Raw genomic sequence first — 57,671 nt, forward strand, 5'->3', positions numbered from 1 at the left:
TCTATTCCAGAAACCCCAGATTACTCCAGGATCCCGCAAGCCTCGCCGCCCACGTTTCTCTTTCTTCTCATATTCAATTGTCAAAAAACAGACACCAATCAAGTGTCAAAAAATCAAACCCCTCAAGTCAACCTAGACCCAAGAGAAACAAGCATCAGCTCATCTTTTCCGATTTTCTCTAGAACAAAGGACTTCGTCGCCAGCAGCGCCGCCGCCCTCGTCAGTGAGCGGACTTATAAGAGAACACCCCCAAACAAGTCAACACACGTTTTTCATAAATCTGTCGTTTTTCCGTAAGTACGCGTAATTAATGATGTTTTTCGAGATATTTTGTTCGAGGGCATCCCAAACACCCTTGCAGGGCTTGTGTTGAATTCTGCAAATCACCTGTCTCTTTCCTGATCCGCTTGGCATGCTAAGTTCGAGGCATAAGAGAAGAGGGAGAAGTCCATGCTGGTTCTGAATGAGTACGAAACGCGCAACGCCTTGGCGTGGCCGCGGCTGATCGATGCGATCGAAACCATGTTCCGTGGCGGCTGTGAGATGCCTGTGCGGCATCATCATGAGGTCACTGTTCCAGGCGAGCGTGATGCGACACTTCTCATGATGCCCGCATGGGTGCCTGGCTCCTATATGGGTGTAAAGATCCTTTCGGTCTTCCCCGATAACAGCACACGCGCGCTGCCCGCGATCTTCGGTACCTATCTTCTTTCCTCTGGCAAGACCGGCGAGATGCTGGCTGCGGTTGAGGGTGGCGAACTTACGGCACGGCGCACAGCCGCGACATCCGCTCTGGCAGCAAAATACCTTGCGCGGCGCGATGCGTCATCCATGCTGATGGTCGGGACTGGCAGGCTGTCACTCAACCTCATGCAGGCGCATGCGACAGTGCGACAGATATCTACCTTCCATATATGGGGACGAAATGTCGCCTCCGCGGAAAAGGCAGCGGCTGAGGCACGCCAGATAGGCCTGAACGCCTTTGCCTGCGCCGATCTAGAAGCTGGTGTGCGAAACGCCGATATTGTCTCCTGTGCTACACTTTCCAGCGAGCCATTGATCATGGGCGAATGGCTGAAGCCCGGCGCGCATCTCGATCTCGTCGGCGCCTTCAAGCCGTCCATGCGCGAAAGCGACGATGAGGCGATCCGGCGTACGAGCGTGTTTGTCGACACCTTCGATGGCGCCCTCAAGGAGGGTGGCGACATCGTGCAGCCCCTCGACGCGGGCGTGCTTCAGCGACCAGACATTAAGGCAGAGCTTGCCGATCTCGTTTCGCGGCGTCACAAGGGCCGCGAGAACGATAACGAGATCACGCTTTTCAAATCGGTGGGTGCAGCACTTGAAGATCTGGCCGGTGCCATTCTCGCCTATGAGAGCGTGACGCGACGGACCAATTGATGCCATGACGCCAATCATCAAAGCGGCACTGCAAAACGCAAGCACCCTTCCTGTCACGGAGGTGCTTGCGGAACTCGGAGACAAGTTGCACCGGGCCGGGAGAGCCATTCTTTGCGCACCGCCTGGAGCCGGCAAGACCACGCTGGTGCCGCTTTACCTTCTCGACCAGTCCTGGCTTAGCGATGGCAAGATCATCCTTCTTGAGCCACGACGGCTTGCAGCGCGGGCCGCGGCGAGCCGGATGGCATCGTTACTCAAGGAGGAAGTGGGCGAAACTGTCGGCTATCGCATGCGCCTCGACAACCGGGTTTCGGAAAGAACGAGGATCGAGGTGGTGACGGAAGGTGTTTTCGCGCGGATGGTGCTGGATGATCCCGAACTCAGCGGTATTTCTGCCGTCATCTTCGACGAGTTTCATGAACGTTCGCTCGATGGCGACTTCGGTCTGGCACTGGCTCTCGACGTACAATCCGGACTGCGGGACGACTTGCGTATTCTCGTGATGTCCGCGACGCTGGATGCGGATCGGATCAGCGCGCTTCTCGATGATGCTCCGGTGGTCACCAGTCTCGGTCGCAGCTTTCCGGTCGATATTCGCTACGAAGACCGGACAGGACAGGAACGGATCGAAGACAAGGCTGCGCGGGCGATCATCGAGGCGCATGGCGCGGAGCAAGGCTCGATACTCGCCTTTCTTCCCGGGCAGGCGGAGATCAAGCGGACAGCGGAGAGGCTTGAGGGTCGTTTCGATCCACAGACGCAGGTGATTCCGCTTTACGGCTATCTCTCCCAGAAGGAGCAGGACGCAGCGATCAAGCCGACGGAAAAAGGCAAGCGCAAGATCGTGCTGGCAACCTCGATTGCCGAAACGTCGATCACCATCGATGGTGTGCGGATCGTGATCGATAGCGGGCTGCAACGGCTTCCGGTGTTCGAGCCTTCGACCGGCATGAGCCGGCTGGAAACGGTGAAGGTGTCGCGCGCCTCTGCCGAACAACGCGCGGGTCGTGCCGGGCGAACGGAGCCAGGCATCGCGATCCGCCTATGGCATGCGGGACAGACGGCAGCACTGCCGGCCTTCACGCCACCACAGATTTTGGCAAGCGATCTCTCCGGCTTCGCGCTCGATCTTGCCCATTGGGGTGTCAGTGACCCTGCAAGCCTGATGTTTCTCGATCAGCCGCCATCGGCCACGTTGAAAGAAGCGAATGCGCTGCTGTTTGGCCTCGGCGCCCTCGATCAGTCCGGTGCAATCACCGCACGCGGAAAGCTGATGCGCGACATGGCGTTGCCCCCTCGCCTCGCGGCGATGGTGATCGCAGCGGGTGAGCAAGGATGCGGCGAAGACGCTTCGCTGCTTGCCGTTCTGCTCACAGAGCAGGGACTTGGCGGCAACGATATCGATCTCGATGAGCGGCTTCGTCGATTCAAAGGCGAAAAGTCTGAGCGGGCAATGGCCGCCAAGGGGTTGGCAAGACGGCTCGCCTCTTCGCTTCCCGGCAAAAGGGCCACTGCAGCAACGACCTTAACGGCGGGGCAGCTTCTGTTGTATGCCTTTCCGGACCGCATCGCGTTTCAACGGGGCGCGCGCGGTCGCTATGTCATGGCCAATGGCCGGGGTGGAGAGCTGGAAGAGACGGAACGGCTGGCGACGGAGAAGATGCTGGTGGTTGCCGATATTGTCGGCCGCGCCGCACGACCGAGAATTCTGGCCGCGGCGTCGATCAGCCTTAGAGACGTGGAGGCATTTCTACCCGAGGCAATCGTCAAGGAAGACCAGCTTTTCTTCGACAAACCGAGCGGACAGGTGCGCGCCCGGCGCGTCTCGCGTATCGGCGCCATTATCCTGGACGAAACACCTCTTGCGCGTCCCATCGGCGAAAAGGCCGCGCAAGCGCTGGCAAATGGCCTTCGTGAGCATGGTCTCGATATTTTGGCCTTTTCGAAGGAGGCGCAGCAGCTGCGCCATCGCCTGGGCTTCCTGTACCGCAGTGTCGGCGCGCCCTGGCCGGACATGAGCGACACAGCACTGATCGACAGACTGAACGAATGGTTCGTGCCGTTCCAGCACGATGCCAAGGCAATCCATGACATCAGTGGCGGCAACATCATCGAAGGATTGCGCTCGCTAGTGCCGCATGAGGAACTGCGCCAGCTTGGCAAACTGCTACCGACTCATTTCGAAGCGCCAACAGGCCAAAAGCATCCCATTCAATATGATGGCGAGGAGCCGACGCTGACCATCCGCGTACAAGAACTCTTTGGCTTGAAAGAGCACCCGAGTGTAGCCGGGGGAAAATTGCCACTTCTCCTAGAATTGACCTCGCCGGCGCACAGGCCGATACAGACCACGCGGGATCTGCCCGGCTTCTGGGCTGGCTCCTGGAAGGATGTGCGCGCAGACATGCGCGGGCGTTATCCACGCCACCCCTGGCCCGAAGATCCAGCATCCGCACAACCCACGCACCGCGCCAAGCCGCGCGGCACATGACATGACGAAGAGGGACCGATGGCAAAGCAGCCCGTAGAGACGACACGTTTCGGCCGTGCCAGCCGTCAAATACGCCTGCAGACCATCGTCTGGTTGCGGTGGCTTGCGGTTGCCGGACAGAGCGCCACGATCCTACTCGTGGCATTGGTTCTTGGCTTCCCCCTGCCGCTTCTCACCTGCGCGCTCCTTATTGCCGCTCTTGCAACGGCCAATCTGTTTCTGTCCGCACGCTTTCCGGCGACCTACCGCCTTGAGCCGTGGGAGGCGACGCTGTTGCTGGCCTTCGACTTGCTGCAGTTGACGGCGCTGATCTACATTACCGGCGGTCTGTCGAACCCGTTTGCGCCGCTGATCTGCGTACAGGTCATCATTGCCTTTGCCTCCCAGCCGCTGAAACATTCTCTCGTGTTGCTGTTCTTCGCGCTTGTCTGCGCCACAGCGATCGCATTTTCGCCATTTCCCGTCCCCTGGTATCCGGGTGAGGAACTGCCGATCCAGCTTATCATCCATGTCGGCATCTGGTGTTCGATCGTGGCGATGATGTCGTTTGCCGCCTTCTATGCCTATCGCGTCTCCCATGAAGCCAACCAGCTTGCCGACGCGCTGGCCGCGACCGAGCTGGTTCTGGAACGAGAGAAGCATCTCTCGCAACTCGATGGACTCGCTGCCGCAGCGGCCCATGAGTTGGGAACACCGCTTGCGACGATCAGCGTTGTGGCCAAGGAAATGGAACGCGAACTGGGCAAGGACGAACGCTTTAGCGAGGATGTGGCTTTGCTGCGCAGCCAGAGCGAGCGATGCCGAGACATTCTACGCCGGCTGACATCGCTCTCCGCCGAGGGCGAAGAACATATTCGCCGGCTTCCGCTGTCGTCGCTGATCGAAGAGGTGATGGCGCCGCACCGGGAATTCGGGGTCAAACTGAAGCTGGTGGAAAAATCAGGGCGCGCCGGTGAGCCGATAGGCGCCCGCAATGCCGGGATTCTCTACGGGTTGGGAAACCTGCTGGAAAATGCGGTCGATTACGCCAAGGATATGGTCACTGTCACCGTGTCGCATGATCAGCATCAGGTGAAGGTGATGATCGAAGATGATGGCGATGGCTATTCGCCGGATATTCTCGCGCGGATCGGCGATCCTTATGTGACAAATCGGCAAAACGACACGACCGCAGGTGGACTTGGGCTTGGGCTTTTCATCGCCAAGACGCTGCTTGAACGCTCCGGTGCGGCGCTGACATTCGAAAACCGTGGACCAAATGCCGCAGGGGCGAGGGTCACCGTTATCTGGCCGCGCTCGGTTATGGAGGATAGTAACAGTCGGTGATCTTGGAGTTTGTTAGGAAACTCTTACGCTTGTAGCGCATGAAGCGTATGATCGCCCAAGAGGCACCAACCAAAGATAATAAAACGACCGAAGGAAGCGACCATGGTGGATGACGGACAGAACCAGCAGGCAGAAGCAGCAACAGCCGCGGATGCGATTGGTCCGGACAAATCGCTGCTGGTGGTTGATGATGACGGTCCGTTCCTGCGCCGTCTGGCGCGCGCGATGGAAGCCCGCGGCTTTGTGGTCGATACCGCCGAATCGGTCAGCGAAGGGATCGAGAAATCGAAAAGCGCGCCGCCGAAATATGCGGTGGTCGATCTGCGCTTGGGTGATGGCAATGGATTGGAAGTGATCGAGGCGATCCGCCAGCATCGCGACGACACCCAAATCGTCGTTCTCACAGGCTACGGGAATATTGCGACCGCCGTGACGGCGGTGAAACTCGGGGCACTGGACTATCTGGCGAAGCCCGCCGATGCCGACGATGTCTTCAACGCGCTGACCCAGCGCGAGGGCGACAAGATGGAGGTGCCGGAAAACCCTATGTCTGCCGACAGGGTTCGCTGGGAACATATTCAGCGCGTCTATGAAATGTGCGAGCGAAACGTCTCGGAGACGGCTAGGCGGCTGAACATGCATCGCCGTACTCTGCAGCGCATTTTGGCCAAACGGGCGCCTAAATAGAACGACGGTAACGGATCAATCCGAATAGCTGGTGCCGGTAGACCATTCCGCCATCATCAGGCGTCGGGCTGCGGTTCTGGAAAAATCCAGCATCAGGGATTTGCGCGTGGCGGGAGCGAGCTTGTGCTCCGGCGCTTCGCGGATCATGTGGGCTCCGTAACCGTCGGAAAGAAACAGGCCGCACTCTTGCGGAAAGATATCCAGCGGCACCTCGGCATGGGTAGCAAAGAACAGCCGGTCACAATGCAGCCGGTAGTCCGGCCATTTGCGATCCACCTTGAAATCCTCGATCGAGGATTTGATCTCGATGATCCAGATTTCTCCTTTGACCGACAGACTGATCAGATCAGCCCGCCTGCCGCTGGAAAGTGCAAGTTCCGGCAACACGGAATGGCGCATCTCGTTCAGCAATATCTGCACGCCCCGGCGCACAAGCATGGCTTTTTCAGATTGGCGACCGTCGATTAACGGATTGTTATTTGTAAACGAAAGAATAGTCATCGATCGATTCTGGAAAGCGCTCCGTGAAATTGTTGCAAAAAGACCATGAAGCAGCATTTTCGCACGAGCTGTAGTCTTGCTGCGGTGCGATGGCTTGCAAAGCCTAGAGTAATCGAAAATAACCCGATTATCCAATATCGCTCCATGCACCGCTTATATAAGCGATTTTTCCGCGAGAACACCATGCGCATTCGCACTTCAATGACTGCACTCGGCCTGTCGTCCATCCTTGCCTTGGCCGGTTGCGCGTCCACGACGACTGAAACCTCCTCTGCCCGCCCTGTCGCAGCGCCTGTTGTGGTTGAGACGGCACAGATCTTCGGTGACGAGGTTTACGGCGCGACCACGGACGCCGGTTACGCCCTCCCAGCCATTCCGATCAACCGCGTTGACAAGAAGTTTCATCGCCAGATCGTTAGCTATGAAACGGCGGAAAAGCCCGGAACGGTCATCGTCAATACTCGCGAGCGCTTCCTCTACTACATCCTGCCAGGCGGCAAGGCTGTGCGTTATGGCATCGGCGTCGGCAAGCAGGGCTTTGCCTGGGCAGGTGAAGCCTATGTGGCCTGGAAGCAGGAATGGCCGACATGGCATCCGCCAAAGGAAATGGCTGCACGCAAGCCTGAAGTGGCCAAGTACGTTGAAAACGGCATGGGTCCGGGCATCAGCAATCCGCTTGGTGCGCGCGCCATGTATCTCTTCAACGAACAGGGCCAGGATACGCTGTTCCGTATCCACGGTTCGCCTGAATGGGCGTCGATCGGCACCGCAGCTTCTTCCGGCTGCATTCGCATGATCAACCAGGACGTGATCGATCTCTACAGCCGCATCCGTCCGGGCCGAAGCTCCAAGGTCGTCGTTATCCAGTAATCTCTGGACATGCCTATCAAAAAAGCCGCCGTGGAATGTCCCGGCGGCTTTTTTCGTTTCAGGCCAAACGCTTCTCGTTTAGAGGAAGCGCTCACCAAGACCTGGTGAATGGGGCGCTCACGCGCCCCGCTTTGCCTTTAGCTCGAGACGGCGGCGATGCAGGACTGGCTCGGTATAGCCGTTTGGCTGCGCCCTGCCCTTTAGCACCAGTTCAACGGCGGCCTGAAACGCGACCGAATCATCGAAGTTGCCGGCCATCGGCGTGTAGGCCGCATCGCCCGCATTCTGCTGATCGACAATGGCCGCCATGCGCTTCATGGTTTCAACGATCTGCTCCTCCGAAACGACGCCGTGGCGCAGCCAGTTTGCCATGTGCTGTGCGGAGATGCGCAGCGTCGCACGGTCTTCCATCAGGCCGATATTGTTGATGTCCGGCACCTTGGAGCAGCCGACCCCTTGATCCACCCAACGCACGACATAACCCAGAATGCCTTGGGCATTGTTGTCCAGTTCCCGCTGAATTTCTTCCGGCGTCCAGTTGGGGCGAACCGCGACAGGCACGGAGAGGATGTCGGCAAGCTTGGCGCGACCGCGGCTCTTCAGACCTTCCTGCACATGCGCGACATCGACCTTGTGGTAATGGGTTGCGTGTAGCGTCGCCGCGGTTGGCGACGGCACCCAGGCGGTGTTGGCGCCGGCCTTGGGGTGAGCGATCTTCTGCTCCAGCATCGCGGCCATGAGATCGGGCATGGCCCACATGCCCTTGCCTATCTGCGCGTGACCGGACAGGCCGCATTCGAGACCGATATCGACGTTCCAGCTCTCATACGCGGCAATCCAGGCCGCCTGCTTCATGTCGCCCTTGCGGATCATCGGGCCAGCTTCCATCGAAGTATGGATTTCATCTCCAGTGCGATCGAGGAAGCCGGTATTGATGAAGACAACCCGATCCTTGGCAGCACGAATGCATTCCTTAAGGTTGACGGTGGTGCGGCGCTCCTCGTCCATGATGCCCATTTTCATGGTGTTGGGCCGCATGCCGACCAGCTGTTCGACCCGGGTGAAGATATCGGCTGCGAAGGCAACCTCCTCCGGGCCGTGCATCTTGGGCTTGACCACATACATGGAGCCAGCGCGCGAGTTCTGGTGGCGGCCACTCGGGCCGACATCGTAAAGCGCAATCAGGCCTGTGATGACGGCATCCATGATGCCTTCCGGAACCTCATTGCCATCACGATCCAGAATGGCCGGGTTCGTCATCAGGTGGCCGACGTTGCGCACCAGCATCAGCGATCGCCCGGGGAGCGTCAGCGCCGAAGCATCCGGCGCTGTATAGTTGCGATCCGGGTTAAGGCGACGGGTGAACGTCTGGCCTCCCTTGGACACCTCTTCGGTAAGGTCGCCGCGCATCAGGCCAAGCCAGTTGCGATAAACGATGAGCTTGTCCTCGGCATCGACGGCGGCGACAGAATCTTCGCAGTCCATAATCGTGGTGAGCGCCGATTCCAGAATGACGTCGGAAATACCGGCGCGATCATCCTTGCCGATGGCCGTGGAGGGATCGATGACGATTTCGATATGGATGCCGTTGGTCTTCAACAGGATGACGGAGGGCTGCGACGCGTCGCCGTCGAAACCGGCAAACTGCGCAGAATCGGCAAGCGGTGTCGACTGGCCATCCTGAGTGACAGTGAGAGCGCCATCGACGACGGTGAGGCCGCTGACATCTACCCAGCTGCCAATTGCAAGGGGAACGGAATCATCGAGGAAGGAACGAGCCCAAGCGATGACCTTTTCGCCACGGCGGGGGTTGTAGCCCCTGCCCTTTTCGGCGCCGTCCTCTTCGGCAATCGCGTCCGTGCCGTAAAGCGCATCATAGAGCGAACCCCATCGCGCATTGGCGGCGTTCAAGGCATAGCGCGCGTTCATCACGGGTACGACAAGCTGCGGCCCGGCAAGCTCGGCGATTTCGGGATCGACATTCTGTGTGTTGACCTTGAAGGCTGCGCCTTCCGGCACGATGTAGCCAATCTCGCGCAGATAGGCTTCATAGGCGGCGAGATCGGACGGTGCGCCGTTCTGGCGGTACCAGTCGTCCAGCTTTTCCTGAAACGCATCGCGCTTTGCCAGCAGCGCTTTGTTCTTCGGCGCCAGATCGTGGACGATGGCAGAAAAGCCACTGAAGAAGTCATCGGCGTTCAGCCCGGTTTCGGGCAGAACTTCGTCCTTCAAAAACTGATAAAGTGTCTCGTCGAACGACAGTCCGTTATGCTCGATGCGGCTCACAACATATCTCCCTATGGTCATTGTCCATAGAGTGGAGGGTGAACCCGGCTCGCGTCAACCGTTTCGCAGCATCAAAGATTTTTTCCAAATTGGAAACAATTCGCCAAACCTGTTCCCCTCACAACAGCTTTTGCAGTTCCGGCAGCTTTTCATTGACCAGCCAACCGTAATAATTCTCTTCCGGCCATACCGTGCCGCCGCTCTGACGATTTTTCTGCGCCAGCGCTGCGGCGCGCTGTTGCGAGCCGCCGAGGTTGTACAGCGTCGATGTCAGCCCCGGGTTTCTGGAAATATCCATGTCGGCAATCGACTTGTAGTCATCGATCGATTTGCGGATCGCGGCAGCCATATAGGCGAGCGAGTGATCGGGATCCATGATGGCTGTGTAGACGGCAGCGGCATCGTTCTCATCGAGCTTCTCGTAGCCGGAGGTGCGAGCAACCGAATCGGAAAGCATGAGGGCCGTCAAAGGGTTGATCTGGCCGAGGCCGAACGTCTGTCCGGCGTAGAATGGTTGGAAGAAAACCGCGCTAAAACGATTATCGGGATAGCTGACGCCGTCGACCTTCCTGCCGCGGAAGCTCGCCTCCCAGACATCTTCACGACAGTTCCACAGGCTGTAGGAATCGCTTTTGGACTGACATTTGGAAAATTGCGAATGCGTCAGAAACTGTGCGATCGTTTCGTCCTTATAGCCGAAACGGAAGCTGTTTCCGGCGTATGAAGCCGCCTTCACATAGTAAGATTGCAGCCGGTCATAGGCGTCGACATTGTAGGTATGTTCGCCGACGATGGCGCCGATCATATGGATCGGATCGATGCCGTAGCGGCTTGCCGTCGATTTGATCTTGGCGATCAGCTGCTTGTCACCGGACAGGAGCTCATAGACCTTCTGGTACTTCCGCTCGTAAGTAGAGTTCGACCCCTTGGTGCGACGCGCGGACGCGCCCGGAACATTCGGCTGTTCCGCATTGCGGTTTCCCGGAGGCACGACGGTCGCGGCTTCGACATAGGAGGGGACAACGGTGCCAATGGCCAGAAGCGCGGCCAATGCCAGAAGAGTTTTGCGCACGAGCGGATGCCTTTATCTCTTGCCAGCCACAGGGCTGGGATAATCCAGAGGATCGACTTTCGACATTCATTAACGAAAAGCGATGCCTCATGTCGAGAGAAGGCCGATAAAATAAGAGTGCGGCAAGATTTGCCGCACTCCCAAATATTTTCAAATGTAAGGGCGGGTCGCTCTTACAGAATATAGCGCGACAGATCCGTATCGGCGGCGATATCGCCAACGTGCTCCTTCACATAGGCATCGTCGATCTTGACCGACGAGCCGCCGCGATCCGGTGCATTGAAGGAAATCTCGTCGAGAACACGCTCCATCACAGTTTGCAGACGGCGCGCACCGATGTTTTCGACCGACGAGTTGAGGTGGACCGCCACGTCCGCCAAGGCGTCGATTGCATCGTCGGAGAAGTCGAGATCGAGTTCTTCAGTCGCCATCAGCGCCTTGTACTGGCGGATCAAGCTGGCTTCGGTCTCGGTCAGGATGCGGCGGAAGTCTTCCTTGGTCAGTGGCTTCAGTTCCACGCGGATCGGCAGGCGGCCCTGAAGTTCCGGTAACAGGTCCGAGGGCTTGGCCACATGGAAGGCGCCAGATGCAATGAAGAGGATATGGTCGGTCTTCACCGGCCCATACTTGGTCGAGACCGTCGTGCCTTCGACAAGCGGCAGGAGGTCGCGCTGCACACCTTCGCGGGAGACGCCGGCACCCATTCCGCCATCACGTGCTGCGATCTTGTCGATTTCATCGAGAAAGACGATCCCGTCATTCTCCACCGATTTGACCGCTTCGCGTTGGATCTGCTCATTGTCCAGAAGCTTGTCGGACTCATCGCGGATGAGTTCCGCATAGGATTTCTCCACCGTGGTACGGACCTTCTTGGTACGACCGCCCATGGCCTTACCGAACATTTCAGACAGGTTGAGCACGCCTATGTTGGCACCCGCCATGCCTGGGATCTCGAAGCCGGGCATGCCGGAGCCGGTATCGGCGACCTCAATATCGATTTCCTTCTTGTCCAGCTCTCCGTCACGCAGCTTCTTCCGGAAACTGTCACGGGTGGCAGGTGATGCGGTCTGGCCGACAAGCGCGTCGAGAACGCGCTCCTCGGCGCTGGCATGGGCCTTGGCCTGAACGTCGGCGCGCATCTTTTCGCGCACAAGACCAATGCCGATCTCGACCAGGTCGCGGATGATCTGCTCCACGTCGCGACCCACATAGCCGACTTCGGTGAATTTCGTCGCTTCGACCTTGATGAAGGGCGCGCCGGCGAGCTTCGCCAGACGACGGGAGATTTCCGTCTTGCCGACACCGGTCGGTCCGATCATCAGAATATTCTTCGGCATGACTTCGTCGCGCAGGCTCTCATCGAGCTGCTGGCGACGCCAACGGTTACGAAGGGCGATGGCGACGGCGCGCTTGGCATCGTGCTGGCCGATGATGTAGCGGTCGAGTTCCGAGACGATCTCCCGGGGAGAAAAAGTGGTCATGTCGATCCTTTCGGCTTCCTGTTGCGGCCAGCCGTTACGGCCCGGCCCGCAGGAACCATGGGTTGGTGATGCGTCCGCTTACTCAGCGTCCAGCGTTTCGATGACGAGATTATGGTTCGTGTAGACGCAGATATCGGCGGCGATATCGAGAGCCTGACGAGCGACTTCTTCCGCGGACTTCTCCGAATCCATCAGGGCGCGGGCGGCGGCGAAGGCGTAGTTGCCGCCAGACCCGATGGCGATGGCGCCATGTTCGGGTTCCAGCACGTCACCATTGCCGGTGATGGCAAGCGTCACCGTCTTGTCGGCCACCAGCATCATGGCTTCGAGATTGCGCAGATATTTATCCGTGCGCCAGTCTTTTGCCAGTTCCACGGCAGCACGCATCAGCTGGCCGGGATATTGCTCCAGCTTCTTTTCCAACCGGTCGAGAAGGGTGAAAGCGTCTGCCGTTGCACCCGCGAAACCGGCGATCACTTCGCCCTTGCCGATGCGGCGCACCTTGCGGGCATTGCCCTTCATCACCGTCTGGCCGAGGCTAACCTGTCCGTCGCCTGCCATGACGACCTTGCCGCCCTTTCGAACTGTAATGATTGTTGTCATAAAGCACCTGTCTGCCCAGTCGGGCCTTGCATGTAGAGCACGCGAACCGCTGACAAGCGGCGGTCCTTTTCGCAATTTATGTAAGTCCCGTTTTGCCGATTGCAATCTTGCTTGACCGGGCCGTCTAGGCGACGCCGACAAGACGATGGAATGACTGGATATTTGAGGTGCGGGCTGGTAAGGAACGGCAATATTGTCCAAGGAGCAGCCGCAATGGCAGAGCGCACAGCCGAGATTTCCCGCAAGACCAACGAGACCTCCGTCTCGGTCCGCGTGAATATCGATGGAACGGGTACGGCAAAAATTTCGACGGGCGTCGGTTTTTTCGACCATATGCTGGACCAGTTGAGCCGCCATTCGCTGATCGACATGGAAATCGACGTGAAGGGCGATCTTCATATCGACGATCACCACACGGTCGAAGATACCGGCATTGCTATCGGCCAAGCGATCGCAAAGGCGCTTGGCGACCGTAAAGGCATCACCCGTTACGCGTCGCTCGATCTCGCCATGGACGAAACGATGACGAAGGCTGCCCTCGATATTTCCGGCCGACCTTTCCTTGTTTGGAACGTTCAGTTTTCCGCACCCAAGATCGGCACATTCGATACCGAACTGGTGCGCGAATTCTTCCAGGCGCTGGCGCAGAATGCCGGGATCACGCTGCATATTCTCAACCATTATGGCGCCAACAACCATCATATCGCCGAGACGTGCTTCAAGGCAGTGGCGCGGGTGTTGCGTAGCGCCACAGAAATCGATCCCAGGCAGGCGGGCCGCATTCCTTCGACAAAGGGCATGCTGGCCTGATCCGGTAAAACCGAAGAGCACCCGACAGGGCTCTGCTCCGAACGTCGTCAGGAACGCCAATGACATCTTATCTGGTTCTGGAAGCGCCGGGCGGAGCCGACAGGGATCACCGCACCACCCGCTTCATCGCCGACCGATTTTCGTGGCTTGCGCTTTTGTTCCCCTGGATCTGGTTCGCCATCCACCGCATGTGGTGGGTCGCCATATCGATTGTCGTCCTGCAGATCGCTGCAGGTCAGGTCGCACGCCTCGACGGCTTCGGTATCATCGGCATTCTCTTTGCCCTCTCGGTGGGACTGGTAGCCGGATTCGAAGGCCGCAACCTGGTTCAGCGTCATCTGATCGCCAAGGGATGGACACTGAAGGATGTGATCGTGGCGCACGATCTCTCCACGGCGGAAGAGATGTATTTTTCGAACCTGCCCGAACAGGACCAGACACCGACATTGGTGTCGCAGCCTGAGTGGAAGACCCGTGATCGGGTGGGCGGTTTCATGACGAACGATCCTGTGGGCTCGTTCCAATTCGATTTGAATGGAAGGCGCTGACATGCGTGTGGCAATTATCGATTATGGCTCCGGCAATCTCCGTTCCGCGACCAAGGCTTTCGAGCGAGCGGCGCGGGAAGCCGGTATCGATGCAACGATCGATCTGACCGACAAGCCGGACCATGTTGCTTCCGCAGACCGCATCGTGCTGCCGGGCGTGGGCGCCTATGCCGATTGCCGCGCAGGCCTCAGCGCGGTGACAGGCATGCATGAAGCACTGATCGATGTGGTGGAAAAGAATGGTCATCCCTTCCTCGGCATCTGCGTCGGCATGCAGCTCATGTCGTCGCGCGGTCTGGAAAAGACGGTAAGCGAAGGGCTTGGCTGGATCGAAGGCGATGTCGTGGAGATGACGCCGTCGGACCCGGCGCTGAAAATCCCGCAGATCGGCTGGAATACGCTGGAGCTGCACCGCCCTCACCCGCTCTTCGATGGCATCAAGACCGGACCCGATGGGCTGCACGCCTATTTCGTCCACTCCTACCATCTGGCGGCGAAGAACCGGGATGACGTCATCGCCACCACCAGCTACGGCGGCGCAATGACGGCGTTCGTCGGTCGCGACAATATGGCCGGCGCTCAGTTCCACCCGGAAAAGAGCCAGACGCTCGGTCTCGCCCTCATTTCGAATTTTCTGCGCTGGAAGCCCTGACATGATCCTTTTTCCCGCAATCGACCTCAAGGATGGCCAGTGCGTTCGCCTTAAACTTGGCGATATGGACCAGGCAACCGTCTACAACACCGATCCCGGCGCTCAGGCCAAGGCCTTCGAGGACCAGGGCTTCGAATGGCTGCACGTGGTGGATCTGAACGGCGCCTTTGCCGGACAGACCGTCAATGGCGAGGCCGTCGATGCGATTTTAAAATCCACAACGAACCCGGTGCAGCTCGGCGGCGGTATCCGCACACTCGACCATATCGAGGCGTGGCTGAGCCGCGGTCTTGCTCGCGTCATCCTCGGCACCGTTGCGGTGCGCGACCCGGTTCTGGTGCTGGAGGCCTGCAAGCGCTTCCCCGGCCAAGTTGCCGTCGGCATCGATGCCAAGGGGGGCAAGGTTGCAGTTGAAGGCTGGGCGGAAGCCTCTGAGCTTGGTGTGATCGAGCTTGCCAAGCGTTTCGAAGGGGCAGGTGTCGCCGCGATCATTTACACCGATATTGACCGCGACGGTATTCTGGCCGGTATCAATTGGGCCTCGACGCTGGAGCTTGCCAATGCCGTATCGATCCCCGTGATCGCATCCGGCGGTCTCGCCTCCATCGACGATATCAAGCGTATGCTGGAGCCGGATGCCGCAAAGCTGGAAGGTGCGATCTCGGGACGAGCGCTTTATGACGGGCGTATCGATCCCACAGAGGCATTGGCGCTGATCAAGGGAGCACGGGCATGACTTTGAAAGCACGTATTATTCCCTGCCTTGATGTGAAAGACTGCCCGCGTCGCCCGCAGCCGCAATGCGGCGAGGACGTGCAAACTCAAAAAAAGGCGACCGTCTGATGACACTCAAAGCACGCATTATCCCCTGCCTTGACGTAAAAGACGGTCGCGTCGTCAAAGGCGTGAATTTCGTCGATCTGATCGATGCCGGTGATCCGGTTGAGGCGGCGAAAGCCTATGATGCGGCCGGTGCCGACGAGCTTTGCTTTCTCGACATCACCGCCTCTTCTGACAATCGCGAAACCATTTTCGATGTGGTCTCGCGTACAGCCGATCACTGCTTCATGCCGGTGACTGTGGGGGGCGGCGTTCGTGCCGTTTCCGATATTCGCAAGCTTCTGCTGTGCGGTGCCGACAAAGTGTCGATCAATTCGGCAGCCGTCAAAGACCCGGATTTCGTGGCAAAGGCGGCGGACAAGTTCGGCAATCAGTGCATCGTTGTCTCCATCGACGCCAAGAAGGTGTCGGCCAGCGACGAAGCCGATCGCTGGGAAATCTTTACCCATGGTGGACGCCAGCCGACGGGCATCGATGCGGTGGAATTTGCGGTGACGATGGTGGAGCGTGGTGCCGGCGAATTGCTGATCACCTCCATGGACCGCGACGGCACGAAGAGCGGCTATGACATCGCGCTGACCCGCACCATTGCCGATCAAGTCCGTGTTCCGGTGATCGCTTCCGGCGGTGTCGGAAATCTGGATGATCTGGTCGCGGGCGTGAAAGAAGGCCATGCGACAGCGGTTCTCGCAGCGTCGATCTTCCACTTCGGCACCTATACGATCGGGCAAGCCAAGGCCTATATGGCCGATCATGGCATTGCCATGCGTCTCGACTGATCTTTGAAAGGACAAGCAGCATGAGCGGGTTTTCCCTTTCCGATCTCGAGCGCATCGTTGCCGAACGCGCCAGCGCATCGCCTGATCAATCCTGGACGGCCAAACTTTTTGCCGCCGGGCAAGCCAAGGCGGCCAAGAAGCTCGGTGAAGAGGCGGTCGAAACGGTGATCGCGGCGATCTCGCAGGATCGCAAGAACCTGACGGACGAGGCAGCCGATCTGCTTTATCATCTTCTCGTGGTCCTCAAGATTGCCGATATCCCTCTCTCCGATGTCTTTGCGGAGTTGGAGAGACGAACAGGTCAGTCCGGATTGCAGGAAAAGGCGTCAAGGCCTCAATCATGACGACGATGGCACGCAGGGGGGAGCAAGGCATGCCAACGACGCTCGATCATTTCCGGCCGGATGAATATTCGCCCTATCACTTCTTCAGTTCCGAAGAGTGGTCGAAATTCCGCGCCGACACACCTTTGACGCTTTCCGCCGACGAGGTGAAGCGTCTTCGCTCGCTCGATGACCCGATCGATCTCGACGAGGTCCGGCGTATCTATCTGTCGCTTTCGCGACTGCTCTCATCCCATGTGGAAGCGTCGCAACTGCTGTTCGAGCAGCGCAACCGCTTCCTCAACATGGAACACGTCAACAAGACGCCCTTCGTCATCGGCATTGCGGGCTCTGTGGCGGTCGGAAAATCCACCACGGCGCGTATTCTAAAAGAGCTTCTGGCGCGCTGGCCTTCCAGCCCAAAGGTCGATCTGATCACCACGGACGGCTTTCTTTACCCGAACGAGGTGTTGCGGCGCGAAAATCTGATGGAGCGCAAAGGCTTTCCGGAAAGCTACGATATCGGCGCGCTTTTACGCTTCCTTTCCGCCATCAAGGCGGGCCAGCCGAACGTCCAGGCACCGCGCTATTCACACCTGGTCTACGACGTCCTGCCCAGCGAGTTCACCAATGTCGACCGACCGGACATTCTGATTTTCGAAGGCATCAACGTTTTGCAGGCACGCAACCTGCCAGCCGGCGGGCGGATCGTGCCGATGGTGTCCGACTTCTTCGATTTTTCGATCTATATCGATGCGGACGAGACGATCATCCACAATTGGTACGTCAATCGCTTCATGAACCTGCGCAAGACCGCCTTCCGCGACCCGACTTCCTACTTCAATCGCTATGCCTCGATTTCGGAAACGGCGGCACTGGCGATCGCCGAGGGTCTCTGGGAAAACATCAACCTAAAAAACCTGCGCGAGAATATCGTGCCGACAAGGCCACGCGCCGACCTGATCCTGCGAAAAGGCCAGAACCATCTGATAGACATGGTGGCGTTGAGAAAGCTGTAACTCCAAGGGCGGAGTACGATGGCTAGTCCTGGCCCGGCTTGCCGCGCATCTTCTTGACGTCCGACCGGCCTGATTTCGCTTTCAGCCTGCGTTCGACGGAGCCCTTTGTCGGCTTGGTGGCTTTTCGTGGCGGCGGCGGCGGCTCGGCTGCCTTGAGGATCAGTTGTTTCAAACGCTCGCGCGCATCTTCCCGGTTCCGCTCCTGGGTGCGGAACTGGCTGGCCTCGATCATCAGCACACCTTCTTTCGAGACGCGCCGTCCACCGAGCTTGACGAGATTGGTCTTGATCCGGTCCGACAGCGCCGGCGAGGCCGTGATGTTGAAGAACAATTGCACGGCGGTAGAGACCTTGTTGACATTCTGTCCGCCCGGCCCACCCGCCAGCACGAATTGCTCCGTCAGTTCCCATCCGGCAATCGTTATTCTGCTGCTGATATAAAGGGGCGCGCTTGCCATATCATTCTCCGGCAGGCGTGATGGCACAGATGCGTAAAAATGAAAACCGCCGTCAGTCCTGCAAGAGCGATCTTATTGGAGCTTGAAACAAAAAACCCGGCGCGAGGCCGGGCTTCTTTTCTTGAAGATTGATCGAACGCTTATTCGGCAGCAGCCAGAAGACCAGGCGCAGCATCGCGCACCGTGCTGTCAACGTGGTCTTCGAACTTGGTGAAGTTAGTGACGAACATGTTGACCAACTTCTTTGCCTGAGCGTCGTAGGCAGCGCCATCGGCCCAGGTAGAACGTGGGTCGAGAATGCTGTTGTCGATGCCTGCCAGCGAGGTTGGCACAGCGAAGCCGAAATGCGCGTCCGTGCGGAACTGTGCGTTCTTCAGCTCGCCCGTCAGGGCGGCGGTCAGAAGGGCGCGTGTCGCCTTGATCGGCATGCGCTTGCCTATCCCATAGGCGCCACCGGTCCAGCCGGTATTGACCAGCCAGCAATCCACACCGTGCTTTGCGATGAGGTCACGCAGCAGGTTGCCGTACTCCGTCGGGTGACGCGGCATGAAGGGAGCGCCGAAGCAGGTCGAGAAGGTTGCTTCCGGCTCGGTCACTCCCTTTTCGGTACCGGCAACCTTGGCGGTGTAGCCGGAGAGGAAGTGGTACATGGCCTGTTCCGGCGTCAGACGCGCGATCGGCGGCAGCACGCCGAAGGCGTCGGCCGTCAGCATGATGATCGTCTTAGGATGACCGGCGAGGCCGGTCTTCGAGGCGTTGGGAATGAAGTGCAGCGGATAAGCGCTACGCGTATTTTCCGTCAGCGAATTGTCGTTGAAATCCGGAACGCGGTTTTCGTCGAGAACGACGTTTTCCAGAACCGTGCCGAAGCGACGCGTTGCCGCGTAGATTTCAGGCTCTGCTTCAGCAGAAAGCTTGATCGCCTTGGCGTAGCAGCCTCCTTCGAAATTGAAGATGCCATCTTCGCCCCAACCGTGCTCATCGTCACCGATGAGCGTGCGGGCCGGATCGGCAGACAGTGTGGTCTTTCCGGTGCCGGACAGGCCGAAGAATACAGCCGCATCGCCATCGGGGCCGACATTGGCCGAGCAGTGCATCGGCATCACGCCCTTGGCAGGCAGCAGGTAGTTGAGGACGGTGAAGACCGACTTCTTGTTTTCACCGGCATAGGACGTGCCGCCGATGAGCACGATGCCCTTGGTCAGGTCGCAGGCAATCACCGTTTCCGTGCGCACGCCATGGCGGGCCGGATCAGCCTTGAAGCTCGGCAAGTTGATGATGGTGAGCTTCTGCTTGAATGAGGCCAGCTTCTCGCGCGCCGGGCGGATCAGCAGGTTGCGAATGAAGAGGCCGTGCCAGGCAAGCTCGGTGATGACGCGGGTCGGCAGCGCATTCCCTTCATCGGCACCGCCAACGAGGTCCTGGACGTAGAGCGTCTTGCCGGCTGCATGCGCGAGCATATCCTTGTGCAGGATTTCGAAATGCTCAGGTGACAGTGGCTTGTTGTTATCCCACCAAATGGCGTTTTCGGTGTGGGCATCGCGCACCACGAATTTGTCTTTCGGCGAACGGCCGGTGTGTTGACCGGTCACGGCGCGCAAGGCGCCATCCACCGTCACATCCGCTTCGCCATTGCGGATCGATTCTTCGTACAGCTCACTTTCGATGAGGTTGTAATGCACGACCGCGGCTCCGCCCAGACCAAGTGCAGCCACACCGTTTTCTGTATTGTGTACTCCGAGTTCTTTCATGGCGCGTTCCCTTTTTCTGAATGCGAGCCGTTCAAATTTTCAGTGAAGCTACCCGCAAGAAAAACAATTGGCAAGACGCAACTCCGAAAATATCTAATAATTTCAATATATTAATCGATTTAAAAGATTTTATTCCTTTTTAAATCGGTTTAGTCCGCTCGCAAATCCCGACTCTTGACGCAGTCTAGAAAATCCTCCTGCAAAGCAGGGCTTTCTGAGGGCTTGGCCTTTGCCACAATTTGTTCCACCTTTATACTCATGAGACTTGTTCACGGCGCACAACCTAGGCTGGGTGAATGTCGGGAGCAAAGATTGCAATGACGATGGAGACCAACTTTATGCAGACGATTGCGCTTGTAGACGACGACCGGAATATCCTGACATCGGTGTCGATCGCGCTTGAAGCGGAAGGCTATAAGGTCGAAACGTACACCGATGGCGCTTCCGCCCTCGACGGGCTGATTGCACGCCCGCCGCAGCTGGCGATCTTCGATATCAAGATGCCGCGCATGGACGGTATGGAACTGTTGCGCCGCCTTCGGCAGAAGTCCGACCTTCCGGTGATCTTCCTCACATCCAAGGATGAGGAAATCGACGAGCTCTTCGGCCTCAAGATGGGCGCCGACGACTTCATCACAAAGCCTTTCTCGCAGCGTCTTCTGGTGGAACGGGTCAAGGCGATCCTTCGTCGCGCCAGCAGCCGCGAGGCGGCAGTACCGGGCGCAAGCCCGATGAAGACTGCGGCCGATCAGGCAGCCAGAACGTTGGAACGAGGACAGTTGGCCATGGACCAGGAGCGTCATACCTGCACCTGGAAGGGAGAGCCGGTGACGCTGACCGTGACCGAGTTCCTGATCCTGCATTCCCTGGCGCAACGCCCGGGCGTGGTCAAAAGCCGTGACGCGCTGATGGATGCCGCCTATGACGAGCAGGTCTATGTCGACGACCGAACCATCGACAGCCATATCAAGCGTCTGCGCAAGAAGTTCAAACTGGTCGACAACGATTTCGACATGATTGAAACGCTTTACGGCGTGGGCTATCGCTTCCGCGAAGCGGCCTAAAGCCGGACGATGATTCCGCGAAAGCGGGCTGAGGAACGCAATTGTTGAACAAGACGCAGGATAGCGCATCGGAAAGCTCCGATGCCGACGACCGTGAAAGCGGCCGGCGGCACCGGATTCATCCGCTGACGATCATCCGGCGTATCTTCGGCAATGCAGTCTTTTCCAGCCTGACGCGCCGCATTCTCTTTTTCAACGTCGCGGCGACCGTGGTTCTGGTCGGTGGCATTCTCTACCTCAATCAATTTCGCGAAGGGTTGATCGATGCCCGTGTCGAAAGCCTGCTGACGCAGGGCGAAATCATCGCCGGTGCGATTTCCGCTTCGGCCTCTGTCGATACCAACTCGATCACCATCAATCCGGAAAAGCTTCTCGAATTGCAGGCCGGACAGAGCATCACGCCGGTGCCAAATGACGAGGACTTGAGCTTTCCGATCAATCCCGAGCGTGTTGCCCCGGTTTTGCGTCGGCTGATCTCGCCAACCCGTACCCGCGCACGCCTTTTCGATGCGGATGCGAACCTGCTTCTCGATTCGCGCCATCTTTATTCGCGTGGCCAGGTGCTACGCTACGACCTGCCGCCAGTGACGCCTGAAACGCAGACATGGGGTGAATGGTTTGCAAGCCTTTTCAATCGCATGCTGCAGCCCAGCAGTCTGCCGCTTTATAAGGAAACACCAGGCGGCGACGGTTCAATCTATCCGGAAGTGATGAATGCACTGACAGGCGTTCGCGGCGCTGTGGTGCGCGTCACCGAAAAGGGCGAGTTGATCGTCTCGGTGGCGGTTCCGGTGCAGCGCTTCCGCGCCGTGCTTGGCGTTCTGCTTCTTTCCACCCAGGCGGGTGATATCGACAAGATCGTTCATGCCGAGCGACTGGCGATCATGCGCGTCTTTGGCATCGCGACATTGGTGAACATCGTTCTGTCGCTCCTTCTCTCCTCTACCATTGCGACACCGCTTCGCCGTCTTTCGGCTGCCGCAATCCGCGTGCGTCGCGGCGCCAAAGCGCGCGAGGAGATCCCCGATTTCTCTGCCCGTCAGGATGAAATCGGCAACCTTTCTATTGCGCTTCGCGAGATGACCAATGCGCTGTACGACCGGATTGACGCGATCGAGAGTTTTGCCGCCGATGTCAGCCATGAATTGAAGAACCCGCTGACATCGCTCCGCAGCGCGGTCGAAACACTTCCCCGTGCCAAGACGGACGAATCCAAGCAGCGCCTGACAGAAATCATCTTCCACGACGTTAGACGTCTGGACCGCTTGATCAGCGACATCTCAGACGCATCGCGTCTTGATGCGGAACTGGCGCGCGCCGACTCCTCGCCCGTCGATCTCGAAGTGCTGCTGAACGGCCTTGTGGAAATCTCGCGACAGATCTCCAGCAAGAAGAAGGCCGTCACCATCGACTACGTGGTCGACCACAAGCCGGGCGTGAAGACGAGCTACGTCGTCAATGGCCACGATCTTCGCCTCGGCCAGATCGTCACCAACCTGATAGAAAACGCTCGCTCTTTCGTCTCTCAGGATGGCGGGCGCATCTTCGTCCATCTGTTGCGGCACAAGGATCGCTGCCTCGTTCGCGTCGAAGACAATGGTCCCGGTATTCAGGCAGAAGACATCGACCGCATTTTCGAGCGCTTCTATACCGACCGTCCAGCAAGCGAGGGTTTTGGTCAGAATTCGGGTTTGGGTCTTTCGATCAGCCGGCAGATTGCCGAAGCCCATGGCGGCACGCTGAAGGCGGAAAACATCATCGACAAATATGGTGTAATCTCCGGCGCTCGCTTCACGCTATCGCTGCCCGCAGCACACACAAATGAACGCTGACCGCATCAATTACCATGCAACAGCCATCATGATCGATGGAACCGGGCTGCTTTTCGTCGGCCCTTCCGGCAGCGGCAAGAGCGAACTTGCTTTCAGCTTCATGACCGAGGCAAAACGGTGTGGCCTCGCCACAGCGCTCGTCGCAGACGACCAGCTTTGGCTCTCTTCGAAAGACGACCGTGTGGTGGTCGCGCGTCCGGAGAGTATTGCAGGACTTCTGGAACTTCGCGGCAGCGGAATTATCGAACTCGCCAGCATCCCGTCGGCAACGATGGACTGTGCGATAACGACCGTTCTGCACCCGGATAGTCCTCGCCTGCCACCGGAGAATGAGTGGCTGGATCTGCCAACCGGCAACAGGCTACCACTCTTCCGGATTCCGATTTCCAGCATCATGCCCTATGGAAAATTTGCTGCACTTGCTCAAAATCTGTTCAAAGCAAAGGGAAAGTGAACGAGAATCCCTCATTTGGGGGCTTGCGCTTCCCATTTTCCTCATCAAGATGTGGTCCCACCGATGGACAGGTTTGCGGCATTGCGATACGGCGGCACACCAAACGTAAGTCCAGGTGGCAAGTGCGTGTGTAAGGGAGCATTTCATGATCGGACTAGTGCTTGTCACTCATGGCAAGCTGGCTGAGGAATTTCGTCACGCGGTAGAGCATGTGGTCGGTCCTCAGAAGTTGATCGAGACCGTGTGCATTGGTCCCGAAGACGACATGGATCAGCGACGGCAGGATATTATCGATGCCGTAGCGCGCGCCAATGACGGCAACGGCGTCATTATCCTCACAGACATGTTCGGCGGAACGCCTTCAAACCTCGCCATCTCGGTAATGAGCAGCGGAAGCGTGGAGGTCATCGCGGGTGTCAATCTGCCTATGTTGATCAAGCTCGCCGGTGTGCGCAGCGAAGACAATATGGACAAGGCCTTGCAGGAAGCCTCGGACGCCGGTCGCAAATATATCAACGTCGCCAGCCGCGTTCTCAGCGGCAAGTAAAGAAGAGCGCCTATGTCCTCACTTTCGCGGGAATTGCTGATCGTCAATAAGCGCGGCCTCCATGCCCGCGCCTCCGCGAAGTTCGTGCAGATGGTGGAAGGCTTCGATGCCGCCATTACCGTCTCCAAGGATGGCATGACGGTGGGCGGCACCTCCATCATGGGTCTCATGATGCTGGCCGCAAGCCCTGGCTGTACGGTGCTGGTAGAAGCGAGTGGCAATCAGGCAGAACAGGCGCTCGCGGCACTCGAGGCGCTGGTTGCCGATCGATTCGGCGAAGAACTTTGATAACCATCATATAAAGACATAAAGACTTCTTTATATCATTATTGCCAGATGAGCCTTTGCCTGTTAGAAACGCAGCCTGAATTGCAAGGCAGCGGCACGGTTCCCTGCCAATTTTGAGCAGGAGATCTTTATGAGCGCTGACAAGGACTACATCGTCGCCGATATCAACCTTGCCGACTACGGCCGCAAGGAACTGGACATTGCCGAAACCGAAATGCCAGGCCTGATGGCTTGCCGCAGCGAATTTGGCCAGAGCAAGCCGCTCAAGGGCGCTCGCATCTCCGGCTCGCTGCACATGACGATCCAGACCGCCGTCCTGATCGAAACTCTGAAGGAACTGGGCGCCGATATTCGTTGGGCATCCTGCAACATCTTCTCGACGCAGGACCACGCGGCCGCTGCGATCGCGGCTGCCGGCATTCCGGTCTTTGCCGTAAAGGGTGAAAGCCTGACCGAATATTGGGAATATACCGACAAGATTTTCCAGTGGACCGACGGCGGCGTCTCCAACATGATCCTGGATGATGGCGGCGATGCCACCATGTACATCCTGCTCGGCGCGCGCGCGGAAGCCGGCGAAGACGTTTTGTCGAACCCAGGCTCGGAAGAAGAAGAAATTCTTTTCGCCCAGATCAAGAAGCGTCTTCAAGCGTCGCCAGGCTGGTTCACCAAGCAGCGCGATGCCATTAAGGGCGTGACCGAAGAAACAACCACAGGCGTTCATCGTCTCTACGATCTCAGCAAGAAGGGCCTTCTCCCCTTCCCGGCGATCAACGTCAATGACAGCGTCACCAAGTCGAAGTTCGATAACAAGTATGGCTGCAAGGAATCGCTGGTTGACGGCATCCGTCGCGCAACCGACGTCATGATGGCCGGGAAGGTTGCTGTCGTCTGCGGTTACGGCGATGTCGGCAAGGGTTCGGCTGCTTCGCTTCAGGGCGCTGGCGCCCGCGTCAAGGTCACCGAAATCGACCCGATCTGCGCGCTTCAGGCTGCCATGGACGGTTTTGAAGTCGTTCGTCTGGAAGACGTCGTTTCTTCCGCCGACATTTTCATTACCACCACCGGCAACAAGGACGTCATCCGCATCGAGCATATGCGCGAGATGAAGGACATGGCGATCGTCGGCAATATCGGTCACTTCGATAACGAAATTCAGGTCGCTTCGCTGAAGAACCTGAAGTGGACCAATATCAAGCCGCAGGTCGACATGATCGAGTTCGCCAAGGGCAACCGCATGATCCTTCTGTCGGAAGGCCGCCTGCTGAACCTCGGTAATGCCACCGGTCACCCCTCCTTCGTCATGTCGGCCTCCTTTACCAACCAGGTGCTCGGTCAAATTGAACTCTTCACCAAGCAGGGCGAGTACAAGAACGACGTATACGTGCTGCCGAAGCACCTCGACGAGAAGGTCGCTCGCCTCCACCTCGAAAAGCTTGGCGTGAAGCTGACCGAACTTTCCGACACGCAGGCAGATTATATCGGCGTGTCGAAGACGGGTCCGTTCAAGGCAGAACACTACAGATATTGATTCCATAGTTAATATCCACATCAAATACACCACATCTAGGTATCGCGGACTTGACAAAGTCCGCGATTTCTTTTTTGGCCCCGCCCTTCCCGGAAATTTGCTGAGGCGGTATTGTCTCAAGACTTGATTCGTGTGGGCGGATGCCCATGCGAAAATGGGATGTCTTGTCGAAGATGCGGCACATAGGACGGAGACAGACCGGGGATGTCGGTGAAAAAAGCAAACTCGCTTCAGCGGGTGACAAAGGACGTGGAAACCGGCGGCGATCAGACGCCCGGCATCGAGCGACTGCGCAGTTGTCTGACGACGGTTGCAGGCGCACTGCGCCGCAAGATTCGCGCTGTCTCCAGCCTTCTTGCCGGAACTGCCTTGAGCACTTTTGCCACTGCGGTCCAGGCGCAGGACGGCGCACTGATCCAGAGAGGCGGACGTCTCTTCTCTTCCGGCGAAACCATCACCTACTCGATCTTTATCGGCGTGGTATCCGCGACCCTGTTTTCCATCGTCTGGCTGGTGCGCCAACGCGGCAATATCGAAGCCGAGGTCAACGAGTACCGCACGGCACTTTCTGAGGCGCAGAACAAGATTTCCAAGTATGAGGCGCTGATTTCCGACAAGTCGCGCCGGATCGTGATTTGGGAAGAAACCGGCGAGCGACCGGAATTCCTCGGTCAGTTGCCGCCTGAGACTGGCGTTCCCGCTGCCGATAGTGACTTTCTGGCCTTTGGCCGCTGGCTTCGGCCAACATCCGCCGCTCCTCTGGAAAAGGCAATCGAGATGCTGCGCAGCCAGGCGCAGAGCTTCGATCTCACCATCGAAACACAGCGTGGCGAAGTCATCGAGGTCCAGGGACGCGTGTCGGGAGGCAAGGCTTTTGCCCGCTTCATCGCGCTCAACAACATGCGCGCCGAACTGGCGGAGTTGAGGGTAGAGCGCGAGCGGCTGCTCTCCTCCATGTCGACTTTCCAGGAGCTTCTCGATTCCATCGAACAACCTGCCTGGCGCAGGAACAATGAGGGCGCCCTGATCTGGGTGAACCATGCCTATGCGATTGCAGTCGATGCCACGACGCCCCAGCAGGCAATCGCCGAACAGCGCGAATTGCTGAACACGGTGACGCGTCAGAAGATTCGCGCCACCGCGACGCCGGAATCGCCCTATCACGACCGGATCTCCACTGTTGTTTCCGGCAACCGCACCTTCTTCGACGTGGTCGATATCAAGACACCGGGTGGTTCTGCCGGGATCGCTATCGACGCGTCCGATGCCGAGACAATCCGCGAGGAGTTGAAGCGCACGCTGAAAAGCCATGCGGAAACGCTCGATCACCTAGGAACGCCTGTCGCGATATTCGACGGCGAACAGCGTCTGCAGTTCTACAATCAGGCCTTCTCGCGGCTTTGGGGATTGGATCTCGTCTTCCTGGAATCGAAACCCGGCAATTCCGAGCTTCTTGATCGTCTTCGCAGCGCCGGTAAACTGCCGGAGCAGCTCAGCTGGAAGAGCTGGAAAGAAACCGCACTTTCGGTCTATCGCGCACTCGATACCCAGACCGACCTCTGGCACCTGCCCAACGGTCAGACGCTGCGCGTGATTGCCACCGCGCATCCGCAGGGCGGTGCCACCTGGGTGTTCGAAAACCTGACCGAACAGGTCGATCTTCAGACCCGCTATAATACGCTCGTCAAGGTTCAAGGTGAGACCATCGATCATCTCGCCGAGGGTGTCGCGGTTTTCGGCGCGGATGGGCGCATTCGTTTGTCGAATCCGGCTTTTCGGGCGCTGTGGGCTATTACCGCAGAAGAGGCAGAAGCGGGCAAGCATATCCGCGCTATCGAGGCCGCATGCTCGCAGTCCTATGAAAAGCCGGATGGATGGCGCGCCTTTGCGCAGTTCATCACCAGTTTTGACGACGAGCGGCACTCCAAGCAGGGAACGCTTGAGCTTCTTTCCGGATTGGTGCTCGATTACGCGGTGATCCCGCTACCAGACGCGCAGACGATGCTGACCTTCGTCAACATGACGGACAGCGTGCGGGCCGAACGCGCCTTGAAGGAAAAGAACGAGGCACTGCGCAAGGCCGACGAGTTGAAGAACGATTTCGTCCAGCATGTTTCCTATGAGCTGCGATCGCCGCTGACCAATATCATCGGCTTTACCGATCTTCTCAAGACGCCCGGCATGGGCGAGCTGAACGATCGCCAGGCGGAATATCTGGACCATATCTCGACCTCTTCTTCGGTGCTTCTGACGATCGTCAACGACATTCTCGATCTCGCTACCGTCGATGCGGGCATCATGCATCTGAATTACTCAGAGAGCGACCTGAACGAGCTCCTGGATGATGTGGCCGTGCAGATCACCGATCGGTTGCAGGAAAGCAGTGTTTCTCTGGAAATCGTCGCACCTGCACATCTCGGCTCCATCGTCGCGGATCACCAGCGGCTGAAGCAAATCCTGCTAAAGCTTCTGACCAATGCCGTGAATTTCGCGCCCGAAGGGTCGGCAGTCCGCCTGACATGCCAAAGAAGCGAAGGCGACTTCGTTTTCTCCGTCGCAGATGAAGGTCCTGGTATTCCCGAGGACATGCTGAAAACAGTTTTCAATCGCTTTTCGACCGGCGGTCAGGGTGGACGGCGCACGGGTGCCGGGCTTGGCCTTTCCATTGTCGAGAGCTTCGTGAGCCTGCATCACGGCACCGTTACGCTGGACAGCCGCCCCGGCGAAGGCACCGTCGTAACCTGCCGCATTCCCTCGCACGATCAGCCGCAGTCCATTGCCGCCGAATGAGTGACGAGACGCTTTCCATCTCGCTCTTCCTTGCAGATGAAGCCGATACCATCCGGCTCGGTGAGGAGTTGGCACTTGCCGTTAGACCCGGCACTGCCGTTGCACTCGTGGGCGATCTTGGCGCCGGCAAATCGACGCTGGCACGCGCTCTGATCCGGGCGATTGCAGATGATGCCGAGCTTGAGGTACCGAGCCCGACCTTTACCATCGTCCAATCCTATGCGCTTCGCTTTCCCGTCGCGCATCTCGATCTATACCGCCTCTCGGACGTGTCCGAGCTGGATGAGCTAGGCATCGACGAGATGCTGTCCGACGGCGTCTGCCTGATCGAGTGGCCGGAGATGGCAAGCGATGTCCTGCCAAAAGCATCGACGATTCTGCTACGTCTGACGCATGAGCAAGACGGCCGGCGCGCTATGATTGAAGGGTCGCGACGCCATATCGAGCGGCTTGAACGGGTCTTCGCCATTCGCCGCTTTCTGGAGCGGAATGGCAAGTCGAGTGCTACCCGGCGCTATTTCAGTGGTGACGCCGCCTATCGCACCTACGAACTGGTGCGCGATAATAACGATCAATATCTCTTGATGGACTGGCAGCCACAGCCGCCCGGCCCCGCCCTTCACAATGGTAAATCCTATTCGGAGATCGTGCATCTTGCACGCACGGTCGAGCCGTTCGTTGCGCTTGATCTTTATCTTCAGAGCGAGGGCTTCGCATCGCCGGAAATCCTCGCCTTGGATATGAATGAAGGCATCCTGCTTTTGAGCGATATGGGACGCGCAGGTGTTCTGGATGCCGATGGCGCTCCGATCGAGGAGCGCTACATCGAAAGTGCTGCTTGTCTGGCAGCCCTGCACGACAAGTCGATGCCCCAGGCAATCCCGCTGCCTGATGGCACTGGTTACGACATTCCACGCTTCGATGCCGATGCGATGAAGATCGAGACCTCGTTACTGCTGGACTGGTATCTGCCCCACATCAATGACGGCAAACCGACCGCGGATTCCAAGCGACAGGATTTCTTCGCTGTCTGGGATCGGTTGATCGCCAAGCTTGACGATGTCGAAAAGGGACTCGTCCTGCGGGATTTTCATTCGCCGAACATCATCTGGCAGCAGGATAGACCAGCGCCTCGCAACGTCGGCATTATCGACTTTCAGGACGCAATGATCGGTCCAACAGCCTATGATCTGGCCTCTCTGGTGCAGGATGCCCGCGTCACCATCCCGCCGGATCTGCAGGCACGGATCATGGAACGGTACTTGGATATCCGGCGCAAAAACCCCGCTTTCGATGAGCGCGTATTTCTAAAAGCCTTCGCCATCATGGCGGCGCAACGCAACTGCAAACTTGTCGGTGCTTGGGTCCGGCTTTTGAAGCGCGACGGCAAGCCGGGCTATATGAAGCACATGCCGCGCACCTTCACCTATATGCGCGCCGTATTGGACCACCCCGATCTTGCGCCGCTGCGCGACTGGTTTTCACGCGCGGACATAGACCTCAACTCTCATTGAAGTTTTTCCCATGACGATCACACAAGCGATGGTTCTGGCGGCGGGTCTCGGCACGAGAATGCGCCCGATCACCGACACGATCCCCAAGCCACTTGTAAAGATCGCCGGCAAATCGATGATCGATTACGTGCTCGATCTGCTGGTCGAAGCCGGCGTGGAGACCGTATCCATCAATGTCCATCACCATGCAGACCAGATGGTCACACATCTTGAAGCGCGTCGCGACCTCGAAATCCTGATCTCGGATGAGCGGGCGGAGTTGATGAATTCCGGCGGCGGCCTTGCCAAAGGGTTGAAACTGCTAACGCCTGGACCGGTGCTGGTGATGAATGCGGATCTGTTCTGGGTCGGGGAACAGCAAGACCTTCCCACCAACCTGCAGAAACTTGCGGCGGGTTTCGATCCTGCCCGCATGGATATGGCGATGCTCTGCGTCGATATGGATCGCACGACCGGTCATAACGGCAAGAAGGATTTCAACTTCGCAGAAGATGGTCACCTGACCCGGTATCAGGAAGGCCAGCCGCACCCGGTCGTCTATGCCGGCGCGATTGCCATGGATTCGCGATTGCTGGAGGACGCCCCAGAGGGCGCGTTCAATCTCAACATCTATTTCGATCATGCCATTGCAAAAAACAGGCTTTACGGCGTGATGCTCGACGGTCAATGGATTACGGTCGGCAAGCCGGATGCTATAGAGGATGCGGAGCGCACCATCGCTGCTGTCTGATCCTTGATAGAAAGTCGAACCATTGGCGCATGCCAAACGCATCCTGACCATCGCGCCGGGAACACCCTTCCTTAAGACCCTGGCGCAAAGCCTGTGCGACGGGACGCTCGTGAAGGACTTTGCCTACGATCCCGCCGATCCGCTGTCACTTGCCCGCGTCACGGTCTATGTGCCGACACGGCGTTCGGCCCGTGTGCTGCGCTCCGAATTCGTCGATATTCTCGGCGGTCGCTCGGCCATCCTGCCCGTCATCCGACCGCTTGGCGAGACAGATGACGACAGCGGCTATTTCGATATCGAAACGCCTGCGACCATCGATCTTGCACCCCCGATTTCCGGCACGGCGCGGCTGGTGGAGCTTGCGCGGCTAATCCTTGCCTGGCGAAACAGTCTGCCGGACGCCATTCGTGCCATCCACTCCGATTCGCCGCTCGTTGCACCCACAAGCCCGGCGGATGCCATCTGGCTGGCGCGTGCGCTTTCCGAAGTCATTGACGCGATGGACACGGAAGACCGGGAGTGGGAGGCACTCGCCGATCTCGATACAGCCGATCATGCGCAGTGGTGGCAGTTGACGGCGGATTTTTTAAAGATTGCCAGCGTCTTCTGGCCTGCCCGACTTGCCGAACTCAATCGCTCCTCTGCCGGGCGTCACCGCAACGCCATTCTGCGCGCCGAAGCCGAACGACTGAAGAAGAGCGCCAGCAGCGATCCCATCATCGTTGCCGGTTCCACCGGCTCCATTCCCGCTGCGGCGGATCTGATAGCCGCCGTCGCCTCGCTGCCGCATGGTACTGTCGTGCTACCCGGTCTCGACCGCGATATGCCTGAAGATCAGTGGCAGGCGATCAATGAAGCGCCGGATGACGCGGCAAGCCGAACCCATTCTCAGTATGGACTCTTCATTCTGTTGCAGAAGCTCGGCGTTTTGCGTCGCGATGTGGAGCAGATCGGTGCGGTGGATGATGATCTGAAAAACCGCGCTGCCGTCTTTTCTACTGCGCTTGCTCCGGTGCGAGCAACAGCCGAATGGAATGAATGGCGCGCTCATAAATCTGCGGACTTCTTCCAAAATGCCTTTTCCGCAGCCTCGATGATAGAGGCAGCTAACGAGCGTGAAGAGGCCACCGCTATCGCCATTGCGCTGCGGCTTGCGCTGGAAAAGCCTGGCGCGAACGGACCGTCGCAAGCAGCCCTCATCACACCAGATCGCGGACTTGGCCGACGTGTTGCGACGGAACTTGCCCGCTTCGGCATCGAAGCGGACGACTCCGCCGGTACGCCGCTCTCCGCGACGCCACAGGCCGGCCTTCTGCAACTGGCGCTGGAAGCGATCTTGCGGCCGGGGGATCCGGTGGCGGTCATTTCGCTGTTGAAGCACCCGCTCTGCCGCTTTGGTATGAGCGAGCAGCAAATCATGCAGGCTGTGGCAGCGCTCGAGCTTCTGGCACTGCGTGGTGGGCGTGAAGAGACAACGCTCGGCACTCTCGATAAACTTCTGGCGCATCAGATCACGCTTCACGCTGAGGACCATCATCCGCCGCATTGGCGCACGGCTCTGTCAGAAGACGCGCACCTCGTTGCCGCCGATCTGGCAAACCGCATCAGGTCGGCCATAGAACCGCTGGAACAGGCCTTTATCCACCGCGATCCGATCCGGGGTCGGCTGACCTCTCGACTGACGCTGGCCGATTGGGCGGAGCGGTCGGGCCGTGTGATCGAGGCGATATGCCTTGATGAGGCGGGCGATCTGGCGAGCCTCTGGTCTGGTGAAGCAGGGGAAAAGCTATCCAGTCTTTTTGCCGAGCTTTTGGACTGTGGCAATGCGCTTGAGGCGGATGGTCCGCAATGGATCGATATCGTGGCGGCCTTTGTCGCGGGTGAATCGATCAAGCCACGGGCCATGCGTCATCCACGTGTTTTCATCTTCGGTGCTTTGGAGGCACGCCTTCAGAGTGTCGATACGGTGATTATTGGCGGGTTGAACGAGGGGGTCTGGCCGGGTCAGACCGCCAACAATCCTTTCTTGTCGCGCAGCATGAAAACATCCATCGGGCTTGAGCCGCCGGAACGGCGCATCGGACAGCTCGCGCATGATTTCGAGATGGCAAATGGTACACGCCACATCATCTATAGCCGGGCGTTGCGCCAGGGTTCGACACCTGCCGTTGCGTCACGCTGGCTGCAAAGGCTGTTGGCGCTCGGTGGCGACGAGCTGGCCAAGACACTTAAACGCAAAGGTGAATCCTATCGGCATTGGGCCGCCATGCTGGACGAAGGTAACACTCAGGACGCAGCCCGGCGACCTTCTCCGACCCCGCCTGCCGATCTGCAACCGAAGAGCTACTCTTTCAGCGAAGTCGGGCGGCTGCGTCGTGATCCTTATTCTATCTATGCCCGGCGCATTCTGAAGCTCGATCCGCTGGACGAGTTCAACCGTGATCCTGGCGCTGCCGATCGCGGCACGCTCTACCACCGCATCATCGAACTTTATTCGCGCGAAGACCATGTGCCCGGTACACCCGCATCGGAAAACGCGATGATGCGCGTATTGAACGCGTGTTTCGATGAGGAAAATCTGCCCGCACATATCGATATTGTCTGGCGACCGCGCTTCGTCGCGGTGGCGCGGGAGTTTCTCAACTGGGAGAAGGATCGCCGTCCCTTGGTGCGCCGCTCCTATGTGGAGGCCCGCGCCGGACAGGAAATTCCCGAAGCCGGTATCCGACTGACGGGCGTAGCCGACCGGATCGATATCAAGACCAATGGCAAGGCGGATATTGTCGATTACAAGACGGGTCTTTCCCCTACGGTGAAACAGGCCCGCTCTCTTCTCGATCCGCAACTGGCGCTCGAAGCCGCAGCCCTGATGCGCGGCGCTTTCCGCGATACTGGCACGCCAAAGCCAGAAGATCTAATCTATGTGCGCCTTCGGCCCGGAGAACGCTTCGGTACTGATGTCGTGAACAACGAAAATACAAAGGCTACCGCGAAGACCGTGCCGAAGAGCGCAGTGGAGCTGGCAACGGATTCCATCGACCAACTGACCAAGTTCATCAAAGCGCTACGCGAGGGCAAGAACGGCTTCGTGTCGCGACTGATCCCGGAAGAACAGCAATCCTATGGTGGCGAATACGACCATCTTGCGCGCGTTTCCGAATGGTCCACCGCAGAACCGGGAGATGGCGATGGCGAATGATCTTTTCGAATACGCCGCCGAACGGGCGCTTGATCATGGCCCGGCGCGCGACGAGCCCAATGCCTGGATCGACTGGACAACACAGCAGCAGACCCGTGCGTCAGATCCGAAAAGCTCGGCATGGGTGTCGGCCAATGCGGGCTCGGGCAAGACGCATGTCTTGACGCAGCGGGTAATCCGTCTGTTGCTGGCCGGTTGCCGTCCGTCCGCCATTCTGTGCCTGACCTATACCAAGGCTGCCGCATCGGAAATGTCGAGCCGCGTCTTTGATCGCCTCGCGGATTGGGCAACGCTTTCCGACGCGGCCTTGAAGGAGCGCATCGCCTCCATTGAAGGGCGGATACCGGATGCAATCAAGCTGAAGGAGGCGCGCCGTCTTTTCGCCAAGGCGCTGGAAACGCCGGGTGGACTGAAAATACAAACGATCCACGCCTTCTGCGAAGCGCTGCTACACCAGTTTCCGCTGGAAGCGAACGTTGCCGGTCACTTCTCGGTTCTGGATGATCGCGCTGCGAGCAGCCTGCTTGCCGAAGCACGCCGCAGCCTATTGACCGCCGTTTCTCTGGAGCGCGACACGCCACTGGCACAGGCGCTCGCCTATGTGCTGGATCTTGCCGATGAGACGGGACTGGAAGCGCTGCTGGGCGCCATCGTGGCCAATCGTAACCCTCTGCGCGGCTTTCTCGAAGAGGCCGTCCGCACCGGTGGGATCGATGCGGCGCTCCGACGCCATGCAGGCATCGGCGCGAGTGAAACACTTGAGACAACTGCTATCGCCTATTGGCCGCTTCCGGGTCTGTCCGGTCTTTCGCTCGATACCTATCTGGCGCTCTCCGACGAAAAGGGCGGCGCGCGTACCCATGAAGTATCCTATGCGCTGAGGGAAGCAGCGAGAGAGACGGATGTCTTCAAGCGCATCGCCTTTATCGAAAGCGCCCTCCTGACCCAGAAGGGTGAGCGCAAATCCGATGCCTTTGTCATCAACAAGGCGATGCAGACGGCAGCGCCAAATCTTCTGGACGACCTGACGCTTGCACGCACCCATGTCGTTGCCTGCCGCGACCGGTACCGGACATTGCGCATGTTGGAGGCAACTAGACATGCTTTGACGCTGGCAGACCGGCTGATCGGCGATTTCGAGGATCTGAAGAAGCAGCGCAGCCAACTCGATTTCGAGGATCTGATCGAGCGCGCAGCCACCCTTCTCAACCGCGATACGGCGGGCGCCTGGGTGCATTACAAGCTGGATCAGGGTATCGACCATATTCTCGTCGATGAGGCGCAGGATACGAGCCCGGTGCAATGGTCGATCATCCAATCGCTGGCGGCGGATTTCTTTTATGGCGAAACGGCGCGCGCCGGTCAGCGCACGCTGTTTGCGGTGGGGGATGAAAAGCAGTCCATCTATTCCTTTCAGGGCGCCAGGCCGGAGCGATTTTCTCAAGAGCGTGAGGAGACGGCACGGCGTGTGACTGCCGTCCAGCAGACATTTCATCCGGTCCGCCTGCCGCTATCCTTCCGTTCCACGGCGGATGTGCTGGCTGCGGTGGATCAGGTCTTCTCCCTGCCCGAAAATGCCGCGGGTCTCAGCGCCGACAATGAGCCCGTTGAGCACCGTTCCAACCGCCTCGGCCAGCCGGGAACGGTGGAAGTGTGGGATATGGTCGCCGCCGAACCGGTGGAGGACGAGGAAGACTGGACGGCACCCTTCGACGCGCTGCGCGAAAGCGCCCCGCCCGCCATCGTCGCGCGCCGGATCGCAGCGCGCATCGCGGCGATGATCGGCACGGAAACGGTGATTGAGAAAGGCGTGGAACGCTTCATCGAGGCGGGAGACATTCTTGTTCTCGTGCGCAAGCGCCACGCTTTCGTCAACGCGCTGACACGCGAATTGAAGCAGCGCAAAGACATTCCCGTTGCCGGCGCCGACCGGTTACGACTGACCGACCACATTGCCATTCAAGATCTTCTGGCGCTTGGACGCTTCGTGCTTCTCCCACAGGATGATCTTTCGCTCTCCGCCCTGCTGAAAAGCCCCCTCTTTAACCACAACGAAGACGATATTTTCGATCTCGCCGCCAAGCGTCCGGAGAAAACCAGTGTGTGGGATCACCTGCAACACTTCATGCAGGAGGACGGCAGTCGTTTTGCCGGGACGCTGAAAACACTTTCCAACCTCATTGCCCTCTCCCGCAGCGCGACGATCCATGATTTTTACGCGGCGGTGCTGACCATACATGAAGGCCGCAAACGCTTCCTTGCCCGGCTTGGTAACGAAGCCAGCGACGTTCTAGACGAATTTCTCTCCTTTGCACTCGATCATGAAAAGACCGGCCTTCCCGGACTGCAATCCTTCATTTCCGTGCTGGAGACCGATGCACCGGAAATCAAGCGCGAGCAGGACAAGGAGCGCGGCGAAGTTCGCATCATGACGGTTCACGCCTCCAAGGGTCTTGAAGCGCCGGTGGTATTTCTGGTCGATGGCGGCTCGAAGGCATTCATTCCAAGCCACGTTCCGCGATTGCGCTTTCTCGAATCCAAGGAAGCCGCCTTTCCTGTCTGGCTGCCCGGAAAGAGTTTCGACAATACCCTGATCGACCATGACGACAGTCGTTTGAGAGATGCAGCAGAAGAGGAGTATCGCCGCCTTCTCTATGTTGCCATGACGCGTGCTGCCGACCATCTGATCGTCTGCGGTTATCGTGGGCCAAAGGAAAATCCGGATTGCTGGCACCAGATGATCAAGCGGGCGCTCGCCGCCGACGAAAATCGCTGCGCGCCTTATCAGTTCGAGGCGGGCGGCGAAGCTTGGGACGGTCTGCTGTGGCGAATGAATGCACAGGCTCCAAGAGCAATTGCGCAGGCAGATACCGTGCCGAGTTTGACCCCAGAGGCGCTTCCAGCGTCGCTGATGCAACCGCTGCCACCGGCCCCTGCCCTTCCTCGGCCACTCAGTCCCTCCGGTGCAGGAACGATCGTCGATGACGGCGCGGACGATCTTCTCATCACCTCTCCGCTTTTTGCCAAGCCGGAAACATCGTCAGGCCTTGCGCTGCAACGCGGTCGGCTTGTGCATCGGATGCTTCAGACGCTGCCGGAATATCCTGACCATGAGCGGGAAGATGCAGCCCGCCGCTATGCAGAGCGTGCAGCACGCCATTGGCCGGACAGAGAACGCGAAAGGCTGATCCGCACCACGCTTGCGGTTCTTGCCGAACCGGCGATCCAACCCGCCTTTGCCGTCAACAGTCGCGCGGAAGTGTCTATCATGGGAACCTTGCGTCTTGGCAGGCAGGACTTTGCCGTTTCCGGTCGCATCGACAGGCTGGCAGTAGACGGCGGGCGCGTCATTCTGGTGGACTACAAGACCAACCGGGTGCCACCGGCCAACGAGAACGCCATCCCGTTTTCCCATATCGCGCAGCTTGCGATCTATCGCGAAATCCTGAAACCGCTTTATCCGGACAAGTCTTTTACCTGCGCGCTGGTCTACACGGAGAATGCATCCTTTGTGACGGTCAAGAACGAAGCACTGTCACAAGCCCTTGCCGCCATCTCGACAAAGTGAGATACCGGACATTGAAAATGTGTCCCTCCCGCATCACATGAATGCCGAACAGATTCACTGAAAGGAGAGCCAATTATGGCTACCGTGAAAGTCGATACCTCCAACTTCCAGTCTGAAGTTCTGGACTCCGCCGAACCCGTCGTCGTGGACTTCTGGGCGGAATGGTGTGGCCCGTGCAAGATGATTGCACCGAGCCTCGAAGAGATCGCAACTGAACTCTCCGGCAAGGTAAAGGTCGCAAAGCTGAACATCGACGAAAATCCTGAGCTTGCCGCTCAGTTCGGCGTTCGTTCCATTCCTACCCTTGCTATGTTCAAGGGCGGCGAAGTGGCCGACATCAAGGTTGGCGCTGCTCCCAAGACCGCGCTTTCTGCCTGGATTTCCAGCGCCGCCTAATCGTTTGCTATACGCAAGGTAAAAAGCCCGGCTCTGCCGGGCTTTTTTCGTGAGATCATTCGCGCATTATTGCGGCGGGGTGCCGTTCAGCGCCAAGGCATTGCCCGCAAGATAAAGCGATCCGCCGATCAGGATTCGTGGCGCGGGCTTGGCCGGGTCGAGGCGCTTCCCCAATTCTTCCAGAGCCTCTTCAATCGATGAAGTGGGTGCCGCCGTCAGCCCGGCATCGAAGACGGCATGGGCCAGCACCACCGGATCTATTGCCGCATCCGAGCCGTGGATGGGCACAGTGAAGACGTATTCAGCGATGCCTGCGAAGGCCTTGAAGTAACCCACCTGATCCTTGGTGTTGATCATTCCTGCTATCAGCACCAGCGGACGAGCACTCTTCTCTTCGAAACCGGCCATAGCCTCGGCAATGACTTCGCCGGCACCAGGGTTGTGGCCGCCATCGATCCAGATTTCGCTGCCTTTTGGCGCGAGATCGAAGATGCGGCCACGCGTGATGCGTTGCAGACGGCCAGGCCATTCAACCGAAGTCATGGCCTTCTCGATCATGCGGTCGGTGACGATGAATCCCGCTGCCTTGACGGCACGAATGGCAGCCGCGGCGTTGCCCAATTGATGACGGCCCGGCAGGCGCGGCAGCGGAGCGTCGACCAAGCTGAACTCGTCCTGATAAACCATGCGGCCATGTTCTTCATGGGCGGAAAAATCCTGCCCGTAGACCGCCGTCGGGCATTTCAGCCGCTCGGCAGTGGCAATCAGCACATCGAGTGCCGCATCATATTCCTGATGGCCGATAACGACCGGCGATCCGGTCTTCACGATGCCTGCCTTTTCCGCCGCGATCAGTTCGACGCGATCGCCGAGATAGGCCTGATGGTCGAGCGAAATCGGCATGATGACCGACACGGCGGGATTGGAGATGACATTGGTCGCATCGAAGCGGCCGCCAAGACCCACTTCCAGAACCACGACATCGGCCGGCTGTTCGGCAAAGAGGACGAAGGTGACGGCGGTGAGGATTTCAAACACGGTTATGTGCTGGCCTTCATTGGCCGCTTCCACGCGCGCCAAAGCATCGGCAAGCATGGCGTCTTTGACCAGCCGACCGGGAGCGCCGGCGACGCCGATACGGTAGCGCTCATTCCAGTTCACCAGATGGGGCGAGGTGTGGACGTGAACGGCCAGACCCGCGGCTTCCAGAAGCGCACGGCTGAAGGCCGTGACCGAGCCTTTGCCATTGGTGCCCGCCACATGGATGACGGGCGGCAGGCGCTTATGCGGATTGCCAAGCTTTTCTAGGAGGCGGATGATCCTGTCCAGCGACAGATCGAAGCCCTTGGGGTGAAGCTGCATCAATCTTTCGATGATGCGTTCCGCCTCGCTCATGTCAGGCTTCGTCATATCCGTCATCCACCCCTCCGGAGCGCGTTCGATGGCTTTAGGCCGTGGCTGCCAACGGCAGAGTATCCTTAGATGCGTTGGCCGGTGCCTTCGTCATGATCTTCAAGAGATTGGCGAGTGTGTCCGGGATCGCGTGTCGATCGACGACCATGTCCACCATGCCGTGATCCAACAGGTATTCGGACGTCTGGAAGCCCTCCGGGAGCTTTTCGCGGATGGTCTGTTCGATGACGCGCTTGCCAGCGAAGCAGATTTCAGCGCCCGGTTCGGCGATGTGAACGTCACCCAGCATGGCGTAAGATGCCGTTACGCCACCCGTCGTTGGGTTAGTGAGGACGACGATGTAGGGCATGCCGGCTTCTTTTAGCATATTCACCGCAACGGTCGTACGCGGGAGCTGCATCAGAGAAAGAATGCCTTCCTGCATGCGGGCGCCGCCAGAGGCGGGAAACATGACAAGGGGGCAGCGTTCCGAGATGGCGCGCTCGAACGCTTTCACGATCGCTTCGCCTGCGGCAATACCGAGCGAGCCACCCATGAACTGAAACTCATGCACAACCGCGACGATCTTCAGGCCTTGCAGCTTGCCCACACCTGCAAGAATCGTGTCTTCCTGCTCGGTCTTTGTGCGGCTGTCGCGCAGGCGATCGGCATATTTCTTGGAATCGCGGAACTTCAAGGGGTCCTGCGCAACCTTGGGCTGGGGAAGCGCTTCGTACTCACCGCCATCGAAAAGATCGGCAAGACGGGCCTTTGCCGGCATTTTCATGTGGAAGCCGGAAGCGGGAATAACCCACTTGTTCTCTTCCAGATCCTTGTGGAAGACCATCTCGCCAGTTTCCGGGCACTTGATCCAGAGATTTTCCGGGGTATCGCGGCGGCCCAGCATGGAATTGATCCGTGGGCGTACGTAATTGGTAATCCAGTTCACGTTCTTTACTCCTGACTGTCCCCGCTGAACCGATGATCCTTCGGCAGCAGTTGAGCGCAATGGCGACGCATCTCTGCGACTTCGACCGAGTTCCGCTCTTCTTCTTCTTTTACATTCAAAATCAGAATGGCGATTTCAAGTCGATCATGACCTGACATCGCCCCGATGTCATGCGCGCGAGGCGCGGACACCCGTCGAAAGCCCCTTTACCAAGGTCGTTACCGCGGGCACGGTGTCGTTCGTTGCCTTACCATCCTTGGTGAGGCTCAGCGCGATCTGGTTGACGATGGCCGAACCGACCACGACGCCATCCGCCACCGCACCGATTGCCTTGGCATGATCGGCAGTCTTGACGCCGAAGCCGACGCAGACAGGCAGATCGGTATGCGACTTGATCCGCTCGACAGCACCGGAAATCGTCGATGGATCGGGCAAGGCCGAGCCGGTGATGCCGTTCATCGAGACGTAGTAGACGAAGCCCGACGTATTTTTCAGAACGGTCGGAAGACGCTTCTCGTCGGTCGTCGGCGTTGCCAGACGAATGAAGTTGACGTCTTTCTGGACTGCGGGAATGCACAACTCGTCATCCATCTCCGGCGGGAGATCGACAACGATCAGTCCATCGATGCCAGCCGACAGTGCATCGTCCAGGAACTTATCGACACCGTAAATGTAGATCGGATTGTAGTAACCCATCAGCACGATCGGCGTTTCATCATCCTGCTTGCGGAATTCGCGTGCGAGATCCAGCGTCGTTGCCAGCGTCTGTCCACCTTTCAGCGCGCGCTGGCCAGCCATCTGGATCGCCGGGCCATCGGCCATCGGATCGGAAAACGGCATGCCGAGTTCGATGACATCGGCACCGGCTTCCGGCAGCGCCTTCATGATGCCGAGCGAGGTTTCGAAGTCCGGATCGCCGCCCATGAAATAGGTTACGAGGGCCGGACGATTTTGCGCACGCAGATCGGCAAAGCGCTTGTCCATACGTGCAGTCATATCAGAGTCCCATTCCCAGAATTTTACCGACCGTGAAAATGTCCTTGTCGCCGCGGCCACAGAGATTCATCAGAATGATCTCGTCCTTGCCCATCTTCGGCGCGCGCTTGATGACTTCCGCCAAAGCGTGGCTCGGCTCAAGTGCCGGAATGATGCCTTCCGTGCGCGTCAGCATCTGGAAGGCGTCGAGTGCCTCATTGTCCATGATCGGCACATATTCGACGCGTCCGGCATCCTTCAGCCAGGAGTGCTCAGGCCCGATGCCCGGATAATCGAGACCGGCGGAGATCGAATGACCTTCCTTGATCTGGCCGTCACCATCCTGCAGCAGATAGGTGCGGTTGCCATGCAGAACGCCCGGTGAACCGGCGGTTAGCGAAGCACAATGCTCTTCGCCCTCCAGCCCCTTGCCGCCCGCTTCGACGCCGACGATCTTGACGCTCGTGTCATCGAGAAACGGATGGAACAGGCCGATGGCATTGGATCCGCCACCAACGGCGGCAACCAGCATGTCCGGCAAACGGCCTTCCAGCGCCAGCAGCTGCTCACGCGATTCCTTGCCGATGACCGACTGGAACTCGCGCACCATTTCCGGATAGGGATGCGGGCCGGCAGCGGTGCCGATCATGTAATAGGTGTCGTCGACATTGGTGACCCAGTCACGCAAAGCCTCGTTCATCGCGTCCTTCAGCGTGCCGTGGCCTGCCGTCACCGGCTTTACCTCGGCGCCGAGAAGCTTCATACGGAAGACGTTAGGCGCCTGACGCTCCACATCGGTCGCGCCCATATAGACCACACAAGGAATGCCGAAACGCGCGGCAACCGTTGCGGAGGCAACGCCGTGCTGACCGGCACCGGTTTCAGCAATGATGCGTGTCTTGCCCATGCGCTTGGCGAGCAGAATCTGGCCAAGGCAGTTGTTGATCTTGTGCGAACCGGTATGATTCAACTCGTCGCGCTTGAAATAGATCTTCGCACCACCGAGTTCAGCCGTCAGCCGCTCGGCGAAATAGATCGGGCTTGGGCGTCCGGTATAGTGCGTATTGAGATGCTCAAGCTCCGCCTTGAACTCCGGATCGTTCTTCGCCTTTTCCCACTCGGCCTGCAGGTCGAGGATCAAAGGCATCAGCGTTTCGGCAACGAAGCGGCCTCCGTAGATACCGAAGCGTCCGTCCTCATCGGGACCGGCGCGAAACGAGTTGGGTTTCAGCGTTTCGTTCACTTTCAAACTCCCTGCAGCCTAGCCGATCGAACCGCATCAAAAAATGCGTCGATCCTGGCCAAATCCTTTACACCAGGCGCGCTTTCCACACCCGACGATACATCCAGTCCGCTTGCTCCGGTTTTTGCCAAAGCCTCGGCAACGTTATCCGCGTTCAGACCTCCGGAAAGCATGTAATTCACGCTCTCGTCAAGAGAATGCAGAACACTCCAATCGAAGGAGACGCCATTGCCTCCCGGCAATTCGGATCCGGCGGGCGCCTTGGCATCGAACAGGAAACTGTCCGCGATCCCGATATAGGGATCTATCTTGGCAAGATCATCGGCGTCACGAATAGAAAAAGCCTTGATCACCGGCAGGCCGTAAAGCGCCTTGACGCTGAGCACACGTTCCGGGGTTTCGCTTCCATGGAGCTGGAGGATATCGGGTTTCAAAAGATCGATGATCTCATCAAGCTCGTCATTATCGGCGTTAACGGTGACGGCAACGACTTTGACGCTGCCGCGCACGGCATCCGCCAGCTTACCTGCGATATCCAGCTCGATGTTGCGCGGGCTCTTCTCGAAGAAGATGAAACCGATATGCGTCGCCCCACGCCGAACCGCGCGTTCAATGGCTTCCGGCGTTTTCAGCCCGCAAATCTTGATGTCCGGCATACTGGCACTTTTCATGACTGGGACGTGACACGAAACGCCTTGCGAGTCGAGCCAAAATGCGGGCGAAGCGGACATGCGAATAAATGTTTCACGTGAATCCAAACCTGCAATTGCAGACTAGTCAAAATCGATAGCATGAAGTTGCGAGCCGTTCTGCTTCAACCATGCTTTCGCCTTCTCCATCTCGGGGCAGAGCTTCTTGCACAGCGCCCAGAATTTCGGGCCGTGATTCATCTCTTTAAGATGTGCCACTTCGTGGGCGGCCAGATAATCGATCACGCTTTCCGGCGCCATAACGATGCGCCAGGAAAAACTCAGGTTCCCTTCATGCGAACAGGAACCCCAGCGGCTGCGCGTATCTTTCATCGAGATCGAGCGCACTGGCCTGCCAACTGCCTTTGAATGGATGGTAACAAGTCGCTCCAGATCGGCCCGGGCTTCCTTCTTCAGGAAAGTCGCAACGCGCCGGCCTGTATGTTCAGGTAACCCACTCACCTTCAGCAGAGGCTGACCGTCCTCATCTTGAGTGATATGGGTTACGCCGCGCATTGAACCCGAGTGCCGGATCGTATGGAGCGTACCACGGATGGAAATGGACGCCCCGTCATTCATTCCCGTCGGCGCAGAAAACTTTGCAAATTTGGTTTCAAGCCATCCTTGATGACGATCAAGAAACATATCGACCTGCGCATGGTGGAGGCCATAAGGGATCGTCAGCTTCAGCGCCTTGCCGCCTGGTTCGATGCGCAGCGTAATACGCGTTGCCCGCTGGTTTTCCTTGATCGTGATCGGCACGTTGCGCCCGCCCACCTCGACCGTGCGCTGGGTATGCGCCGGTTTGCGGGAAGACGGTGATTTCAGGGACTTTCGAAGCAGCGAAAACATGGACACGGTCATAGCCCGTCTCGCCGCGAAAAGCCATCCGCTCTCGTTCAGGGCCGGCGCTGATGCGTCTGAAAAAAAGCTATCATTTGCGGCACGATTTCATTGCGAAAGCGAGAGCCGTTGAAGACGCCGTAATGGCCGACATCCGGCTGCATATAATGGCGACGTTTGTCGGCTGGCAGGTTCAGGCAAAGATCATGTGCGGCCCTGGTCTGCCCGACACCGGAAATGTCGTCATTCTCTCCTTCCACGGTAAAGAGCGCGACAGTACGAATGGCAGTTGGATCAACCACCCTGCCCCTGTGCATCATCATGCCTCTCGGAAGCGCGTGCTCGATGAAGACGGTTTCGACTGTCTGAAGGTAGAATTCGGCGGTCAGGTCCATAACGGCGAGATATTCGTCATAGAATTCCCGGTGCTTTTCCGCCGAATCGCCGTCATTCTTCACGAGGTTCAGATAGAAATCCTTGTGCGCCGTCATGTGCCGGTCGAGATTCATGGACATGAAGCCGGAAAGTTGCAGGAAACCCGGATAGACCGCACGTCCGAAGCCCGGTTGCGGCCATGGGACGGACATGACGACATTGTCGCGAAACCAGTCGATGGGCTTGGCCTTGGCGAGCTCGTTGACGGCAGTCGGATTGATGCGCGTATCGATCGGCCCGCCCATCAAGGTCATTGAGGCAGGCGCAAAGCCGTCCTGATCCGCCTCCATCAGCGCAACGGCGGCGAGCACCGGAACCGAGGGCTGACAGACAGCCACCACATGCGTGCCATTACCAAGGTGATGCAGCATCTCGATGATGTAGGAGATGTAATCGTCCAGATCGAACCGGCCTTCGGTCAGCGCAACTGTGCGGGCGTCGATCCAGTCGGTTACATAGAGATCCGCGTGCGGCAGGAGCGCCTCGACCGTGCCACGAAGGAGCGTGGCATAGTGGCCAGACATCGGTGCAACCAGCAAAACTTTTGGATCGTCCAATCGATCTTCAGGCAGATTTCGATTGAAATGGATCAGTCGGCAAAAAGGTTTGGACCAGACGATCTCTTCCGACACATCGACAGCTTTGCCACCGATCTCAGTCTTCGCGATGCCAAATTCGGGCTTGCCATAGCGGCGCGTCATTCGCTCAAAGACTTCGAAACCTGCATCGAGGCTGCGGCCAAAAGCGGTGTTGGACAGGGGGTTGAGAGGGTTGTTGCAGGCCTGACGCATTAGATCAGCGCTGGCGCGCAAAGGTGCCATGGCCGCATGGTTCATTTCATAAAGATGATAGAACACGAATAAACGCCTCCCGTCGTCATCGTCGTCTTTTGTGACAGTCTAGCATCTTTTCGCAGTTGCACAAAACGGCTTGGTTCACCCTGCCCTCTTCTCCAGCGAAATGCGAAGGGCAAGGACAGGGATGAACCGCCTCGTTCGTTAGATATCGGCGACGAAAGTTTGCTTTTGAGTCCCAAGACCTTCGATGCCGAGCTCGACAACATCGCCGGCTTTGAGGAAGCGCTGCGGCTTCATGCCAAGGCCAACGCCTGGAGGCGTGCCGGTGGAGATGACGTCGCCCGGATGCAGCGACATGAACTGGCTGAGATACGACACGACATTGGCAACGCCATAGACCATGGTCTTGCTGGAGCCGTTCTGCATGGTCTCACCATTCACCTTCAGCCACATACCAAGGTTCTGCGGATCGGCGATCTCATCCTTTGTAACGAGCCATGGACCGATCGGGCCGAAGGTGTCGCAAGACTTGCCCTTTGTCCACTGGCCCTGGCGCTCCGTTTGGAAAGCGCGCTCAGAGACGTCATGCGAGACGCAGTAGCCAGCGACGTAATCCAAAGCATCAGCTTCCGACACGTATTTCGCTGTCTTGCCGATAACAACGCCGAGTTCGACTTCCCAGTCGGTCTTTTCGGAGCCGCGTGGAATGACGACGTTGTCATTCGGTCCCACGATCGCTGATGTCGCCTTCATGAAGATGACCGGCTCGGACGGAACAGCAGCGCCTGTTTCGGCAGCGTGGTCGGAGAAGTTCAGACCGATGCAGATGAACTTGCCTGTGCCGGCAACGCATGCGCCGATGCGATCTTCGTTTAGAACTGGCAACGTGGACAAATCCAGTGCTGCGATTTTCTTCAGGCCTTCCGGTGAAATCGCTTCCCCGCCTATGTCTTTCACGTGGCCTGAGAGATCGCGGACTTTTCCTTCCGCATCAAGAATGGCGGGCTTTTCGTGGCCGGGTTGACCGACGCGCATCAGTTTCATGGATCTCTCCCAGTTGTCAGACAAGATGATGCATATATGAACGAACTATTTATCCTTGTCACCCCTTGACCATGAAGAGGCCGCAAAAATACGATCGCATCTGCCTTCCTCTCCTATTGATAAGGACACATCATGACGACCAGCAATTCGCGTGACACAGATTACCCCGTCGATCCTCTTTTCCTCGATCGCTGGTCCCCTCGCGCTTATGACGGCAAGCCAATGCCGAAGGACGATGTGCTGACCATTCTCGATGCCGCGCGTTGGGCACCTTCGGCTTCCAACCAACAGCCTTGGCGTTTTGTCTACGGGTTGAATGGATCGGCTGAGTGGGAGAACTTTATTGGCCTTCTCATGGAGGGCAATCAGCGCTGGGCCAAGAATTCCTCTGCCCTGATCGTCATTCTGTCGCGTACTTACAATCTCCGCGACGGTGAAAAGAAGCCAGCGGCGACGCATTCCTTCGACGCGGGCGCGGCCTGGTTTGCTCTCGCAATGCAGGCCCACAAGCTTGGCTATCACGCCCATGGCATGGCAGGCATATTCAAGGACAAGATCCTTGAGCAACTGAATGTCCCGGAAGGTTATGCCGTTGAAGCCATGGTTGCTATCGGCAAGATCGCGCATAAGAGCACGCTCCCTGACGACTTGGCAGAACGCGAAGTCCCGAGCAAGAGGCTTGCGCTGTCGCAGATCGCGTTCGAAGGCAAGTTCACGGGCAACGCGGACTGACTTGCAGGGATTTACCGATTAGCCGGATTCTTGAGCCTCCGGCTTGAGCATAACCGAAACTTTCTTCCTTCTCGCCAATAAAAAACCCGGCATCGAAGCCGGGTTTCTTAACAAACTGTTTCACGTGAATCGTGCGCCGACACGATCCACAGCAAAATCATATATCGAGGTTTGCGACGCTCAGCGCGTTTTCCTGGATGAAGTCGCGGCGTGGTTCTACCTCATCGCCCATCAGACGGGCAAACAAGCCATCGGCATCGGTCGCATCATTGACCTTGACCTGCAGCAGCGAACGAACGTTGGCGTCGAGCGTGGTTTCCCATAGCTGCTCGGCATTCATTTCACCAAGACCCTTGTATCGCTGCATGGAAAGGCCCTTGCGGCCAGCTGCGAAGATGGCTTCAAGAAGCGCGCGAGGACCGGAAATCTGCAGACTTCCATCCTTGCGCTGCAGGACCGGAACAGTCGCATAGACCTCACGGCTTCGTGCGGCCAGCTGGTCGATGTGGCGGGCGTCGGCGGAGCCGAGCAGGCCGATATCGATCGTCGAAAGTTCCTTGACACCACGAACCATGCGCTGGAAGCGCAAGCCACCATCGGCGAGAACCTCGCCAGACCAGCCGCGCTCTGTCTCTTCGGCGATCATATCCAGACGACGGGAAACTTCCGCAACCGTGGCTTCCGCTTTGCTGGCGTCCGCGGAGAGTTCCGGATTGAGCGCTCCAGCAATGGCCGCCTGTTCCACGACCGACCGATTATATCGGGAATGTAGGCCGTCGATCAGCGAGCGCATGCGAACGGCGTCAGCAATGACTTCGCGCAGATCCTGGCCGACACGCACCTCACCGGAGCCAAGCGTCAGCGATGCTTCTTCGATACCCATCGAAATCAGGTAGTCTTCCAGCGCCTTTTCGTCTTTCAGATACTGGACGGACTTGCCGCGCGTGACCTTGTAGAGCGGCGGCTGGGCGATGTAGAGATGACCGCGTTCGATCAGTTCCGGCATCTGCCGGAAGAAGAATGTCAGGAGCAGCGTGCGAATATGAGCGCCGTCCACGTCAGCATCGGTCATGATGATGATCTTGTGGTAACGCAGCTTGTCCGCGTTGAATTCGTCCTTGCCGATCGAGGTGCCGAGCGCGGTAATCAGCGTGCCTATTTCCTGGCTGGACAGCATCTTGTCGAAGCGGGCGCGCTCCACGTTGAGGATCTTACCGCGCAGAGGCAGGATGGCCTGCGTTTCACGCGAGCGTCCCTGCTTGGCTGACCCACCAGCGGAGTCACCCTCGACGAGGAAGAGTTCGGATTTTGCCGGATCGCGCTCGGAGCAATCTGCAAGCTTGCCCGGCAACGAGGCGATATCGAGTGCGCCCTTGCGGCGGGTCAATTCGCGGGCCTTGCGTGCGGCCTCGCGCGCAACGGCAGCTTCCACCACCTTGCCGACGAGAATCTTTGCTTCTGTCGGGTGCTCTTCGAACCACGTGCTGAGCGCCTCGTTGACGAGGTTTTCGACGACAGGGCGCACTTCGGACGAAACGAGCTTGTCCTTGGTCTGCGAGGAAAATTTCGGATCCGGCACCTTGACCGAGAGAACCGCCGTCAGGCCTTCACGGCAGTCTTCGCCCTGAAGCGAGACCTTTTCCTTTTTGGTGATACCTGAACTATCCGCATAAGAGGTGACCTGACGTGTCAGCGCGCCGCGGAAGCCCGCCATATGCGTGCCGCCATCGCGCTGGGGAATGTTATTGGTGAAGCAAAGCACATTCTCGTGGTAGCTGTCGTTCCACCACATGGCGACTTCGACCGTAATGCCGTCCTTTTCGCCACGAATGGCAACTGGTTTGTCGACCAGCGGCTTCTTGGCGCGGTCGAGATACCGTACGAAAGCTTCCAGACCGCCATCGTAAACCATCTCCTCCTGCTTGATGTCGGAGTGGCGCTTGTCGGTAAGCAGAATGCGAACGCCCGAGTTAAGGAAGGCAAGTTCGCGGAGGCGATGCTCAAGCGTAGCGTAGTTGTATTCCGTCATCGTGAAGGTATCCGAGCTTGCCAGGAAGGTGACTTCCGTGCCCGAGCGGCCTTCATATTCGCCGATCACTTCCAGTGGTTTGTCCGCGACGCCATGGGTGAAGGAGATTTCGTGGACCTTGCTGTTGCGGCGAATACGCAGCTTCAACCAGACGGAGAGAGCGTTGACGACCGAAACGCCGACGCCATGCAGACCGCCGGATACCTTATAGGAGTTCTGGTCGAACTTGCCGCCGGCATGGAGCTGCGTCATGATCACTTCCGCAGCCGAGACGCCCTCGCCCGTATGAATATCGGTCGGGATACCGCGGCCGTTGTCTGTCACGGTGACGGAGCCATCGGCATTCAACGTCACGGTGACGAGATCGGCATGACCGGCAAGCGCCTCGTCGATCGCGTTGTCCACCACTTCATAAACCATGTGGTGAAGACCGGACCCATCGTCAGTATCCCCGATATACATCCCGGGACGTTTGCGCACAGCATCAAGGCCCTTGAGAACCTTGATCGAATCGGCTCCATATTCCGTATTCACGCTGTTTTCGCTCGACGGTGTTTCAGTCATAAGCATTCTTTCCAATGGGCGCTGCCAGAGCGTACCGCTTTTCGGGCGCGCAATCGCAGCGAATCACTTTCAATCCGGTTGGCCGACTATAGGAATTCCGTCCCGATATCCAAAGTCTGCGCCCCTCAAACCCTCGATAAAACAGGGGATAGCGCGACTTTCAGTCACAAGAACGGCCTTTTTGCAGCACGGCTGACAATTCGTCTATCACAGTCCGAGGCAGCTTGCGAATATCATGCGCAAGCGCATTGGCAAGAGCGGTATATTCTGGCGGAAGACCGACCGTATCGATGATGATACGGGGATGCGAAGTGCCGGCGAGGCGGAACAACTCCTCAGCATCATCCCAGATGATGTTGAAGTAGCCGGCGATGCGCTGCAACAGATCAAAGCTCGGTGTACCCCGCTTCCCATGTTCGAGTGCCGAGAGATAAGCGGGCGACACACCGATGGCAAAAGCCATGTCTTTCTGCGTCACGCCCTTCTGCTCGCGCAGACGCCGAACGGCTTCGGCGAAGGGCGTCACGACTTGTCTCCCCGCCTGCGGGACAGCCGCACATACAGCGCGCCATCGCCGCCATGGTTCATGGAAGCATCCTCGTAAGAGGAGATCAGGTGGCGGTACTCCGGCTTAGAGAACCACATGGGTACCGCGCGCTTCAATGCCCCATCGCTGCCCATAGACCGACCTTTACCGGTGATCACCAGCACGTGACGCAAACCGCGCTCATGCGCGCGCACGAGAAAATCGAGAAGCACCGCATGCGCCTCGCTCTGGAACATGCCGTGAAGGTCGATACGTGCTTCGAGCGCCAGTCGACCGCGCGTGAGCTTGCGCTTTACCGGCTTTTCCAATGGGTGATGCACTCGATCCTTTTTCACCCCTGGCGCGGAAGACTCCGGCACAGGTTCTATAATCATCTGCGGGAATGGCGGAATGGGCTTGGCGGATGCGATGGGCGGATTAGGGGCCGGATTCACCTCGACGTCCTCGAAGACCAACAGATCTTCCATGCGACCGGAGATCGGCCGCGCTGTGCGGGCAACCTTGCCCCACAGCACGCGCTCCTCCTTGCCGAGTTTGCGCCCACCCTTCATCAGAGATACCTTTCCGCAGCCTCTTTGGGGATGAGTATAGTGAAATCCGCGTGATTGCGCACGGTGCCTGCAAGTTCGCCAGCCTCATCTCCCGAACCGGTGAAGATATCGCCTCGTGCGGGTCCGACGATTGCGGAGCCGGTGTCGAGCGCCAGCATCAAACGGGCAAACGGCTTTCCGCCATCCAAATGGGTCAGGCTCTGCGACTGGATGAAAAAGGGAAAACCGAAGGTGTGAATCAGGCGGTCGACGGCGAGCGATCGTCCAGCGACAAGAGGCACTTTAGCAGCAGCGATCGGCCCGACCTCCAACCCGTCTACGTCCGCCTCGCGAAAGAATATGTAGGACCGATTATGCCAGAGCACCTCATCCACCTGGTCGGGATGATCGGCAAGCCACTGACGGATCGTCTGCATCGAGACGGTGGCAGGAACGAGCTCTCCGCGATCCAATAACAGGCGACCGATCGGGGAGAAGCGATGGCCAGCTTTGGCCGCATAAGTCACGCGTTTCAGCGACCCGTCGGCAAATCTCAGCCTCGCGGCACCCTGGACGTGGACGAAAAACAGATCGACCTTGGATTTAGCAAAGGCAATTTCGAGCCCCCTGCCTTCAAGATAGCCCTGATCGATTTGCCGTCGATCCGGATATTCGGAAATCTGGCCGTCCCTTTCTAGAGCGAAGGCATAATAGGGATCGATAGTGGACGGGCGGTTGCTGTCATCAATATCGACCAGATCACCCGGGCGGTTGTAGATCGGATATTTCCAGACCTCGTCCCGGACTGCCGAAACCTCCAGTTCCGGCTCGTAAAACGCGGTGACGAAGCCACGCTTTTCGTCCGCCAGGACAATCCGGAAGGGAACGCAGTTCTCCTCGAAGAAGGCGCGCGCCTGATCGGCAGTGTCGATCTTAGCCGTCTTCGCCTTTTCCAGCAGCACCGTGAGATCCTCGGCCGAAAGACCCAGGCTTGCACTGCGGTAGGGCTTGCCCTTATTCAGGTGGGCCAGGATATCGCCCATCGCGGCAAAAAGGGCTGAGGGGTCATCTTGCCCCCAGCCCTCCAACTTATCGAACGACACCTTTTGAAGGTGAAAATCTCTCGTCGTGATCATGCTTCGGATTCAGTCGCGATCAGCTTCCAGTTTGGATCGCGAGAACGGATATCGCGGGAGAAGGTCCAGATGTCGTCGACTTCGGATACGTTTTCCGCATCACCATCCACCAGCTTGCCATCTTTGTCATAGGTGGCGGAAATCAACTGGCTGATGATGCGCAGCGTAATCTGTTCCTCGGATCCGCGCACCGTTGCCTGTGTGATATCGATTTTCTCGATGCCGACAAAGGTGGACTTCACCACTTCGCCGCGCTTTTCCCGTTCGGAGATCGCCGCATCGAAGCCGTCATAGACTTCCTTGGAAAGAAGGTTCTTCAACGTATCCCGATCGCCGTCCGCAAAGGCCATGACGATCATTTCATAAGCCATCCGGGCGCCGTTGAGAAATTCCTTCGGCTGGAAAGACGGATCGCTCTCGACAAGCTGGCGCAGGGAATCATTCAGAGCAGAACCGGCCGGCGCGATCATGTCCACGCCAGCGAAACGGTTTTCATCCGTTTCGCCACGCTTCGCCAAGGTAACGACCTTGTTATCGTCATTTGGCGCTTTTGCTGTTTCACGGGCGCTGAAAGGATCGAATGGCGGCTTCTCGTTGCCGGTGCGGCGGCCAAGCACACTGCGAAGCTGGAAAAAGATCAGCACCGCCGCCACAAGGAAAAACAATGTTATGAAGTCGCTTGAGCCCATCTTTTACCGAAACCACCATTTAAATCCAATGTTGAACCATCATATAGTCTTCATCCGATCAATCTTCAAATATGCAGATTCAATCGGCGGTTCCTGCAGATCGGTTTTCTGCTCACTATCCAACACGCAAGGCTAGAAATATGCGTTTCTCACTGCTGCCGATCATCGTGCTTTTGATGCCCATTCTGGAAATTGCCGGCTTTATCGTGGTCGGGAAGGCAATCGGCCTGTGGCCGACACTGGCATTGATCATCCTGACCTCAATGCTGGGCCTCATCATTCTGCGCAATGGTGGTCTGGGTATGGTGCGAAATCTGCAAAATGCGGGACGTACGGGCGACCAGCCAGCAGAGGCGCTTGTCAGCGGCGGCATGCGTGTCATCGCTGGTATCCTCCTTTTCGTTCCGGGATTTTTCACCGATATTATCGGGGTTTTGCTGCTCGTGCCGGCGGTGCGCCGGTTTTTCTGGACGATCTTTCGACCCAATATCATCGTTGCGGATTTTGCTCGTGGCGGTTTTCGCAATGCTCCGCGTGGTTCGACATCGTCAAAGGTGGTCGATCTGGACGAGGACGATTTTCATCGCGAAGGTCAGAACAATTCACCCTGGTCACCCGATCGCAATGACCGCAATCTACCCAGAGAGTAAGTCTGCCGGAGGGCGCCGGAGGGTTGTAAGCCTCGGGTCCAGATGATAGACGGCATTCACGGCATTCACTTTACGAGGCACATCATGACCACTGAAAATGGCGCACAGAACGGCGCGGCGCCGTCTCTCAATATTCTGACCCAGTACACAAAGGATCTTTCGTTCGAAAATCCGGGTGCGCCGCGTTCGCTTCAGGCTCGTGATGGCGCGCCTTCGATCAACATCAACGTCAACGTCAATGCAAACCCGATTTCCGGTTCCGACTTCGACGTCGTCTTGACGCTGAATGCAGAAGCCAAGGATGGCGACAAGGTTCTGTTCGTGGCCGAGCTGACCTACGGCGGCGTATTCCGCATCACCGGTTTCCCGCAGGAACACATGCTGCCGGTTCTCTTTATCGAGTGCCCGAGACTGCTCTTCCCATTCGCCCGTCAAATCATCGCAGACGTGACGCGCAATGGTGGCTTCCCGCCTTTGATGATCGACCCGATCGATTTCGCACAGATGTTTGCCCAGCGCGTTGCCGAAGAACAGGCCCGCTCTCAGGTTCAGGCCGTCCCGAACTGATCGGATCGCCCAAGATCATTCTGTAACCCGGGTTCATCGAGCCCGGGTTTTTTGTTGTCCGGTGTCTTGCACAGAGAGTTCAAGAAGGCTTGCGGTATTTATTCCAAATAGCCTTCTCACCCATCGACTGCAAAAGCTTTTCGTGCGCAGCTAGCGCCTGCACATCAAGGCGTGACGGCAGTGGCCGCTCGCGCTGCAGCGGTGGCGTAGGACGATCATCCTCTTGTGCGGTGATTTGCGTTTTAGACGCAGAGCCGAATCCAAGTGCCGTCTGCCGGCCACCGATCATCTCGATATAGACGTCGGCCAGAAGTTCGGAGTCAAGAAGCGCTCCGTGTTTGTCGCGACGCGAGTTATCGACACCATATCGACGGCAGAGCGCGTCCAGGGAGTTCGGACCCATCGGATGTTTGCGGCGCGCAAGCGCCAGCGTATCGGTTACCCATTCCGGCGATACAGGCTCGATGCCAAGGCGCGCAAATTCCGCATTGACGAAACCCATATCGAAGGTGGCATTGTGCGCTACCCAGCGGGCACCATCGAAGAATTCTCGAATCTGGTCCACAACCTCGGCGAATTTGGGCTTATCCTGCAGAAACTCATCGGTGATGCCGTGGACTGCAAGCGCATCGGGATGGACTTTCCGGTCCTCCGGATTGATGTAGATGTGGATGCTTCTTCCGGTCGGAAAATGATTGATCAGCTCGATCCCGCCAATTTCGATGATACGATCGAATTTGGATTCCAGACCTGTGGTTTCCGTATCGAAAATGATTTCGCGCATCGGAATGACTGCCCTTCTGATATGACCGCTAGTTTCGCAAGGTCGCGTACGGAGTTTTAAGTCCGTTGGGAGAGCGCTCGAAGCACCGAGCGAACCTGCATTCTCGCGTCCTCGATACCACGTCCCGTATCAATGATGAAATCGGCTTTTCGACGCTTGTCCACATCCGGCATCTGCCGGGACAGGATCATCGCGAATTTCTCTTCTGTCATGCCAGGACGCGACAACACACGTTCCCGCTGGATTTTTGGCGAGCAACTGGCCACCACAACAACATCGACGCGGCTCTCCGCCTTCGTCTCGAACAACAGAGGAATATCCAGAAGCGCAACCGCTTCGCCATTTTGCTTATGCTCGGCGACGAATGCGTCCTGCTTGCTGCGAACGAGTGGGTGGACAATGCTCTCCAGAACCGAAAACTGAGCCGGATTCTCACGTAGGATATGGCTTAGAATGTCACGGTTCACCCTGCCCTCTTGCACCGCTTGCGGGAAAGCGACCGCAATCGGAGAGACGGCCTCGGAGCGATAAAGATCATGAACCACGGCGTCTGAATCGCAGACTGGCACACCCTCGTCGGCAAAGAGTTTTGCAGTTGTGGTCTTTCCCATTCCAATGGAGCCGGTCAGACCGATGACAATCATGCGTGTTCTTCCATATCCGCGATGATCATCGACCGAAGGTTCGACGTAACGTCCGGCCTGACGCCGAACCACTTATCGAAGCCTGGACGCGCCTGATGAAGAAGCATGCCGAGCCCGTCGACGGTTTCAAATCCCTGCCTCTCTGCCATATCGAGAATAGGCGTTTTCAGAGGCACATAGACGATATCTGTCACAACGGCGTTTTCTGCCAATGGTGAAAAGTCGATATCGCGCACGTCCGTCCCATCCATGCCGAGCGAGGTGGTGTTGACGAAAAGCCCGCAATCCTTCGACACTTCCGCAAGCGCTTCCATGGGGTGCCCGTGGACGGCTGGACCGAACCGGTCTGCGAGTTCCCGCGCTCGTTCCACGGTGCGATTGACCACATGGATTTCGGAAATACCGCGATTGCGGATAGCCTGAATTACAGCGCGACTGGCGCCCCCCGCCCCCAGCACCAATGCCTTGCCGCTCTTGTCCCATCCCGGATGTCTGTCATCCAGATTGGCAACAAAGCCAAAACCGTCCGTGTTGGTGGCGTGGATCAGTCCATCCTCAACCCAAACCGTATTGGCAGCACCGAGCTCTTCAGCCAGATCGTCCGGCCTGTCTGCGAGTCTGTAGGCAGATTCCTTGTGGGGAATCGTCACGTTCCCACCAACATAAGGCGTATCGGTGCCCTTCAAAGAAGCGAGAAACGAGGGAAATTCCTCCGGCGATTTTTCTACCGCTCCGTAGTTACCGTCGATCTGAAACTGTTTGAGCCAGAAGTTGTGAATGAGCGGCGAACGCGAGTGCTTGATTGGGTAGCCAACGACGAAAGCATTTTTGGTTAATGTTTCACGTGAATCAGCCATCGATCACCCTAAGCTCCCGTAATTGCGCCAGCAGAGGAAGGAGCGGCAGCCCCAAGATTGTAAAGTAGTCTCCCTCGATCGAACTGAATAGCTGGATTCCTTCTCCCTCCAACTGGTAGGCTCCCACGCTGGACAGCACTTGCGAGCCGGATCGTTCGAGGTAGCGCGACACATAATCGGCAGACAGTTCACGCACCGTCATCTTTGCAATGCTGACGGTATCCCAAATGACTGCGCCATTCTTCGCGAGTGCTACGCCGCAATTCAGACGGTGCGTCTTTCCAGACAGTGACAGGACGTTGGCGTGCGCCTGCGCCATATCTTTCGCCTTGTGGTAGATTCGGTCGCCGAGCGACATCGTCTGGTCCGAACCGATCACGAAGGCTTCCGGATGTAAAAGACTGACGGCAATAGCCTTGGCCTTAGCGAGCTCCAAAGCGATAACCTCGGGAGCGGCGCCTTCTTGCTCAAGCTTTGCGTCGATTGCGCGCTCATCAATTTGCGCCGGAATGCTGGAAAATGTAAGACCTGCATTGCGCATGAGCATCTGGCGCGAGGCGCTGGCAGATGCAAGTATCAGTTCGGACGTCATGGTTGTCTCCGATGAATGTCGGGATTCGGATTAGCGTGTCCGTTGGCGCAGGGCAAGGATAGCAGCGGCCGTCTCTTCGATGGAGCGCCGTGTGACATCAATCAGAGGCCAGTTGTTGCGAGCACAGAGCGCGCGGGCATATTTCAACTCTTCCATGATTGTGGCCCTGTCGATATATTGTCCCCGGTCGAAGCCACCCGTTGCTCCAAGTTCCCGGTTTTCGCGGATTTGCGATATTCTGTCGGAGGTTGCGACAAGTCCTACGATCAACGGTTTCGTGGCCGTATAGATGCTGTCAGGCAGGGGAACGTTCGGCACAACCGGTATATTCGCGGTCTTGATGCCGCGGTTGGCGAGATAGATGCTCGTCGGCGTTTTCGAGGTGCGGCTGATCCCGATGATGACGACATCCGCCTCATCATAATGCTCCGGCATCTGTCCGTCATCATGATCCATGGCGAAATTCAGCGCTTCGATACGGGCGAAGTAATCTGCATTCAGTGCATGCTGCGCACCAACGCGCCGGCGTGAGGTTGCCCCCAGATAGGTCTGGAAAATGCCGATGATCGGTTCCAGCACATTGACGCAAGGGACACCAAGCGCGTGGCATTGAAGTTCTAGGAAGGACGACAGCTGCTGATCGACGATGGTGTAAAGCACAATGCCGGGCTGGCGATCGATCTCTTCTACCACCGCCTGCAATTGCTTTTGATTTCGGATCATCGGATAGACATGTTCAATCGGCATGGACGCGTGGAACTGCGCCGATACAGCCCGCCCGGCAGACATCAGAGTCTCTCCGGTCGAGTCCGATATCAGGTGCAGATGGAAGAAGTTTTTTTTATTCTCCACGCTGTTTTTGCCTCCCTGTTGATAAAGCTGGACAAGTCCGACATGGCGCGCGCGGTCGATCCTGCGTGGCGGAAAACCGCCCACTTATCCACACTTCGGTGTTTGGTGTAGCAAGCAGAAAGGCTGCTGTGAATCGTTGGGATAAAGAAAAACATCTTTCGTGTTGTCCCCCTGTTATCCACAGCTCGTCTCACAAAGGGACGCATGACAAGGTTCTGAAAATTAATGCGAAAATTGGATTTCCCAAGGAATGCTGAAGAAACGCGTGTAATGATCACACAGGAGCCAAGGCGATCCGCGCACTGCGGCATATCAGCTTGA

The 57,671-nt window shown here is 57.9% G+C and carries 53 protein-coding genes; 28 read left to right on the forward strand and 25 right to left on the reverse strand.

Annotated elements, in window-relative coordinates; all coding sequences use genetic code 11:
• The 5 genes from QZ862_RS07270 to QZ862_RS07290 form a co-directional block, all read left to right on the forward strand.
• On the forward strand, positions 1-297 hold a 297-nt coding region (locus QZ862_RS07270), incomplete at its 5' end, for a hypothetical protein (RefSeq protein ID WP_296098634.1).
• Between the two features lie 153 nt (positions 298-450).
• Positions 451-1,401: an ornithine cyclodeaminase family protein gene (locus QZ862_RS07275; RefSeq protein ID WP_296098636.1), complete on the forward strand. Its 951-nt coding sequence runs from the start codon at positions 451-453 to the stop codon at positions 1,399-1,401.
• Positions 1,402-1,405: 4 nt separating this feature from the next.
• Positions 1,406-3,892, forward strand: coding sequence for an ATP-dependent helicase HrpB (hrpB, locus tag QZ862_RS07280; RefSeq protein WP_296098639.1), 2,487 nt, complete (start codon positions 1,406-1,408; stop codon positions 3,890-3,892).
• Positions 3,893-3,910: 18 nt separating this feature from the next.
• Positions 3,911-5,218, forward strand: coding sequence for an ActS/PrrB/RegB family redox-sensitive histidine kinase (locus tag QZ862_RS07285; RefSeq protein ID WP_296098642.1), 1,308 nt, complete (start codon positions 3,911-3,913; stop codon positions 5,216-5,218).
• Between the two features lie 102 nt (positions 5,219-5,320).
• Positions 5,321-5,905 carry an ActR/PrrA/RegA family redox response regulator transcription factor gene (locus QZ862_RS07290; RefSeq protein WP_296098645.1) on the forward strand — a complete coding sequence of 195 codons (585 nt, stop codon included), beginning with the start codon at positions 5,321-5,323 and terminating at the stop codon, positions 5,903-5,905.
• Positions 5,906-5,920: 15 nt separating this feature from the next.
• Here QZ862_RS07290 and QZ862_RS07295 read toward each other — a convergent pair whose 3' ends face one another.
• Positions 5,921-6,406, reverse strand: a complete 486-nt coding sequence (locus tag QZ862_RS07295; protein WP_296098648.1) for an MmcB family DNA repair protein — start codon at positions 6,404-6,406, stop codon at positions 5,921-5,923.
• A gap of 183 nt (positions 6,407-6,589) precedes the next feature.
• Here QZ862_RS07295 and QZ862_RS07300 point away from each other — a divergent pair, with 183 nt between their 5' ends.
• A complete protein-coding gene (locus tag QZ862_RS07300; protein ID WP_296081043.1) occupies positions 6,590-7,276 on the forward strand; it encodes a L,D-transpeptidase in 687 nt (228 codons plus the stop codon).
• Between the two features lie 117 nt (positions 7,277-7,393).
• Here QZ862_RS07300 and QZ862_RS07305 read toward each other — a convergent pair whose 3' ends face one another.
• The 4 genes from QZ862_RS07305 to hslV form a co-directional block, all read right to left on the reverse strand.
• Positions 7,394-9,562 carry a malate synthase G gene (locus QZ862_RS07305; RefSeq protein WP_296098651.1) on the reverse strand — a complete coding sequence of 723 codons (2,169 nt, stop codon included), beginning with the start codon at positions 9,560-9,562 and terminating at the stop codon, positions 7,394-7,396.
• 118 nt (positions 9,563-9,680) lie between these two features.
• Positions 9,681-10,634 carry a DUF1402 family protein gene (locus QZ862_RS07310; protein ID WP_296098654.1) on the reverse strand — a complete coding sequence of 318 codons (954 nt, stop codon included), beginning with the start codon at positions 10,632-10,634 and terminating at the stop codon, positions 9,681-9,683.
• Between the two features lie 173 nt (positions 10,635-10,807).
• On the reverse strand, positions 10,808-12,115 hold the full coding sequence (gene hslU / locus QZ862_RS07315) for an ATP-dependent protease ATPase subunit HslU (protein WP_296098656.1): 1,308 nt from the start codon (positions 12,113-12,115) through the stop codon (positions 10,808-10,810).
• 78 nt (positions 12,116-12,193) lie between these two features.
• Positions 12,194-12,718: an ATP-dependent protease subunit HslV gene (gene hslV / locus QZ862_RS07320; RefSeq protein ID WP_296081050.1), complete on the reverse strand. Its 525-nt coding sequence runs from the start codon at positions 12,716-12,718 to the stop codon at positions 12,194-12,196.
• Positions 12,719-12,931: 213 nt separating this feature from the next.
• Between hslV and hisB the strand changes: the two genes are divergently transcribed.
• From hisB to coaA, 7 genes are all read left to right on the forward strand, one after another.
• Positions 12,932-13,528: an imidazoleglycerol-phosphate dehydratase HisB gene (gene hisB / locus QZ862_RS07325; RefSeq protein WP_296098660.1), complete on the forward strand. Its 597-nt coding sequence runs from the start codon at positions 12,932-12,934 to the stop codon at positions 13,526-13,528.
• A gap of 59 nt (positions 13,529-13,587) precedes the next feature.
• Entirely contained in the window at positions 13,588-14,076 is a 489-nt protein-coding gene (locus tag QZ862_RS07330; RefSeq protein ID WP_296098663.1) for a DUF2628 domain-containing protein, read from the forward strand.
• Position 14,077: 1 nt separating this feature from the next.
• Positions 14,078-14,728, forward strand: coding sequence for an imidazole glycerol phosphate synthase subunit HisH (gene hisH / locus QZ862_RS07335; protein ID WP_296098666.1), 651 nt, complete (start codon positions 14,078-14,080; stop codon positions 14,726-14,728).
• A gap of 1 nt (position 14,729) precedes the next feature.
• Positions 14,730-15,464 carry a 1-(5-phosphoribosyl)-5-[(5-phosphoribosylamino)methylideneamino]imidazole-4-carboxamide isomerase gene (gene hisA, locus QZ862_RS07340; protein WP_296098669.1) on the forward strand — a complete coding sequence of 245 codons (735 nt, stop codon included), beginning with the start codon at positions 14,730-14,732 and terminating at the stop codon, positions 15,462-15,464.
• 106 nt (positions 15,465-15,570) lie between these two features.
• On the forward strand, positions 15,571-16,347 hold the full coding sequence (gene hisF / locus QZ862_RS07345; protein ID WP_296035037.1) for an imidazole glycerol phosphate synthase subunit HisF: 777 nt from the start codon (positions 15,571-15,573) through the stop codon (positions 16,345-16,347).
• 20 nt (positions 16,348-16,367) lie between these two features.
• Complete coding sequence (locus tag QZ862_RS07350; RefSeq protein ID WP_062444624.1) at positions 16,368-16,691, forward strand: phosphoribosyl-ATP diphosphatase; 324 nt, start codon at positions 16,368-16,370, stop codon at positions 16,689-16,691.
• Between the two features lie 5 nt (positions 16,692-16,696).
• Positions 16,697-17,689: a type I pantothenate kinase gene (gene coaA, locus QZ862_RS07355; RefSeq protein WP_186330281.1), complete on the forward strand. Its 993-nt coding sequence runs from the start codon at positions 16,697-16,699 to the stop codon at positions 17,687-17,689.
• Positions 17,690-17,711: 22 nt separating this feature from the next.
• Here the strand turns inward: coaA and arfB are convergent, their stop codons facing one another.
• Both arfB and QZ862_RS07365 read right to left on the reverse strand, forming a co-directional pair.
• The gene (arfB, locus tag QZ862_RS07360) at positions 17,712-18,146 is read right to left on the reverse strand and encodes an alternative ribosome rescue aminoacyl-tRNA hydrolase ArfB (RefSeq protein WP_296098671.1); all 435 of its coding nucleotides are present in this window, start codon (positions 18,144-18,146) and stop codon (positions 17,712-17,714) included.
• A 140-nt stretch (positions 18,147-18,286) separates the two neighbouring features.
• The gene (locus QZ862_RS07365) at positions 18,287-19,897 is read right to left on the reverse strand and encodes a phosphoenolpyruvate carboxykinase (RefSeq protein ID WP_296098674.1); all 1,611 of its coding nucleotides are present in this window, start codon (positions 19,895-19,897) and stop codon (positions 18,287-18,289) included.
• A 338-nt stretch (positions 19,898-20,235) separates the two neighbouring features.
• Between QZ862_RS07365 and chvI the strand changes: the two genes are divergently transcribed.
• From chvI to trxA, 12 genes are all read left to right on the forward strand, one after another.
• Positions 20,236-20,961, forward strand: coding sequence for a two-component system response regulator ChvI (gene chvI, locus QZ862_RS07370; RefSeq protein WP_296016191.1), 726 nt, complete (start codon positions 20,236-20,238; stop codon positions 20,959-20,961).
• A gap of 41 nt (positions 20,962-21,002) precedes the next feature.
• Complete coding sequence (locus QZ862_RS07375; protein ID WP_296075116.1) at positions 21,003-22,793, forward strand: sensor histidine kinase; 1,791 nt, start codon at positions 21,003-21,005, stop codon at positions 22,791-22,793.
• Complete coding sequence (locus tag QZ862_RS07380) at positions 22,783-23,247, forward strand: HPr kinase/phosphorylase (protein ID WP_296098676.1); 465 nt, start codon at positions 22,783-22,785, stop codon at positions 23,245-23,247. The genes QZ862_RS07375 and QZ862_RS07380 overlap by 11 nt, the downstream gene beginning before the upstream one ends.
• A 145-nt stretch (positions 23,248-23,392) precedes the next feature.
• Positions 23,393-23,794 (forward strand): PTS sugar transporter subunit IIA, encoded by a 402-nt coding sequence (locus tag QZ862_RS07385; RefSeq protein WP_296016078.1) that lies wholly within the window; start codon positions 23,393-23,395, stop codon positions 23,792-23,794.
• A gap of 12 nt (positions 23,795-23,806) precedes the next feature.
• A complete protein-coding gene (locus QZ862_RS07390) occupies positions 23,807-24,082 on the forward strand; it encodes an HPr family phosphocarrier protein (protein WP_296016080.1) in 276 nt (91 codons plus the stop codon).
• Positions 24,083-24,212: 130 nt separating this feature from the next.
• Positions 24,213-25,613 carry an adenosylhomocysteinase gene (gene ahcY / locus QZ862_RS07395; RefSeq protein WP_296077760.1) on the forward strand — a complete coding sequence of 467 codons (1,401 nt, stop codon included), beginning with the start codon at positions 24,213-24,215 and terminating at the stop codon, positions 25,611-25,613.
• A gap of 204 nt (positions 25,614-25,817) precedes the next feature.
• Positions 25,818-28,403, forward strand: coding sequence for a PAS domain-containing sensor histidine kinase (locus tag QZ862_RS07400; RefSeq protein ID WP_296098678.1), 2,586 nt, complete (start codon positions 25,818-25,820; stop codon positions 28,401-28,403).
• The gene (gene tsaE, locus QZ862_RS07405; RefSeq protein WP_296098681.1) at positions 28,400-29,917 is read left to right on the forward strand and encodes a tRNA (adenosine(37)-N6)-threonylcarbamoyltransferase complex ATPase subunit type 1 TsaE; all 1,518 of its coding nucleotides are present in this window, start codon (positions 28,400-28,402) and stop codon (positions 29,915-29,917) included. The genes QZ862_RS07400 and tsaE overlap by 4 nt, the downstream gene beginning before the upstream one ends.
• Before the next feature lie 10 nt (positions 29,918-29,927).
• Positions 29,928-30,647, forward strand: a complete 720-nt coding sequence (locus QZ862_RS07410) for a nucleotidyltransferase family protein (protein WP_296098683.1) — start codon at positions 29,928-29,930, stop codon at positions 30,645-30,647.
• 22 nt (positions 30,648-30,669) lie between these two features.
• The gene (gene addB / locus QZ862_RS07415) at positions 30,670-33,846 is read left to right on the forward strand and encodes a double-strand break repair protein AddB (RefSeq protein ID WP_296098684.1); all 3,177 of its coding nucleotides are present in this window, start codon (positions 30,670-30,672) and stop codon (positions 33,844-33,846) included.
• Complete coding sequence (gene addA / locus QZ862_RS07420; protein ID WP_296098686.1) at positions 33,836-37,414, forward strand: double-strand break repair helicase AddA; 3,579 nt, start codon at positions 33,836-33,838, stop codon at positions 37,412-37,414. The genes addB and addA overlap by 11 nt, the downstream gene beginning before the upstream one ends.
• Positions 37,415-37,489: 75 nt before the next feature.
• Complete coding sequence (gene trxA / locus QZ862_RS07425) at positions 37,490-37,810, forward strand: thioredoxin (protein ID WP_296016098.1); 321 nt, start codon at positions 37,490-37,492, stop codon at positions 37,808-37,810.
• A 66-nt stretch (positions 37,811-37,876) separates the two neighbouring features.
• On the opposite strand, the gene QZ862_RS07430 is transcribed toward trxA, so the two are convergent.
• The 8 genes from QZ862_RS07430 to QZ862_RS07465 all read right to left on the reverse strand — a co-directional run bounded on the left by QZ862_RS07430 (position 37,877) and on the right by QZ862_RS07465 (position 46,177).
• The gene (locus QZ862_RS07430; protein ID WP_296098726.1) at positions 37,877-39,220 is read right to left on the reverse strand and encodes a folylpolyglutamate synthase/dihydrofolate synthase family protein; all 1,344 of its coding nucleotides are present in this window, start codon (positions 39,218-39,220) and stop codon (positions 37,877-37,879) included.
• 37 nt (positions 39,221-39,257) lie between these two features.
• On the reverse strand, positions 39,258-40,151 hold the full coding sequence (gene accD, locus QZ862_RS07435) for an acetyl-CoA carboxylase, carboxyltransferase subunit beta (protein ID WP_296016100.1): 894 nt from the start codon (positions 40,149-40,151) through the stop codon (positions 39,258-39,260).
• Between the two features lie 168 nt (positions 40,152-40,319).
• Positions 40,320-41,147, reverse strand: a complete 828-nt coding sequence (gene trpA, locus QZ862_RS07440) for a tryptophan synthase subunit alpha (RefSeq protein WP_296016103.1) — start codon at positions 41,145-41,147, stop codon at positions 40,320-40,322.
• Position 41,148: 1 nt separating this feature from the next.
• Positions 41,149-42,369, reverse strand: a complete 1,221-nt coding sequence (gene trpB / locus QZ862_RS07445; RefSeq protein ID WP_296016105.1) for a tryptophan synthase subunit beta — start codon at positions 42,367-42,369, stop codon at positions 41,149-41,151.
• Positions 42,370-42,371: 2 nt separating this feature from the next.
• The gene (locus QZ862_RS07450; RefSeq protein ID WP_296098728.1) at positions 42,372-43,025 is read right to left on the reverse strand and encodes a phosphoribosylanthranilate isomerase; all 654 of its coding nucleotides are present in this window, start codon (positions 43,023-43,025) and stop codon (positions 42,372-42,374) included.
• A gap of 117 nt (positions 43,026-43,142) precedes the next feature.
• Entirely contained in the window at positions 43,143-43,910 is a 768-nt protein-coding gene (locus QZ862_RS07455; protein WP_296016198.1) for a M48 family metallopeptidase, read from the reverse strand.
• 47 nt (positions 43,911-43,957) lie between these two features.
• Positions 43,958-45,193: a polyhydroxyalkanoate depolymerase gene (locus QZ862_RS07460; RefSeq protein ID WP_296098688.1), complete on the reverse strand. Its 1,236-nt coding sequence runs from the start codon at positions 45,191-45,193 to the stop codon at positions 43,958-43,960.
• Positions 45,194-45,334: 141 nt separating this feature from the next.
• Positions 45,335-46,177 carry a fumarylacetoacetate hydrolase family protein gene (locus QZ862_RS07465; RefSeq protein ID WP_296098692.1) on the reverse strand — a complete coding sequence of 281 codons (843 nt, stop codon included), beginning with the start codon at positions 46,175-46,177 and terminating at the stop codon, positions 45,335-45,337.
• A 132-nt stretch (positions 46,178-46,309) separates the two neighbouring features.
• On the opposite strand from QZ862_RS07465, the gene QZ862_RS07470 reads away from it, so the two are divergent.
• The gene (locus QZ862_RS07470; protein WP_296098694.1) at positions 46,310-46,909 is read left to right on the forward strand and encodes a nitroreductase family protein; all 600 of its coding nucleotides are present in this window, start codon (positions 46,310-46,312) and stop codon (positions 46,907-46,909) included.
• A gap of 157 nt (positions 46,910-47,066) precedes the next feature.
• Here QZ862_RS07470 and gyrB read toward each other — a convergent pair whose 3' ends face one another.
• The 5 genes from gyrB to QZ862_RS07495 all read right to left on the reverse strand — a co-directional run bounded on the left by gyrB (position 47,067) and on the right by QZ862_RS07495 (position 52,404).
• Positions 47,067-49,502 (reverse strand): DNA topoisomerase (ATP-hydrolyzing) subunit B, encoded by a 2,436-nt coding sequence (gene gyrB / locus QZ862_RS07475; RefSeq protein ID WP_296098696.1) that lies wholly within the window; start codon positions 49,500-49,502, stop codon positions 47,067-47,069.
• A gap of 160 nt (positions 49,503-49,662) precedes the next feature.
• The gene (locus QZ862_RS07480; protein WP_296016117.1) at positions 49,663-50,028 is read right to left on the reverse strand and encodes a helix-turn-helix domain-containing protein; all 366 of its coding nucleotides are present in this window, start codon (positions 50,026-50,028) and stop codon (positions 49,663-49,665) included.
• Positions 50,025-50,600, reverse strand: a complete 576-nt coding sequence (locus QZ862_RS07485; protein ID WP_296098699.1) for a Smr/MutS family protein — start codon at positions 50,598-50,600, stop codon at positions 50,025-50,027. Before QZ862_RS07485 ends, QZ862_RS07480 begins: the two co-directional genes overlap by 4 nt.
• A complete protein-coding gene (locus QZ862_RS07490; protein ID WP_296098701.1) occupies positions 50,600-51,715 on the reverse strand; it encodes a murein transglycosylase A in 1,116 nt (371 codons plus the stop codon). The genes QZ862_RS07485 and QZ862_RS07490 overlap by 1 nt, the downstream gene beginning before the upstream one ends.
• Positions 51,712-52,404, reverse strand: coding sequence for a Tim44/TimA family putative adaptor protein (locus QZ862_RS07495; RefSeq protein ID WP_296098704.1), 693 nt, complete (start codon positions 52,402-52,404; stop codon positions 51,712-51,714). Before QZ862_RS07495 ends, QZ862_RS07490 begins: the two co-directional genes overlap by 4 nt.
• A gap of 140 nt (positions 52,405-52,544) precedes the next feature.
• Here QZ862_RS07495 and QZ862_RS07500 point away from each other — a divergent pair, with 140 nt between their 5' ends.
• Positions 52,545-53,054: an FxsA family protein gene (locus QZ862_RS07500; protein WP_296098707.1), complete on the forward strand. Its 510-nt coding sequence runs from the start codon at positions 52,545-52,547 to the stop codon at positions 53,052-53,054.
• 84 nt (positions 53,055-53,138) lie between these two features.
• On the forward strand, positions 53,139-53,621 hold the full coding sequence (gene secB, locus QZ862_RS07505) for a protein-export chaperone SecB (RefSeq protein WP_296016126.1): 483 nt from the start codon (positions 53,139-53,141) through the stop codon (positions 53,619-53,621).
• A gap of 79 nt (positions 53,622-53,700) precedes the next feature.
• On the opposite strand, the gene dnaQ is transcribed toward secB, so the two are convergent.
• From dnaQ to QZ862_RS07530, 5 genes are read right to left on the reverse strand one after another with little or no spacing between them, the layout of a single operon-like run.
• Positions 53,701-54,405, reverse strand: a complete 705-nt coding sequence (gene dnaQ / locus QZ862_RS07510) for a DNA polymerase III subunit epsilon (RefSeq protein WP_296035000.1) — start codon at positions 54,403-54,405, stop codon at positions 53,701-53,703.
• A gap of 56 nt (positions 54,406-54,461) precedes the next feature.
• Positions 54,462-55,049 carry a dephospho-CoA kinase gene (coaE, locus tag QZ862_RS07515; protein ID WP_296034997.1) on the reverse strand — a complete coding sequence of 196 codons (588 nt, stop codon included), beginning with the start codon at positions 55,047-55,049 and terminating at the stop codon, positions 54,462-54,464.
• Positions 55,046-55,906, reverse strand: a complete 861-nt coding sequence (locus QZ862_RS07520; protein ID WP_296034995.1) for a shikimate dehydrogenase — start codon at positions 55,904-55,906, stop codon at positions 55,046-55,048. The genes coaE and QZ862_RS07520 overlap by 4 nt, the downstream gene beginning before the upstream one ends.
• Complete coding sequence (locus tag QZ862_RS07525) at positions 55,899-56,498, reverse strand: Maf-like protein (RefSeq protein ID WP_296098710.1); 600 nt, start codon at positions 56,496-56,498, stop codon at positions 55,899-55,901. Before QZ862_RS07525 ends, QZ862_RS07520 begins: the two co-directional genes overlap by 8 nt.
• 30 nt (positions 56,499-56,528) lie before the next feature.
• A complete protein-coding gene (locus QZ862_RS07530; protein WP_296016135.1) occupies positions 56,529-57,350 on the reverse strand; it encodes a pyruvate, water dikinase regulatory protein in 822 nt (273 codons plus the stop codon).
• Between the last annotated feature and the right edge of the window lie 321 nt (positions 57,351-57,671).

Origin of the sequence: uncultured Agrobacterium sp. (assembly GCA_913777615.1) — a bacterium.
Classification (GTDB): domain Bacteria; phylum Pseudomonadota; class Alphaproteobacteria; order Rhizobiales; family Rhizobiaceae; genus Agrobacterium.

Bases quoted from the DNA above. Each gene is read 5' to 3' on its own strand.
- QZ862_RS07275 (WP_296098636.1), top strand. From the start codon at position 451: ATGCTGGTTCTGAATGAGTACGAAACGCGCAACGCCTTGGCGTGGCCG.
- hrpB (WP_296098639.1), top strand. From the start codon at position 1,406: ATGACGCCAATCATCAAAGCGGCACTGCAAAACGCAAGCACCCTTCCT.
- QZ862_RS07285 (WP_296098642.1), top strand. From the start codon at position 3,911: ATGGCAAAGCAGCCCGTAGAGACGACACGTTTCGGCCGTGCCAGCCGT.
- QZ862_RS07290 (WP_296098645.1), top strand. From the start codon at position 5,321: ATGGTGGATGACGGACAGAACCAGCAGGCAGAAGCAGCAACAGCCGCG.
- QZ862_RS07295 (WP_296098648.1), bottom strand. From the start codon at position 6,406: ATGACTATTCTTTCGTTTACAAATAACAATCCGTTAATCGACGGTCGC.
- QZ862_RS07300 (WP_296081043.1), top strand. From the start codon at position 6,590: ATGCGCATTCGCACTTCAATGACTGCACTCGGCCTGTCGTCCATCCTT.
- hslU (WP_296098656.1), bottom strand. From the start codon at position 12,115: ATGACCACTTTTTCTCCCCGGGAGATCGTCTCGGAACTCGACCGCTAC.
- hslV (WP_296081050.1), bottom strand. From the start codon at position 12,718: ATGACAACAATCATTACAGTTCGAAAGGGCGGCAAGGTCGTCATGGCA.
- hisB (WP_296098660.1), top strand. From the start codon at position 12,932: ATGGCAGAGCGCACAGCCGAGATTTCCCGCAAGACCAACGAGACCTCC.
- QZ862_RS07330 (WP_296098663.1), top strand. From the start codon at position 13,588: ATGACATCTTATCTGGTTCTGGAAGCGCCGGGCGGAGCCGACAGGGAT.
- hisH (WP_296098666.1), top strand. From the start codon at position 14,078: ATGCGTGTGGCAATTATCGATTATGGCTCCGGCAATCTCCGTTCCGCG.
- hisA (WP_296098669.1), top strand. From the start codon at position 14,730: ATGATCCTTTTTCCCGCAATCGACCTCAAGGATGGCCAGTGCGTTCGC.
- hisF (WP_296035037.1), top strand. From the start codon at position 15,571: ATGACACTCAAAGCACGCATTATCCCCTGCCTTGACGTAAAAGACGGT.
- QZ862_RS07350 (WP_062444624.1), top strand. From the start codon at position 16,368: ATGAGCGGGTTTTCCCTTTCCGATCTCGAGCGCATCGTTGCCGAACGC.
- coaA (WP_186330281.1), top strand. From the start codon at position 16,697: ATGGCACGCAGGGGGGAGCAAGGCATGCCAACGACGCTCGATCATTTC.
- arfB (WP_296098671.1), bottom strand. From the start codon at position 18,146: ATGGCAAGCGCGCCCCTTTATATCAGCAGCAGAATAACGATTGCCGGA.
- QZ862_RS07365 (WP_296098674.1), bottom strand. From the start codon at position 19,897: ATGAAAGAACTCGGAGTACACAATACAGAAAACGGTGTGGCTGCACTT.
- chvI (WP_296016191.1), top strand. From the start codon at position 20,236: ATGCAGACGATTGCGCTTGTAGACGACGACCGGAATATCCTGACATCG.
- QZ862_RS07380 (WP_296098676.1), top strand. From the start codon at position 22,783: ATGAACGCTGACCGCATCAATTACCATGCAACAGCCATCATGATCGAT.
- QZ862_RS07385 (WP_296016078.1), top strand. From the start codon at position 23,393: ATGATCGGACTAGTGCTTGTCACTCATGGCAAGCTGGCTGAGGAATTT.
- QZ862_RS07390 (WP_296016080.1), top strand. From the start codon at position 23,807: ATGTCCTCACTTTCGCGGGAATTGCTGATCGTCAATAAGCGCGGCCTC.
- ahcY (WP_296077760.1), top strand. From the start codon at position 24,213: ATGAGCGCTGACAAGGACTACATCGTCGCCGATATCAACCTTGCCGAC.
- QZ862_RS07400 (WP_296098678.1), top strand. From the start codon at position 25,818: ATGTCGGTGAAAAAAGCAAACTCGCTTCAGCGGGTGACAAAGGACGTG.
- tsaE (WP_296098681.1), top strand. From the start codon at position 28,400: ATGAGTGACGAGACGCTTTCCATCTCGCTCTTCCTTGCAGATGAAGCC.
- QZ862_RS07410 (WP_296098683.1), top strand. From the start codon at position 29,928: ATGACGATCACACAAGCGATGGTTCTGGCGGCGGGTCTCGGCACGAGA.
- addA (WP_296098686.1), top strand. From the start codon at position 33,836: ATGGCGAATGATCTTTTCGAATACGCCGCCGAACGGGCGCTTGATCAT.
- trxA (WP_296016098.1), top strand. From the start codon at position 37,490: ATGGCTACCGTGAAAGTCGATACCTCCAACTTCCAGTCTGAAGTTCTG.
- QZ862_RS07430 (WP_296098726.1), bottom strand. From the start codon at position 39,220: ATGACGAAGCCTGACATGAGCGAGGCGGAACGCATCATCGAAAGATTG.
- trpA (WP_296016103.1), bottom strand. From the start codon at position 41,147: ATGACTGCACGTATGGACAAGCGCTTTGCCGATCTGCGTGCGCAAAAT.
- QZ862_RS07450 (WP_296098728.1), bottom strand. From the start codon at position 43,025: ATGCCGGACATCAAGATTTGCGGGCTGAAAACGCCGGAAGCCATTGAA.
- QZ862_RS07455 (WP_296016198.1), bottom strand. From the start codon at position 43,910: ATGTTTTCGCTGCTTCGAAAGTCCCTGAAATCACCGTCTTCCCGCAAA.
- QZ862_RS07465 (WP_296098692.1), bottom strand. From the start codon at position 46,177: ATGAAACTGATGCGCGTCGGTCAACCCGGCCACGAAAAGCCCGCCATT.
- QZ862_RS07470 (WP_296098694.1), top strand. From the start codon at position 46,310: ATGACGACCAGCAATTCGCGTGACACAGATTACCCCGTCGATCCTCTT.
- gyrB (WP_296098696.1), bottom strand. From the start codon at position 49,502: ATGACTGAAACACCGTCGAGCGAAAACAGCGTGAATACGGAATATGGA.
- QZ862_RS07485 (WP_296098699.1), bottom strand. From the start codon at position 50,600: ATGAAGGGTGGGCGCAAACTCGGCAAGGAGGAGCGCGTGCTGTGGGGC.
- QZ862_RS07490 (WP_296098701.1), bottom strand. From the start codon at position 51,715: ATGATCACGACGAGAGATTTTCACCTTCAAAAGGTGTCGTTCGATAAG.
- QZ862_RS07495 (WP_296098704.1), bottom strand. From the start codon at position 52,404: ATGGGCTCAAGCGACTTCATAACATTGTTTTTCCTTGTGGCGGCGGTG.
- QZ862_RS07500 (WP_296098707.1), top strand. From the start codon at position 52,545: ATGCGTTTCTCACTGCTGCCGATCATCGTGCTTTTGATGCCCATTCTG.
- secB (WP_296016126.1), top strand. From the start codon at position 53,139: ATGACCACTGAAAATGGCGCACAGAACGGCGCGGCGCCGTCTCTCAAT.
- dnaQ (WP_296035000.1), bottom strand. From the start codon at position 54,405: ATGCGCGAAATCATTTTCGATACGGAAACCACAGGTCTGGAATCCAAA.
- coaE (WP_296034997.1), bottom strand. From the start codon at position 55,049: ATGATTGTCATCGGTCTGACCGGCTCCATTGGAATGGGAAAGACCACA.
- QZ862_RS07520 (WP_296034995.1), bottom strand. From the start codon at position 55,906: ATGGCTGATTCACGTGAAACATTAACCAAAAATGCTTTCGTCGTTGGC.
- QZ862_RS07525 (WP_296098710.1), bottom strand. From the start codon at position 56,498: ATGACGTCCGAACTGATACTTGCATCTGCCAGCGCCTCGCGCCAGATG.